Raw genomic sequence first — 56630 nt, forward strand, 5'->3', positions numbered from 1 at the left:
CTGATCAGCGCGCCAATAAAGGTCGACAGCACAATCAGGGTGACCAGCGGCAGCCAGTGAGCCACGCCATGGCCGGCATGGGCTTCGGTCTTCTGCTCGCCATGGAAGGCGATAAAGATCAGGCGGAAGGTGTACAGCGAAGTCAGGAAGGCGCCCGCGAGGCCGGCATAGAGCAACCACTGATGACCGCTGGCGAAGGCTTCCCAGAGGATTTCATCCTTGGAGTAGAAACCCGCCGTGATCAGCGGCAACGCCGCCAGGGCCGCGCCGCCGACGATAAAGCTGGCGTAGGCCAACGGCAGTTTCTTCCACAAACCGCCCATCTTGAAGATGTTCTGCTCGTGGTGGCAGGCGTTGATCACTGCACCGGAAGCGAGGAACAGCAGGGCTTTGAAGAAGGCGTGGGTCATCAGGTGGAAGATCGCCGCGTCCCAGGCGCCAACGCCCAAAGCGAGGAACATGTAACCGATCTGGCTCATGGTCGAGTAGGCGAGGATACGCTTGATGTCGGTCTGCACCAGCGCGGCGAAACCAGCCAGCACCAGGGTCACGCCGCCGACGATGCCGACCAGTTCGAGAATCTCCGGGGTCAGCAGGAACAGGCCGTGAGTCCGCGCGATCAGGTAAACGCCGGCGGTGACCATGGTCGCCGCGTGGATCAGTGCGGAAACCGGGGTCGGACCGGCCATCGCATCGGCCAGCCAGGTTTGCAGCGGCAGCTGGGCAGATTTACCCACCGCGCCGCCGAGCAGCATCAGCGTGGCGATCCACAGCCAGCTATCCCCTTCCACATACTTCTGCGGCGCCAGCGCCATCAGCTCCTGAATATTCAGGGTGCCCAGATGGAGGAACAGGATAAACAGGCCGATGGCCATAAACACGTCGCCGATTCGGGTGACGATAAACGCCTTCAACGCCGCGTTACCGTTGGCGGTGTGCTTGAAGTAGAAGCCGATCAGCAGGTAGGAGCACAGCCCCACGCCCTCCCAGCCGAAGTACAGCACCAGCAGGTTATCGCCCAGCACCAGCAGCAGCATGCTGAAGATAAACAGGTTGGTGTAGGCGAAGAAGCGCGAGTAGCCCTCTTCACCGCGCATATACCAGCTGGCGAACAGGTGGATCAGGAAACCCACGCCAGTAACCACGCCAAGCATGGTCAGCGACAGGCCATCCAGATAGAGGGTGAAGCTCGGCGCAAACCCGGCCACGCTCATCCACTGCCAAAGCACCTGGGTAAACACGCCGTTTTCCGGCGGATAAAGGTTGAACTGCACGATCACCCAGGCCGCGGTCAGCGCGGACAAGCCCACCGAACCGACGCCGATCAGCGCGGAGAGGTTCTCGGAGAAACGTCCGCGCGAGAAGGCCAGGAAAAACCAGCCCAGCAGCGGAAATACACAGGTCAGGAATAAAAGGTTCATCCGCGCATCTCGCTGGCAGCGTCGACATCGAGGGTGTTGAAGCGGCGATACAGCTGCAACAGGATCGCCAGGCCAATACTGGCTTCGGCGGCGGCCAGAGTGATCACCAGGATAAACATCACCTGGCCGTCAGGCTGGGCCCAACGGCTGCCCGCCACCACAAAGGCCAGGGCGGTGGCATTCATCATCACTTCCAGGCTCATCAGCACAAACAGGATATTGCGCCGCACCATCAGGCCGATCAGGCCGAGGCTGAACAGCACGCCGGCCAACGCCAGGCCGTGCTCCAGGGGAATCGCATTCATGCCGTGGGCTCCTTGGCATCGTGACGGCCGAGGTGATAGGCCGCGACCAGCGCAGCGAGCAGCAGCATCGAAGCCAACTCCACCGCCAGCAGGTAAGGCCCGTACAGGGCGATACCGACGGCCTTGGCATCAATGGTCTGCAAACCGAGGGCCGCACCACTGGGCGACTGGAACAGCACGTAGAGCAATTGCCCCAGCAGCAACGCCGAGAGAATCGCCGGGCCGGTCCAGATGCCCGGCGTCAGCCACTGGCGTTCCTGCTCGACCGCCGCCGGGCCGAGGTTGAGCATCATCACCACGAAGACGAACAGCACCATGATCGCGCCGGCGTAGACGATGATCTCCAGCGCGCCAGCAAACGGCGCGCCGAGGGCGAAGAAGGTCATCGCCACTGCCAGCAGCGAGAGAATCAGGTACAGCAGGGCATGCACCGGATTGCTCGCGGTGATCACCCTGAATGTGGCCGCCACGGCAACGCCGGCGGCGAGGTAGAAAGCGAATTCCATGTCCCCTCCTTAGGGCAGTAGGCCTTTGACGTTGATCGGTTCGGCTTCGTTTTGCGCGGCGCCTTTCGGCTTGCCGGCAATGGCCATACCGGCGACGCGGTAGAAGTTGTAGTCCGGGTTCTTGCCCGGGCCGCTGATCAGCAGGTCTTCTTTCTCGTACACCAGGTCCTGACGCTTGAACTCGCCCATTTCGAAATCCGGAGTAAGTTGGATCGCCGTGGTCGGGCAAGCTTCTTCGCACAGGCCGCAGAAGATGCAGCGCGAGAAGTTGATGCGGAAGAAATCCGGGTACCAGCGGCCATCCGGGGTTTCCGCCTTCTGCAGCGAGATACAGCCCACCGGGCAGGCCACCGCGCACAGGTTGCAGGCCACACAACGCTCTTCGCCGTCGGGGTCGCGTGTCAGGACGATGCGCCCGCGATAGCGTGGCGGCAGGTACACCGCCTCTTCCGGGTATTGCAGGGTGTCGCGCTTGCGAAAGCCATGGCTGAAGACCATGGCCATGCTGCGCAGTTGGGTGTAGGTGCCGTGCACCACATCCCGTATGTATTTGAACATTCTGTGGTTCTCCTTACTGGGCCGCGGCCAGCACGAATGCGCCGGTCACCAGCAGGTTGATCAGGGTCAGCGGCAGGCAGAACTTCCAGCTGAAGGCCATGACCTGGTCATACCGTGGCCGCGGAATCGAGGCGCGCAGCAGGATGAAGATCATGATGAAGAAGCAGGTTTTCAGGGCAAACCAGAAAAACGGAATCTGCGGCAGGATGCCAAACGGCCCGTGCCAACCACCGAAGAACAGGGTTACCAGCAGCGCCGAGATGGTGATGATGCCGATGTACTCACCAACGAAGAACATGCCCCATTTCATCCCGGCATATTCGATGTGGTAACCATCGGCCAGCTCCTGCTCAGCTTCCGGCTGGTCGAAGGGGTGACGGTGAGTCACCGCCACGCCGGCGATAAAGAAGGTACAGAAGCCGAAGAACTGCGGAATGATGAACCAGAGGTTTTCCGCTTGGTAATCGACGATATCGCGCATGTTGAACGAGCCAACCTGGGCGACGATGCCCATCAGCGCCAGCGCCAGAAACACCTCGTAGGACACCGTCTGCGCCGAGGCGCGCAGCGCGCCGAGCAGGGCAAACTTGTTATTACTCGCCCAGCCGGCGAACAGCACGGCATACACCGACAGCCCAGCCATGGCGAAGAAGAACAGGATGCCGATGTTCAGGTCCGCCACGCCCCAGTTCGGGGTGATCGGGATGATCGCAAAGGCCATCAACATGGCGGCGAAGGCGATCATCGGCGCCAGGATAAAGATGAACTTGTCGGCGAACGGCGGCGTCCAGTCCTCCTTGAAGAACATCTTGATCATGTCCGCTGCGATCTGGAACATGCCGAACGGCCCGACCCGGTTGGGACCGTAGCGGTCCTGCCACCAGCCCAGCAGACGGCGTTCGACAAAGCTCAGCAGCGCGCCGCAGACCACCACCACCAGCAGAATCACAATGGCTTTGAGTACGGCGATCAATACGTCCAGCACTTCAGGGGTCAGCCAACTCATTGCGCGGCCTCCTCAATGCGGGTGACCACGCTACCTGCGATCAGCGCCGGCATGCCCGCCAAACCGACTGGCAGGCCGACCACACCGATGGCCAGCTCTTCGGTGATCTGCAGCGGCAGGCGCAGAGTCTGCCCAGCGACCGTCAGGCTAAGCAGCGCGCCATCATTTACGCCCAGACGATCCGCTTCGGCCTTGGCCAGCAACGCGTAAGGTGCGGGAATGCGCTCCTGCAGCGGCGCGGCACCGGCCGAGGTTTCTTCACTGCCAAACAGGTGATGCAGCGGCACAGCCTGCAAGGTGCCCGGTGCCGGGTTAAAGGCGGCCGGTGCGCTGAACCACGGCAGCACCGTGCCTTTGGCTTCCAGCAGACGCACACCGGGATCGCCAGCGCGCAGATGGCCGCCGACTTCGTCCTGAAACTTGTTCCAGGCTTGCGGCGAGTTCCAGCCCGGCGACCAGGCAAATGGAATCTGCTGACGGTCTTCCTTGCTGCCGGAATAGCCTTCCATGGAGAAGGCAAAGGCCGAATCCTGATCCTGCGGCTGGCGCGGCTCGTGCACGCTGATATTGGCGCGCATGGCGGTGCGACCGCTGTAACGGTGCGGCTCACGGGCCAGTTTGAGGCCCTTGATGCGGAAGGTGGCGTTTGGCGCCGCTTCGCCGATACGGGCCAGCAAGCTGTTGCTGGCAGCAACGGCCGCGGTCACCGCATCCAGCTGAGTCCAGTCGAGCGGCTTGCCCTGTAGCGTGCTGTGCAGGGCATGCAGCCAGCGCCAGCCTTCGCGAATCAGGATATTGCCGTCGTAGTAGCTCGGTTCGAACACCTGGAAGAAACGCTGGGCGCGGCCTTCAAAGCTGACCAGGGTGCCATCGCCTTCGGCGAAGCTGGCTACCGGCAGCAGCAGGTGGGCTTTTTCGCTGGTGGCGGTGTGCTGATGATCAGCGACAATCACCAACTTGGCAGCCGTCAAAGCGGCATCGACCTTGGCTGCATCGGCGCGGCGGTACAGGTCGTTTTCCAACACGATCACGGCATCGGCCTGGCCGGATGTCAGCGCCTGCAGCGCCGCATCGACAGACTCGCCCCCCAGCAGGGCCAGGCCCATGCTGTTGGCTTCCGGCACCACCAGGCTGATGGAAGCGTTCTTTTCGCGATTTTTCAGCGCGCTGGCGATATTCGCTGCGGCTTCGATCAGGCTCTTCTCGCCCAGGGATGCGCCAGCAACGATCAGCGGACGCTTGGCTTCAAGCAGCGCTTCGGCAATCAACTGCACCAGCTCACCGACATCCGCATCCAGGCCGTTAACCGCTGGTGCGCTCGGGTCGATGACGTGGGCCACGGCGAAACCGATACGCGCCAAGTCGGCCGGCGCGGCATGCACGCAGGCTTCGGCAATATCATCCAGACGCGTGGCGGTGACGCTGGCGATAAACAGTGGATGCAGCGCGTCCTGGGCGACGTTCTGCACGGCAGCCATGTGCCAGTCCTGAATCTTCGCCGACGCTGCGATTTCAGTGGCCTTGCCCTTGACCGTCTGACGCAGAGCCAGGGCCATCCGTGCGGCGGTCTGGGTGAGGTCTTCACCGAGGATAAACACCGCGTCGTGCTGCTCCACTTCACGCAGGGTCGGCACCGGCAGCGGGCCGTTCTGCAGGATGTCGCGGATCAGACGGATATTTTCCAGCTCACCAGCGGCGATACCGGAGTAGTAGTTGGCCTCGCCGACCAGCTCACGCAGGGCGAAGTTGCTTTCCAGGCTGGCGCGCGGCGAACCGATGCCGATTACGCGTTTGCCCTTGAGCAGCTCGGCGGCCTTGTCCAGCGCGGCGTCGATGCCGAGTTTTTCGCCACCGTCTTTATTCACCAGCAGCGGCTGACGCGGGCGATCAGTGCGGTTGACGTAGCCGTAGCCGAAGCGGCCTCGGTCACAGAGGAAGTACTGGTTCACATCGCCGTTGAAGCGGTTTTCGATGCGCCGCAGTTCGCCGTAGCGCTCGCCGGGGCTGGTGTTGCAGCCGCTGGCGCAGCCATGGCAAATGCTCGGCGCAAACTGCATGTCCCACTTGCGGTTGTAGCGCTCGGAGTGGGTCTTGTCGGTGAACACACCGGTCGGGCAGACCTCGACCAGGTTGCCGGAGAATTCGCTTTCCAGCACGCCGTCTTCGACCCGGCCGAAGTACACGTTGTCATGCGCGCCGTACACACCGAGGTCAGTGCCGCCGGCGTAATCCTTGTAGTAGCGCACGCAGCGGTAGCAGGCGATGCAGCGGTTCATCTCATGAGAGATGAACGGCCCGAGCTGCTGGTTCTGGTGGGTGCGTTTGGTGAAGCGATAACGGCGCTGGTTGTGGCCAGTCATCACCGTCATGTCCTGCAGGTGGCAATGGCCGCCCTCCTCGCACACCGGGCAGTCGTGCGGGTGGTTGGTCATCAGCCACTCGACAACGCTGGCGCGGAACGCCTTGGATTCTTCATCGTCGATGCTGATCCAGGTGTTGTCGGTGGCCGGCGTCATGCACGACATGACGATGCGCCCGCGCGTATCGTTTTCATCGGTGTACTGCTTGACCGCGCACTGGCGGCAGGCGCCGACGCTACCGAGCGCCGGGTGCCAGCAGAAGTAAGGGATATCGAGACCGAGGGACAGGCAGGCCTGCAGCAGGTTGTCCGCCCCATCGACTTCGAAATCTTTGCCGTCTACGTGGATAGTGGCCATGGTTCAGGTTTCTTCTTTGCCCACCGAAGCGGGCTTGGCTAATGGAATCACGTTGTGCTGCGGGGCCAGGTCAGTGGCCGCCAGAGCGCCATTGTTTTACGCGGGGACGAATTGCCCCGTCGTCGCCGGAGCCGCTGAGCTGGCCACGCCAGCCTCGAACTCCGAACGGAAATACTTGATCGCACTGCCCAACGGCTCAACCGCACCCGGTGCATGGGCGCAGAAGGTTTTGCCAGGGCCGAGGAAGTTGACCAGACCGAGCAGCGTGTCGATGTCCTGCTGCGTGCCTTGCTTGCGCTCTAGGGCGCGGAGAATTTTCACGCTCCACGGCAGACCGTCGCGGCATGGGGTACACCAGCCGCAGGACTCGCGGGCGAAGAACTCTTCCATATTGCGCAGCAGCGAGACCATGCTGATGCTGTCGTCCACCGCCAGTGCCAGGCCGGTGCCCATGCGCGTGCCGACCTTGCCGATACCGCCGGCATACATCAGCGCATCCAGGTGCTCGGGGAGCAGGAAGCCGGTGCCGGCACCGCCGGGTTGCCAGCACTTGAGGGTATAGCCATCGCGCATGCCGCCGGCGTAGTCCTCGAACAACTCGCGGGCGCTGACGCCGAAGGGTAGCTCCCACAGACCGGGGTTCTTCACCTTGCCGGAGAAGCCCATCAGCTTGGTGCCGTGGTCTTCACTCTCCGGGCGGGCCAGGCTCTTGTACCAATCCACACCGTTACCAACGACGGCCGGCACGTTGCACAGGGTCTCGACGTTGTTCACGCAGGTCGGCTTGCCCCAAACGCCAACGGCGGCAGGGAACGGCGGCTTGGCGCGCGGGTTGGCGCGGCGACCTTCGAGGGAGTTGATCAGCGCGGTTTCTTCACCGCAGATATAGCGCCCGGCACCGGTGTGCACGAACAGCTCGAAATCGAAACCGCTGCCGAGAATGTTCTTGCCGAGCAGGCCGGCGGCCTTGGCTTCCTCGATGGCGCGATTGAGATTCGCCGCCGCATCGACGTATTCGCCGCGTAGGAAGATGTAACCGCGATAGGCCTTGAGCGCGCGGGCAGAAATCAGCATGCCTTCCACCAGCAGGTGCGGCAGCTGCTCCATCAGCATGCGGTCTTTCCAGGTGTTCGGTTCCATCTCGTCCGCGTTGCACAGCAGGTAGCGGATGTTCATGGATTCGTCGGCGGGCATCAGCCCCCACTTCACCCCGGTGGGGAAGCCGGCACCGCCACGGCCTTTGAGGCCGGAGTCTTTCACCGTCTGCACGATGTCAGCCTGAGCCATCTCACTCAACGCTTTGCGCGCTGCGGCGTAGCCGTTCTTCTGCTGGTACTCCTCCAGCCACACCGGCTGGGCGTCGTCACGCAAGCGCCAGGTCAGCGGATGGCTTTCCTCGCTGCGGGCGATCTTGTTGGCCGGGCCGATGGAGGTCAGCGTCTTGATGCTCATACGTAGGCCTCCAGCAGTTTGGCGACGCCATCAGGTTGCACGTCACCAAAGGTGTCGTCGTCGATCATCAGCGCCGGGGCCTTGTCGCAGTTACCCAGGCAGCACACCGGCAGCAAGGTAAAGCGGCTATCGCTGGTGGTCTCGCCGAGGCCGATACCGAGCTGCTTGTGCATTTCAGCGACGACCGACTCATGGCCACCGACATAGCAGGTCATGCTGTCGCATACGCGGATGATGTGGCGGCCCACCGGCTGACGGAAAATCTGACTATAGAAGGTGGCCACACCTTCGACATCGCTGGCGGGAATACCGAGGATTTCGCCAATCGCATCGGCGGCGCCATCCGGCACCCAGCCACGGGCTTTCTGCACGATTTTCAGCGCTTCGATCGACGCAGCGCGCGGGTCTTCGTAGTGGTGCATCTCATGCTCAATGGCCGCATGTTCGGCTTCGCTGAGGATGAAACGATCAGTCTGAATAAGCGTATTCATAATCAGCGGTCCACGTCAGCCATAACGAAGTCGATACTGCCCAGGTACGCGATCAGGTCGGCGACCATGCTGCCGCGAATCACCGAAGGGATCTGCTGCAGGTGCGGGAAGCTCGGCGTACGAATGCGCGTGCGGTAGCTCATGGTGCTGCCGTCGCTGGTCAGGTAGTAGCTGTTGATGCCCTTGGTCGCCTCGATCATCTGGAAGCTCTCGTTGGCCGGCATCACCGGGCCCCAGGAAACCTGCAGGAAGTGGGTGATCAGGGTTTCGATGTGCTGCAGCGTGCGCTCTTTCGGCGGTGGCGTGGTCAGCGGATGATCGGCCTTGTATGGGCCTTCCGGCATATTGCGCAGGCACTGGTCGATGATCTTGATGCTCTGACGCATCTCTTCCACGCGCACCATGCAGCGGTCGTAGGCATCGCCATTGGCGGCCAGCGGCACTTCGAACTCGAAGTTCTCGTAGCCGGAATACGGTCGCGCCTTGCGCAGGTCGAAGTCGCAGCCAGTAGCGCGCAAGCCAGCACCTGTGGTGCCCCACTCCAGCGCTTCTTTGGTGTTGTACTGCGCCACACCGATGGTCCGCGCCTTGAGGATGCTGTTCTGCAGCGCTGCTTTCTCATACTCGTCGAGGCGCTTGGGCAACCAGTCGACGAATTCTTTGACCAGACGATCCCAACCACGCGGCAGATCGTGGGCGACACCGCCGATGCGGTACCAGGCCGGGTGCAGACGGAAGCCGGTGATGGCTTCGATCACCTTGTAGGCACGCTGGCGGTCGGTGAAGGTGAAGAACACCGGGGTCATCGCGCCGACGTCCTGGATATAAGTGCCGAGGAACAACAGGTGGCTGGTGATGCGGAAGAACTCGGCGAGCATGATGCGGATCACGTCGACCCGCTGCGGCACGGTGATGCCCGCGAGTTTTTCCACGGCCAGCACGTACGGCAGGTTATTCATCACCCCGCCGAGGTAGTCGATGCGGTCGGTGTAGGGAATAAAGCTGTGCCAGCTCTGCCGTTCAGCCATCTTCTCGGCGCCACGGTGGTGATAGCCAACCTCGGGCACGCAGTCGACAATCTCTTCACCATCGAGCTGCAGGATGATGCGGAACGCACCGTGAGCCGACGGGTGATTGGGGCCGAGGTTGAGGAACATATAGTCCTCATGCTCGCTGCCGCGCTTCATGCCCCAGTCTTCCGGCTTGAAGCGCGCGGCCTCTTCTTCCAGCTGCTGTTTGGCCAGGGTCAGGCTGAACGGATCGAACTCGGTGGCGCGCGCCGGGTAGTCCTTGCGCAGCGGGTGACCTTCCCAAGTCGGCGGCATCATGATCCGCGTCAGGTGCGGGTGGCCGCTGAAGTGAATGCCATAGAGGTCCCAGACTTCGCGTTCATACCAGTTGGCATTGGGCCAGATACTGGTGACACTGGGCACATTGAGGTCGCGCTCGTTCAAGGCAACCTTGAGCATGATGTCGCTGTTCCGCTCCAGCGACATCAGGTGATAGAACACGGTGAAATCCGCACCCGGCAGACCGCGACGCTGGGTGCGCAGGCGCTCGTCGACGCCATGCAGGTCATACAGCATGACGTAGGGGCGCGGCAGGTTGCGCAGGAAGGTCAGGATTTCGACCAGCCGCTCGCGGGCCACCCACAGCACCGGCATGCCGGTACGGGTGCTCTGTGCGGTAAAGGCGTCGGCGCCAAAACGGGAATTCAGTTCGACGACCACATCTTGGTCGTCAGCCTTGTACGGCGGTATGGACAGAATGCTGTCTGCAGTCATGGTCTCGGTCGCTATCGGTCAACGGCGTCAGTAGGCGGGCTCAAGCGAGCCCAGGCTCACACTTCGTCGGGGCTACGCAGATTGGTCACGGCGATCCGCTGCTCGCGACGCTGTTCTTTCTGCGAAGGCATGTCGGCACGGTAAACACCCTGATCACCGACTACCCAGGACAACGGCCGGCGCTCCTGACCGATGGATTCCTGCAGCAGCATCAAGCCCTGCAGAAATGCCTCGGGACGGGGCGGGCAACCGGGAATATAGACGTCGACCGGCAGGAATTTGTCGACCCCCTGGACCACGGAGTAGATGTCGTACATGCCGCCAGAGTTGGCGCAGGAGCCCATCGAGATCACCCACTTGGGTTCCAGCATCTGCTCGTACAGGCGCTGGATGACCGGAGCCATCTTGATAAAGCAGGTGCCAGCGATGACCATGAAGTCCGCCTGGCGTGGGGAGGCTCGAATCACTTCCGCGCCAAACCGGGCCACGTCGTGCGGCGCGGTAAAGGCGGTGGTCATCTCCACATAGCAGCAGGACAGGCCGAAGTTATACGGCCATAGGGAGTTCTTGCGCCCCCAGTTCACTGCGCCATTCAGAACATCGGCAAGTTTGCCCATGTAGATGTTCTTGTGGACTTGATCATCTAGCAGCGGGTCGGAAACGGTCTCCCGCTCGCCGACCGGATAGCGCTCATTGGGCGCATCCGGATCGATCCGAGTAAGTTTGTAGTGCATCGCCAAAGCCTCATTGTTTTAGCTTCGCCTGCCGCTCGCGACGGCCCTGAGGTGCCCAATCGAGCGCCCCAATCCGCCAAAGGTAGACAAGACCTGCCAACAGAATTGCTATAAAGACTGTAGCTTCGATCAGCCCAGCCCAGCCGCTTTCGCGCACCGAAACTGCCCAAGCGAAGAGAAAGAGGGCTTCAACGTCGAAGATCACGAAGAGCATCGCGACCAGATAGAATTTGGCTGACAGGCGCAGACGCGCGCTGCCGACGGGCAACATGCCGGATTCAAAGGGCTCATTCTTGCTGCGGCCCCAGGCTTTGCTACCCAGCAGGCTGGACAGGCCAAGCATAAAACCGATGAGCCCGAAGACTCCCAGCAGGAACACAGCAAAAGCCCAGTTATGGGACATGGTCGTTACCGCATCAGGCATGCCGGTACTCCTTGGGTAAAAGGAACGGCTTGTATAATTTTATTGTGGCGAGTGCGAACCCCAAGCTGGGTCGCCCGCAAAGTATGGCCGCAATTCTATTCGCACAACGTTTTAGTAACTAATTATTTTCTGTTCACAAAGCGACATAAATGCGTAGCCAATCGTCAAAACCCTTTCAACACACCAGCCACGGGCGCTGAAGCGCATCAGCAGTTGGTTCCATTGAATACAGCCGCTATGCTTGGCTGCATCTCAATGGATAAAGACTATGACCCTCACCGAACTGCGCTACATAGTCACCCTCGCTCAGGAACAGCACTTCGGCCGCGCCGCCGAGCGTTGTCATGTCAGCCAGCCGACGCTGTCGGTGGGGGTGAAGAAACTCGAAGATGAGCTGGGTGTGCTGATCTTCGAACGCAGCAAGAGCGCAGTGCGCCTGACTCCGGTCGGTGAGGGCATCGTTACCCAGGCGCAGAAGGTGCTGGAGCAGGCCCAGGGCATCCGCGAGCTGGCCCAGGCCGGCAAGAACCAGATGGCCGCGCCGCTGAAAATCGGCGCGATCTACACCGTCGGCCCTTATCTGTTCCCGCACCTGATTCCGCAACTGCACCGCGTCGCGCCGCAGATGCCTCTGTATATCGAAGAGAACTTTACCCACGTGCTGCGCGATAAGCTGCGCAATGGCGAGCTGGACGCGATCATCATCGCCCTGCCGTTCCATGAAGCCGACGTGCTGACCAAGCCGCTGTACGACGAGCCGTTCTACGCCCTGCTGCCGGCCGGCCACCCCTGGGCCGCGATGAAAACCATCGACAGCAAATTACTGAACGACAAGAGCCTGCTGCTGCTCGGCGAAGGCCACTGCTTCCGCGATCAAGTGCTTGAGGCCTGTCCGACCCTGCGCAAAGGCGGCGAAGACAGCGCCAAACACACCACGGTGGAATCCAGCTCGCTGGAAACCATCCGCCATATGGTCGCCTCAGGCCTTGGCGTGTCGATCCTGCCGTTCTCCGCCGTCGACAGCCACCACTACGCCCCCGGCGTGATCGAAGTGCGCCCGCTCAGCCCGCCCACGCCGTTCCGCACCGTGGCCATCGCCTGGCGCGCCAGCTTCCCGCGGCCGAACGCCATCGAAGTGCTGACCGATTCGATCCGCCTGTGCTCGGTGGCCAAACCACTGCCCAAGAGCAGCTAAGACAGGCCATGACCGAGCTGGCCGCGGTTTCTGTCACCGCGCTGAAAGGCGTGGGTGCCGCCCTGGCCGAAAAGCTCGCCAAGGTCGGCCTGGAATCCCTGCAGGACGTGCTGTTCCACTTGCCGTTACGCTATCAGGACCGCACCCGCATCGTACCGATTGGCGCGCTGCGCACCGGTCAGGACGCAGTAGTTGAAGGCATAGTCGCCGGCGCCGATGTGGTCATGGGTCGACGCCGTAGCCTGCTGGTACGCCTGCAGGATGGCAGCGGCACCCTCTCCCTACGCTTCTATCACTTCAGCCAGGCGCAAAAGGAAGGCCTTAAGCGCGGCACGCAGGTGCGTTGCTACGGTGAGGTACGACCAGGCTCATCGGGTCTGGAGATCTATCACCCGGAATACCGCGCGCTGTCCGGCAGCGAACCGATTGCCGTGGAACAGACCCTGACGCCGATCTACCCGACTACCGAAGGCCTGACCCAGCAGCGCCTGCGCCAGCTCAGCGAGCAAGCCCTGGCCCGTTTGGGCCCGCACAGCCTGCCGGATTGGCTGCCGCGCGAACTGGCCGACGATTACCAGCTCAGCCCGCTCGACCAAGCCATCCGTTACCTGCATCGGCCACCGCCGGATGCCGACTTGGAAGAACTCGCCGAAGGCCGCCACTGGGCCCAACACCGCCTGGCCTTCGAGGAACTGCTGACCCACCAACTGTCGCTGCAACGCCTGCGCGAAAGCGTGCGCGCACAGCAGGCCCCGGCGCTGCCCTTGGCGAAAACCCTGCCGCAGCAGTACCTGGCCAACCTGGGTTTTACCCCCACCGGCGCGCAACAGCGGGTCGGCGCGGAAATCGCCTACGACCTCAGCCAGAGCGAACCGATGCTGCGCCTGGTGCAGGGCGATGTCGGCGCCGGCAAGACCGTGGTCGCCGCCTTTGCCGCATTGCAGGCACTGGAAGCCAGTTATCAGGTGGCGCTGATGGCGCCTACCGAGATTCTCGCCGAGCAGCATTTCATCAATTTCAGCAAATGGCTCGCCCCACTGGGTCTGGAAGTCGCCTGGCTGGCCGGCAAGCTCAAGGGCAAGGCCCGCGCCAGTGCTCTGGAGCAGATCGCCGCAGGCGCGCCCATGGTGGTTGGCACCCACGCGCTGTTCCAGGATGAAGTGCGCTTTGCCAAGCTGGCCCTGGTGATTATCGATGAGCAGCACCGCTTCGGCGTGCAGCAGCGCCTGGCCCTGCGGCAGAAAGGCATTGGCGGGCGTATGTGCCCGCACCAGCTGATCATGACCGCCACGCCAATCCCGCGAACCCTGGCGATGAGCGCCTACGCCGACCTCGACACCTCGATCCTTGACGAACTGCCGCCCGGTCGTACCCCGGTGAACACCCTGGTGATCGCCGACAGTCGCCGTCTGGAAGTGGTCGAGCGCGTGCGTTTGGCCTGTAATGAAGGGCGTCAGGCCTACTGGGTCTGCACGTTGATCGAGGAATCCGAAGAACTGACCTGCCAGGCCGCAGAAACCACCTTCGAGGATTTATCGGCGGCGCTCGGCGGGCTGAATGTCGGCCTGATTCACGGGCGCATGAAACCGGCGGAAAAAGCTGCGGTGATGGACCAGTTCAAACAGGGCCAGCTGCAGTTGCTGGTGGCCACCACGGTGATCGAGGTCGGCGTCGATGTGCCCAATGCCAGCCTGATGATCATCGAGAACCCGGAACGCCTGGGCCTGGCCCAGCTGCACCAGTTGCGCGGCCGGGTCGGTCGCGGCAGCGCCGCCAGCCATTGCCTGCTGCTCTATCACCCGCCGTTGTCACAGCTGGGCCGCGAGCGCCTGGCAATCATGCGCGAGACCTGCGATGGTTTCGTTATCGCCGAAAAGGACCTGGAACTGCGCGGCCCCGGCGAGATGCTCGGCACCCGCCAGACCGGCCTGCTGCAATTCAAGGTCGCCGATCTGATGCGCGATGCCGACCTGCTGCCTGCTGTACGCGACGCTGCGCAGGCCCTACTGGAACACTGGCCGCAGCACGTCAGCCCGCTACTTGAACGCTGGTTGCGGCATGGCCAACAATACGGGCAAGTGTGAACCAACGCACAGTGCACCCGTCGCCTGCGCCGCCGATTCACCAGCCCGCTGTTTATACTCGTGAAATTGCTGCCTCAGCCGGATACCGCCATGACTGAACTTGCCCTAGCTACCGACACCGCTCCGCGCCCGCCAGCGGTGATTCTGCAACTACTGGAAAAGCTCGGCCTGCCCTACCAAGTCTGCCGCGACCTGCCCGGCCTACCAGCTGCCCAACGCCTGCAGGCGGTATTACTGGATGACGCCGTGGGCGCGCTGCTGGTGCTCTACCCGCAGAGCCAGCTGCTCGACCTCAACCGCCTGACCGAACTGACCGGGCGCCAATTGACTGCGGTCAAGCCGGAGCGCCTGGAGCGCATGCTCGGCAAGCACAGCCTGAAAGTGCTGCCCGGCCTGCCGCCGCTGACCAGCTCGCCGTGCCTGTATGACGAGCGCCTGCTGCAGGTGCCAAGCCTGTATATCGAGTCCGGCCAACGCGGCGTGCTGCTGGAGCTGAGCACCGACGCCTTCAAGACCCTGCTGAGCAAGGCCAGCGCCGCGCGTTTTGGCGAGCCTCTGAGCAATATCCGCCTGAACCTCGATCGTCCGGACGACGACCGCGCGGAAATCACCCTGGCGGTACAGGCCTTTACCGCACGGCGCATCCAGCAACGCCTGGAAGAAACCATCGAAATTCCACCGCTGCCGGAAACCGCGCAGAAAATCATCAAACTGCGCGTCGACCCGGATGCCACGGTGGACGACATCACCGGAGTGGTCGAAACCGACCCCGCGCTGGCCGCTCAGGTGGTCAGCTGGGCCGCCTCGCCCTACTACGCCGCACCCGGCAAGATCCGTTCGGTGGAAGACGCCATCGTCCGCGTGCTGGGCTTCGACCTGGTGATCAACTTGGCCCTAGGTCTCGCTCTGGGCAAAACCCTGAGCCTGCCCAAGGACCATCCGCAACAGGCCACGCCGTACTGGCAACAGGCGATCTACAGCGCTGCGGTGATCGAAGGACTGACCCGCGCCATCCCGCGCGCACAGCGCCCGGAAGCCGGCCTGACCTATCTCGCCGGCCTGCTGCACAACTTCGGCTACCTGGTGCTGGCGCATGTGTTTCCGCCGCACTTCTCGCTTATCTGCCGCCACCTGGAGGTCAACCCGCACCTGTCGCACAGCTATATCGAGCAGCATCTGCTCGGTATCAGCCGCGAACAGATCGGCGCCTGGCTGATGCGCTACTGGGATATGCCGGAAGAACTGGCCAGCGCCCTGCGCTTCCAGCACGATCCCGAATACACCGGCCCCCACGCCACCTACCCAAACCTGGTGTGCCTGTCGGTCAGCCTGCTGCGCAATCGCGGCATTGGTGCCGGCCCGCAGAGCGAGATTCCGCAAAGCCTGTTCGACAACCTCGGCATCAGCCGGGACAAGGCCGAAGAAGCCGTGAGCAAGGTGCTGGCCGCCGAAGTCGCGCTGCGCGAACTGGCGGCGCAATTCCACCCCGCACACTAAAGCGCAGAAAGCACAAAGGGGCCTACGGGCCCCTTTGTCGTTTCAGCCGACCAACTACTTCTTCAGCTGGGCACGCCGTGCGGCAAACAGCTCCGGCAGCACCTGCACGCTGCTATCGAGCAACTGCGCTACGGCTGGCTGCTCATACAGGGCGGCGTATTCGGCCAGCTTTTCGCTGGGCATCTGCCGGTAGGCATAGAGCATAAAAGACTCCACCGCCTCGGAGCTTGAGGCCCGCAGCGCGTCTTCCTGAGCCTTGGTCTGGCTGCTCAGGGCTTTCTCGTCGATACTTTCGCCACGGCTCTGCAGCGCCAGAAACGCCTGGGTCTTGCCGACTTCATAGCGCAACAGGGTGGCCAGGGTGGTGGTGTGCGCGGCGGCATCCAGGCGCCGCACCAGAGCCAGACGCTCCTCACGCGGCGGCCGCGCGCCCAGTTGTTTGCGATAGGCCGCCAAGCCTTCCGCTCCGCCCTCACCGACCGAGCGCTCGGCGGTAGTAAAGTCCTGCGCCAGCGGGCTTTCCAGCAGGCTCTTGGCCTGTACCAGCTGGGCTTGATCGAGCTTAGCGGTCAGCTTCTTGGCCAAGTCCAGGCACAAGCCATCGGCGGCAAACACCTTGGCCAACTGCGCTTGCTGTTTATCGTCCAGGCCACGCTGCACCAGCGGCGCGCTCTGCTCGCAGAGCAAACGAATGCCTGCCAGCTCGAATAACGGCGCAAAGGCTTCGGCTTTGGGGGGCGCGGCATGGACAAGGGAGGTGGAAAACAGCAGGGCAATCAGCAGAAAACGCATGGGTAAACTCTCACTAGGGCTATGCCCAGCCTAGCGAATGCGGTGCGCGCAGGCCAGCCCTGGCGCGCACAGCTGCGGATCAGGCAGCTTTTTTGGCGGCGTCTTTCTTCTTCGGCATCAGGTATTTGGTCAGGCCCTGGAACCAGATCACCAGCGCCGGGTTGCCGTGGATCTGGATGTCCTTGTTCTGAATGCCCTGCATAAACGCCAGCTGCTTGTTTTTCGCGCTCATGGTGGCGAAACCATAGGCGGCATCCTTGAAGCCGAGGGCGAACGCCGGCTCAGTAGCCGGGCCGCGCTTGCTGGTGATGCGCTGGTCTTTGACAATGAAGTGGCGGGCAACTTTGCCGTCCAGAGTGTGCAGCTGGAAGACCATATCGCGGTCCAGCAGTTGCTGTTGGAATGCTGGGTTTTCGCGGCTGGCCTTGGCCATCAGACGGCCCAGCATCCACAGAAGAAAACGGAATTTCATGCGCGAGGCCTCGCAAAGGGTAGGGAAAAGGCGGCGCATTGTAGCGGTTTGCGGCGGGGACTACATCCGGCTGAAAGAAGGGCGTGAACACGCTAGCCGGGGTGGTGCAGCCCGGAGCCAAAGGCCCCGGGCCTGAGGACTCAGTTGACCGCGTCTTTCAGGGACTTGCCCGGTTTGAAGGCGACGGTGTTGCTGGCCTTGATCTTTACCGGCTCGCCGGTTTGCGGGTTTTTACCGGTGCGAGCACCGCGGTGGCGTTGCACGAAAGTACCGAAGCCCACCAGGGTCACGCTGTCCTTGCGGTTCAGTGCGTTGGTGATTTCTTCAAGTACTGCGTTAAGTACACGGTTTGCCTGATCTTTAGTCAGATCCGCCTTATCGGCGATAGCGGCGGCGAGTTCCGGTTTACGCATAAATGCCTCTTTACGGTTTTTTGTTGTTGTGTCCGGGCTGCTCTGCGCGAGCAGATACCAAGGCGCCGCAGCAGCTCTAGGCTGCGGCAGACTGAGGGAGGATGGCATGCCATTGGGCCCTGCGCCAGTCTTGCCCGACAGTTAAACCAGGCAACTTTGTGGCATACCCGACAGAACAGCCGCCATTTAGGCCAATAGCGCAGGCAACAGCTTATTCAGAGCCAATTTTTCCTGCACGGCCGTACCGGTCAGCGCATAACCGAGCAGCGCGCCGCTGCTGTCATGGCACAGCGCCTTGATATCGGCGCCGCTGCCCTCGACGCTCCACTCGCCTTGCAGGCCGCGCGGTGGCGGCGATACCACCAGCGGGCAGACCGGAGTTTTTACCGTCACCGGCATGGGCCCGTAGGTCACCGCCGTTGGGGTGCCAGCAAGGGTTTGCGCCAGCGCGCGGGCGCTGGTCATCAGCGGCATGACGTAGAGCAGGTTGATCCCATCGACCTCGGCGCAATCGCCCAGGGCGTATATATTGGCGTGAGAGGTGCGCAGCTGGCGGTCCACCACCACCCCACGATTGACCGCCACCCCGGCGGCGGCGGCCAGTTCGATACGCGGACGCAGCCCCACAGCTGAGAGCACCAGATCGCACTCGATCAGCGTGCCGTCGGACAGGTGCGCTTCCAATGCATCACCTTTGTGATTCAGGCTGGCCAGCACCGGACCGAGGTGAAAACGCGCACCCAACCCTTCCAGACCGGCTTGAACTGCAGCGGCGGCAGCCGGATGCAGCAGGCCGGGCATCACCTGTTCGCAGGGTGCAACCAGTTCGACCTGGTAGCCGCCCAGGCTCAGGTCATTGGCAAACTCGCAACCTATCAGCCCGGCGCCCAGCAGCAGGACGCGCTGCTTGCCGGCAGCCGCCGTGCGAAAGCGCGCGTAATCTTCTAGATCATTGATCGAGTAGATCGCATCGTCGGCATCACCTTGCACCGGCACACGAATCACCTCGGCGCCCCAGGCCAGCACTAGGTCGCGGTATGGCACGGCCTCTTCACCGATCCACAGCTGGTTATGGCCAGGGTCGATGCCGCTGATGCGGGTATGGGTGCGCACTTCCGCCTTGAGCTGTTCAGCCATGGCGCCCGACTCGGCCATGCTCAGGCCATCGGCATCCTTGTTTTTGGCAAAGCCGGTGGACAGCATCGGCTTGGAATACGAGCGACCGTCGTCGGCAGTGATCAGCAACAGCGGGGTTTCGCTGTCCAGCTTGCGAAACTCACGGGCCAGGTTGTAGCCGGCCAGGCCGGTACCGACGATGACGACAGGTGCACTCATGCTGCATTCCTCACACAGGCCGCGCATTGCGGCGGCCGTAATAGATTTCAGGGCTGACGCGGCTCAGGTGATTTCGATCATCTCGAAATCCAGCTTGCCGACGCCGCAATCGGGGCACAGCCAATCGGCGGGAATATCTTCCCAGGCCGTGCCAGGGGCGATGCCTTCCTCGGGTAGGCCGAGGGCTTCGTCATAGATAAAACCGCACACCACACACTGCCACTTGCGCATAGCCACCTCGGCGCTTATCTAGCTCGTTCGGGGTATTCAGTATGCGCACTCGCTAAACAAAACGGCGACCCTTGGGTCGCCGCTTGTCACAGCCTGGACTCAACCGATTTCGATCATTTCGAAATCAAGCTTGCCTACGCCACAGTCGGGGCACAGCCAGTCTTCCGGGACATCCTGCCAGAGCGTGCCGGCGGCGATGCCTTCATCAGGCCAGCCCTGGCTCTCGTCGTATATCAGTCCACAGACCACACATTGCCACTTCTTCATAACTACCTCAGGCGGATCACACGGCTATTGCGCCGGGGAAACTACCGTATATGCGCAGGTGCGCCAAGCCGCCGGGCGATGAATAGCCGGCCGCAACGGCCAACCAAAGTCGGGTTCTGCCCAGCGTAGCGGCCAATCGACGCGGCCGGAGCCACCTGTCCGGGCGCAAGGGCCATGTTAGACTCGCGCGCCTCTGCTTACGGTGAAACCTGCTCGTGCCCCACGCCACCCTCGCCCATCCGCCGCGCTGGCTGACTGCCAGCCAACTGCACCCTGCGCCCACTGTCGCGGTGCGCGACTGGCTATTCAATGAGGATTCGCTGACGCGGCGGCTGACCGCGCTGTCAGCCGATGGCTTCAGCGTCACCCCGCTGCAGGAAGGCTGGCAGCGCCTGCGCAGCGATGAATGCAGCGCGCTGGGCGTGGTTAACGGCAGCCAGGGCTGGGTGCGCGAGGTGTACCTGCGCGGTCACGGCCAGCCCTGGGTATTCGCCCGCAGCGTGGCGGCGCGCAGCGTACTGGAAGGCTCCGGCCTGGCGCTGGATCAACTCGGCAGCCGCTCGCTGGGTGAGTTGTTGTTCAGCGACCGCGCCTTCGATCGCGGCGAACTGCAGGTATGCCGCTACCCGGCCCAGTGGCTGCCAGCAGAAGCCCACAGCGAGCGCCTGTGGGCGCGCCGCTCGTGCTTTAGCCGTGGCGCGCTGGGGGTGCTGGTGGCCGAGGTATTTCTGCCCGAATTCTGGGCCACTGCCGCCATCGAGCCGTAGGATGGGGCGGGCCGCGTAGGTTGAGCGTAGCGATACCCATCACCTACGCCCCATCGCGCGCCGCGCTCCGTATAATCAGCCGCAACCCGCATGGAGACGCGCTCGATGTATACCCGCCTGCTGCACTCACTCAACCGCCTGCACCCACGCGCCTGGGACTTTATCCAGCTGATGCGCCTGGACAAGCCCATCGGCATCTACCTGCTGCTGTGGCCAACGCTGTGGGCCTTGTGGGTGGCGTCCGAGGGCGTACCGAGCGCGAAAAACCTGTTTATCTTCGTGGTGGGCGTGTTGCTGATGCGCGCCGCGGGCTGTGTGATCAACGATTACGCTGATCGCAACTTCGACGGCCGCGTCAGCCGCACCAAAGCCCGTCCGCTGGCCAGTGGCAAGGTGCAGCCGCGCGAGGCGCTGATTCTGTTCGCCGTGCTGGTGGCGGCCAGCTTCGTGCTGGTGCTGTTTACCAACGCCACCACCATCTGGCTGTCGTTCGGCGGCCTGGCCCTGGCCGCCTGCTACCCCTTTATGAAGCGCTACACCTTCTATCCGCAGGTAGTGCTGGGCGCGGCATTCTCCTGGGGCATGCCGATGGCTTTCAGCGCTGTAACTGGAGAGATGCCGCCGCCGGAAGCCTGGCTGCTGTATATCGCCAACCTGCTGTGGACGGTGGCCTACGACACCTACTACGCCATGGCCGACCGCGAGGACGACCTGAAGATCGGCGTGCGCTCCACCGCCATTCTGTTTGGCGATGCCGACCGCCTGATCATTGTCATTCTCCAGGGCCTGGCGCTGCTCTGCCTGCTGCTGGCGGCAGCGCGCTTCGAGCTGGGCCTGTACTTCCACCTCGGCCTGCTGGCAGCCGCCGGCTGCTTTGCCTGGGAGTTTCACAAGACGCGTAATCGCAAGCCGATGGCCTGCTTCAATGCCTTTCTGCACAATCATTGGGCGGGCTTGGCGATCTTTATCGGCCTGGTGCTGGACTATGCCTTGCGCGGCTAGAAAGAAGCTTTGCCGCGCACCTGTCATATCGCTGCAATAATTCCGTTATCTAATGCAGCCCATTACAGCGAGATGACCCGAGGCTTGACCCATGGTTGGCAAGAACATCCTGATCGTCGATGACGAAGCACCGATCCGTGAAATGATCGCCGTGGCCCTGGAAATGGCCGGCTACGAGTGCCTGGAAGCGGAGAACACCCAGCAGGCGCACGCCATCATCGTCGACCGTAAACCCGATCTAATCCTGCTCGACTGGATGCTCCCCGGCACCAGCGGCATCGAACTGGCGCGACGCCTCAAGCGCGATGAGCTGACCGGCGACATCCCGATCATCATGCTCACCGCCAAGGGTGAAGAGGACAACAAGATCCAGGGCCTGGAAGTCGGCGCCGACGACTACATCACCAAGCCGTTCTCCCCACGCGAACTGGTAGCACGCCTTAAGGCCGTGCTGCGCCGCGCAGGCCCAACCGACAGCGAAGGACCGATCGAAGTCGGTGGCCTGCTGCTCGACCCGGTCAGCCACCGCGTCACCATTGACGGTAAACCGGCCGAGATGGGCCCCACCGAATACCGCCTGCTGCAATTCTTTATGACCCATCAGGAGCGCGCCTACACCCGTGGCCAGCTACTCGATCAGGTCTGGGGCGGCAACGTGTATGTCGAGGAGCGCACCGTCGACGTGCACATCCGCCGCCTGCGCAAAGCCCTCGGCGAGGTTTACGAAAACCTGGTGCAAACCGTCCGAGGCACCGGCTATCGTTTTTCCACCAAGAGCTAAGACGGTTAGGATGGCCTGCAGGCCCAGCTTGGGTGTGCATAAAGGATTGATTGGCGGATGAGCTCGAATTGAATCAAGACTGGCGCGGCCCCCTGATACGTCGCTTGTTGCTACTGGTCGGTGCCTGCCTGCTGCTCGGGCTGATCACCGGCGAATACGCCTGGACCCTACTGCTCGGCCTGGCCGGCTACCTCGGCTGGCACCTGCAGCAACTGCTGCGCCTGCACAAATGGCTGCGCACCCGCCAGGGTGACGAAGCGCCGCCCGATGGCTACGGCCTGTGGGGCGAAGTATTCGACAGCATCTATCACCTGCAGCGCCGCGACCAGAAAGTCCGCGGCCGCCTGCAGGCGGTAATCGACCGCGTGCAGGAGTCCACCGCCGCCCTGAAAGATGCGGTGATCATGCTCGACCGCGACGGCAACCTGGAATGGTGGAACATCGCCGCCGAGAAGCTCCTGGGCCTGAAAACCCCACAGGACAGCGGCCAGCAGATCACCAACCTGGTGCGCGACCCGCGCTTTATCGAATATTTCGAGAACCACAATTACAACGAGCCGCTGGAACTGCCGTCACCGGTCAACGACCGCCTGCGCCTGCAATTCCACATCACCCAGTACGGCAACCGTGAACACCTGATGCTGGTGCGCGACATCACCCGCCTGTATCAGCTGGAGCAGATGCGCAAAGACTTCGTCGCCAACGTCTCCCACGAGCTGCGCACGCCGCTGACAGTAATCTCCGGCTATCTGGAAACCCTGCTGGATAACGTCGAGGACGTGAATCCGCGCTGGCTGCGAGCCCTGCAGCAGATGCAGCAGCAAGGCGGACGCATGCAGAACCTGCTCAACGACCTGCTGCTGCTGGCCAAGCTGGAAGCCACCGACTACCCCTCGGACAACCAGCCAGTGGCCGTTGATCTGCTGCTGCTGAGCATCAAGAACGATGCCCAGGCGCTGTCTGGCGAGCGTCATCACCGCATCAGCCTGGAAGCCGACCCGCACCTCAAGCTCAAGGGCAGCGAAACCGAGCTGCGTAGCGCCTTCTCCAACCTGGTGTTCAACGCGGTGAAATACACCCCGGACGAAGGCAACATCCAGATTCGCTGGTGGGGCGATGAACAGGGTGCGCACCTCAGCGTGCAGGACAGCGGTCTGGGCATCGAGGCCAAGCATCTGCCGCGCCTGACCGAGCGCTTCTATCGCGTCGACTCCAGCCGCGCCAGCAACACCGGCGGCACCGGTCTGGGTCTGGCCATCGTCAAGCATGTGCTGCTGCGCCACCGCGCGCGGCTGGATATCGTCAGCAACCTGGGCAAGGGCAGCACCTTCACCTGCCACTTCCCCACCCTGCAAGTGGTACGGCGCGGCCAGTAACCGCGCCCTACTTGCAAAGCCGGCTGTCAGCCCCCACCCTTTAGCGGTCATTCACTACCCGAACCCTTTATGGACCCCTCCACGAGTTACGTCGCCAGCAACTATTTCGCCGATTTCGGCCTCGTTCTATTCGCTCTGTTTCTGGTGCTGCTCAACGGCTTCTTCGTTGCCGCCGAGTTCGCCATCGTCAAACTGCGCGCCACCAAGGTCGATGCCCTGGCGGAAAAAAATGGCTGGCGCGGGCATATCCTGCGCACCGTACACAACCAGCTCGACGCCTACCTCTCAGCCTGTCAGCTGGGTATCACCCTAGCCTCGCTCGGCCTCGGCTGGGTCGGCGAACCGGCCTTTGCCCACCTACTCGAACCACTGCTGGCGGGTATCGGCATCGAATCGCCGAAGCTGATACATGGCATCGCCTTCTTTACCGCGTTCTTTATCATTTCCTACCTGCATATCGTGGTCGGCGAGCTGGCCCCCAAGTCCTGGGCAATTCGCAAACCCGAGCTGCTGTCGCTGTGGACGGCCGCGCCGCTGTACATGTTCTACTGGGCCATGTACCCGGCAATCTTCCTGCTTAACGCCAGCGCCAACGCCATTCTGCGTGTAGCCGGCCAGGGCGAGCCGGGGCCGCACCATGAGCACCACTACAGCCGCGACGAACTCAAGCTGATCCTGCATTCCAGCCGCGCCAGCGACCCCAGCGACCAGGACATGCGCGTACTGGCCTCGGCCGTAGAGCTGGGCGAGCTGGAAGTAGTCGACTGGGCCAACTCCCGCGAGGACCTGGTGTCCCTGCCGCTGACAGCCGCACTGGATGAAGTGTTCAGCGTGTTCCGCCGGCACAAGTACAGCCGCTACCCGATCTACGACGACACCAGCGGCGAGTACGTCGGCGTACTGCATATCAAAGACCTGCTGCTGCACCTGTCCCTGCTGGAGATGCTGCCCTCGGCGCTGAAACTGGCCGAGCTGATGCACCCGATTGAGCGCGTCGGTCGGCATATGCCGCTGTCCAGCCTGCTGGAGCAGTTCCGCATCGGCGGCTCGCACTTCGCCCTGGTCGAAGAAGCCGACGGCAAGGTGATCGGCTACCTGACCATGGAAGACGTGCTGGAAGCCCTGGTCGGCGATATTCAGGACGAACACCGCAAGGCCGAACGCGGCATCCTCGCCTATCAACCAGGCAAACTGCTGGTACGCGGCGACACGCCACTGGCCAAGGTCGAACGCCTGCTCGGCGTCGACCTCGATCACGTCGAAGCGGAAACCCTCGCCGGGCTGATCTACGACACGCTCAAGCGCATGCCCGAAGAAGAGGAAGTGCTGGAAGTCGACGGCCTGCGCATCATCGTGAAAAAGATGAAAGGCCCGAAGATCGTGCTGGCCAAGGTGCTGAAGCTGGATTGATTGGCCGTTGAGGGAAAGCTGCCAAGGAGTGGCGTAATGCACCAGGCGTCAATCAAAAGAGCCGTCGAGGCGTATAGACGCAATGGCTTTGCCATGCTTCCCAGCGCCTTTCCCCCTCAACATATCCAGTGTTTGCTGGAGATGATCGAAGCCATCCAGGCCTCGTTGCCGACACTGACAGCGGAGCAATGCGCGCGCCTGATAATGGAGCGCGATCTGCCTGCCGCAAAGCGCAACGGCCTTACTGCCGAGCTTACCGGCGATGCCATTTTCATCATCGGTGAGCCGCCCGCTTTCGACTACCGCTTCGCTGAATTGATGCTGTATGCGCCGCTTATTGGGATGATCCAACACTTGCTGCAGTGCCAGGACGTTCGCTATCACCTCAGCAACGTGACCATGAAGCGGGGGCAGGTTGGCAGCGGCATAGCCTGGCATCGTGACTTTCCCAATCGTTACATCTGCCCTGCGGACTCATCGTTTCTGCGCCTGATGGTTTGCCTTGACGGCATGGACTCAGAGAACGGTGCCACCGAATTTATCCCAGGCTCCCATCTGCTATCCGATAGCGAGGCCGCACGTGCCAATGCGGCTCACGATGCTAGTAACGCCGAAGCCCGAAAGGTCAGCGTCAGCTGTCCTCCAGGCTCGTTGGTTTTTATTCACCCGAAAGTGGTGCATGGCGGCCCGCCGAATATTTCCGAGCGGCACAGACGCAACCTGGTCGTGCAGTGGGGTCGTGACGCGGCGCTAAAGGACAAAGAAACCCTGAGCGGTTACAGCGTCGATGAAATCCAGGCATGGATTGCGCGGCAGCGCTGACTATTCCCCGCCCACCGCAAAGTTGGGCAGGCTGTTGACCGGCTGGGCGAAGTTGAAGGGGATCGATTCCAGCGCCAGGCCGACATTGCGCTGCACCACAAAGTGCAGGTGCGGACCGGTGCTGTTGCCGGTGTTGCCGGAGCGCGCGAGCATGCTGCCGGCGTTGATGCGAGCGCCTTCACTGACCGCTACCGAACCCTTCATCAGGTGCAGGTAAACGCCCATGGTGCCGTCGTCGTGCAAGACACGCACGTAGTTGCCGGACGGGTTGTTGCCGCGGCCGCTTTGCTGATTCTCGGTTTTCACCACAATGCCACCGCGCGCCGCAACAATTGGCGTGCCTTCGGGCATGGCGATATCCATGGCGTAACGGCCTTTTGGGGTGAAGTGGCTGTACTTGCCGTTGGCGCCCTGGGTCAGGCGGAACGGGCCGCCGCGCCATGGCAGCGGGTAGCTCTTCTGGGTCGGCAGCAGGCGCGGATCGCCCATGGCGTAGCGCAGCTTGGGGGTGTAACGCATGGGTTTGCTGGCATCACGCGGGGCCAAGGTGGCCAGGCGGATATTGCTGCGCGGCGGCAGCACCCAGCTGATCGGTTTGTTCGGCACGCCCGTGACGTTGTCAGTGGCTTCCAGGCGCAGTTCGATCTGCACCGGTGCGTGCAGGTCGTTGCGCACCAACAGGGTTTCACCGGCTTCGTGTTTCTTGGTTTCCAGCTTTACCTGGTTGTCCAGGCGCTCAACCATGCGGTCGCGAAACACGAACACCTGCGCACCGGGCGCGGCCTGGTCGGTATAGGTGACCACGCCGTTAGCATCGGTGTACTTGTAAATAGTCAACGCCGCTGCCTGGCCGGCAAGGGTCAACAAACTGCAGAGAAGTATCAGACGCCCTAGCATAACGACTCGGATCTTATGATTTGTCTGTCCGGATCGTTGAGATTAGCAGCGGAACCCGTGCGACGCGAACCGACGCGCCAGGGTTGTGAGCCATCTCGCATGCACCGGGAGGACTGGGTTTGCTTACGCGCCGGGGCTGAAGTGCTTCTGCGCGGTACCGCGGGCGATTAGCCGGGAGATGTAGTCGAGTTTCTGCGGGTCGCGGTCGACAAATCTGAAGGTCAGTTGCAGCCACTCACTGTCCGGTTTTGGCTCGAAGGCCGCGACGGCATGCAGGTAGCCGTTGAGCCGTGCGGTTTCTGCCGCTTCGCCCTGTTCCAGATCGAGCACCGCGCTTTCCAGCACCTGCGGCAGTACCTCGGTGCGTTTGACCACCAGCAGCGCTTCCTTGAGGCTCAGCGCCTTGATTACGCAGGACATGCTGGCGCCACCGGGCAAACGCAACTGGCCCTGACCTCGACCACTGGGGGCGCTGGCGGCCGGTGCTTTGGCCGCCGCAGGTTTCCCGGCAAAGGCCGCAGCGGCTTGCACCGCTGGCCCTGCTGCTGGTTTGACCACATCGGCTTTGCCGCCGGTCAAAGCGGACAGCGAGTCGTTGGCGAAGGAGCCACTGCTGAGCATTTTCGGCGGCGCGCTGGACATCAGCGCCTGCAATTTGCCGGCGCGGCTAAGGGCCTTTTTCACCTTGGTGATCAGTTGTTCGTTGGAAAAGGGCTTGCCGATAAAATCGGAAACGCCGGCCTGAATCGCCTGCACCACGTTCTCTTTATCACCGCGGCTGGTGACCATGATAAACGGGACGATCTTCAGGGCTTCTTGTTCGCGGCACCAAGTAAGCAGTTCCAGGCCAGACATTTCCGGCATTTCCCAATCGCAGAGAATCAGGTCAACCGGCTGGCGCGTCAGCATCTGCAGGGCTTTTCGCCCGTTGACGGCTTCCTCGATCTGGATGCCTGGGAAGTGGTCGCGCAAACCCTTTTTCACCAAGTCGCGGATAAAGGTTGCGTCGTCCACTACCAGCACGCTGACTTTGCTCATCGGCCACTCCTGTTCTGATGGCCTTAAGCATAGTCACGGCTACTGGCCAAAGGCCAACCGAAATGCACCATATGTCGCGATCAGGCGCATCTTTGCCATGTAGCACCGTACGAGCAGCGCGCTAACGCCGCCCGCAACAGCCGACTCAGTTGCCTTTTTTGGTGCCCTGCACTTCTTCCTGCATGCGGGTCAGGCCGATGTGTTTCACGTCGGTGCCGCGTACCAGGTAGATCACCAGTTCGGCGATATTGCGCGCGTGGTCGCCGATGCGCTCCAGCGAACGCAGGGCCCAGATGATGTTGAGCACGCGCGAAATCGAGCGCGGGTCTTCCATCATAAAGGTCACCAGTTCACGCAGCGCGGTCTTGTATTCGCGGTCCACGGTCTTGTCGTACTGCGCCACCGACAGCGCCAGGTCGGCGTCGAAACGGGCGAAAGCGTCCAGTGCTTCCTGCACCATCCGGCGTACCTGATCGCCGATATGCCGCACTTCGACGTAGCCGCGTGGCGCCTCGCCTTCTTCGCACAGCAGAATCGCGCGTTTGGCGATCTTGGTGGCTTCGTCGCCGATACGCTCGAGATCGATTACCGACTTGGAAATGCTGATGATCAAACGCAGGTCGGACGCGGCCGGCTGACGACGGGCGAGAATGCGCACGCACTCTTCGTCGATATTGCGCTCCATCTGGTTGATCTGGTCATCGATCTCGCGCACTTGCTGAGCCAGACCGGAGTCGGCGTCGATCAGTGCGGTAACCGCATCGTTGACCTGCTTCTCGACCAAGCCGCCCATGGCCAGCAGGTGGCTGCGCACCTCCTCCAGCTCGACGTTGAACTGCTGGGAGATATGCTGGGTAAGGTTTTCTTTGTTGATCATGTGCTAACCCTTGAATTAACCGGATACGTGTCGACAGTGAATGGGCTTGCCATCAGCCGTAACGACCGGTGATGTAATCCTCGGTTTGTTTCTTCGCCGGGTTGGTGAACAGCGTATCGGTATCACCGAACTCGATCAGTTTGCCCATGTACATAAACGCCGTGTAATCCGAGACCCGCGCCGCCTGCTGCATGTTGTGGGTAACGATGACGATGGTGTACTTGGATTTCAGTTCGTAGATCAGCTCTTCAACTTTCAGCGTGGAGATTGGGTCGAGGGCCGAGCAAGGTTCGTCGAGCAGCAGCACTTCCGGCTGCACCGCTACGGTACGGGCGATCACCAGACGCTGTTGCTGACCACCGGAGAGGCCGAGTGCCGACTCGTGCAGACGATCCTTCACTTCATCCCACAGCGCCGCGCTTTTCAGTGCCCATTCCACGGCTTCATCGAGCACGCGCTTCTGATTGATGCCCTGGATGCGCAGGCCGTACACCACGTTCTCGTAGATGCTCTTGGGGAACGGGTTGGGCTTCTGGAACACCATGCCAACGCGACGACGCAGTTCGGCAACGTCTTCGCCCTTGCGGTAGATGTTCTTGCCGTCGAGGTTGATTTCGCCTTCAACGCGGCAACCGTCGACCAGATCATTCATCCGGTTGAAGGTGCGCAGCAGGGTCGACTTGCCGCAACCAGACGGGCCGATAAAGGCCGTCACGCGCTGGTTGGGGATGGTCATCTGCACGTCGAACAGCGCCTGCTTCTCGCCGTAATAGAGGTTCAGACCAGGTACGTCGATGGCCACGCGCTCGTTGGCCATGTTCAGGCCCTGGCGGTCGCGGCCGAGGGCCGCCATGTCGATACCGTGTGTATGTGTTTCGTGCTGCATGGGATGCTCCCTACGCTAACAAATGCGTTAAGCCGCCGCGGCCAGCAGGCCGCGGCGCAATGATTAGTGATCCAGCGCCTTGTACTTCTCGCGCAGGTGGTTGCGGATATAGACCGCCGCCATGTTCAGCACCACGATGACCAGCACCAGCAGCAACGCGGTGGCGTACACCAGCGGCCGCGCGGCCTCGACGTTGGGGCTCTGGAAGCCGACGTCGTAGATGTGGAAGCCCAGGTGCATGATCTTCTGATCGAGGTGCAGATACGGGTAGTTGCCATCCAGCGGCAGCGAGGGTGCCAGCTTGACCACGCCCACCAGCATCAGCGGCGCCACTTCGCCAGCGGCGCGGGCCACGGCGAGAATCAGACCTGTCATCATCGCCGGGCTGGCCATTGGCAGCACCACGCGCCAGAGGGTTTCCACCTTGGTCGCGCCGAGGGCCAGAGAGCCTTCACGCACCGCGCGAGGAATCCGCGCCAAACCTTCTTCGGTGGCCACGATCACCACCGGCAGGGTGAGGATCGCCAGGGTCAGCGAGGCCCACAGCAGGCCCGGCGTACCGAAAGTCGGCGCCGGTGCGGCTTCCGGGAAGAACATGCGGTCCAGCGAGCCGCCCAGTACATAGACGAAGAAGCCCAGGCCGAACACGCCGTAAACGATGGCCGGAACGCCGGCCAGGTTGTTTACCGCGATGCGGATTACCCGAGTCAGCGGGCCCTGCTTGGCATATTCACGCAGGTAGATAGCCGCGACCACGCCGAACGGGGTGACGATCACAGCCATGATCAGGGTCATCATCACGGTGCCGAAAATCGCCGGGAAGATGCCGCCTTCGGTGTTGGCTTCACGCGGGTCGTCGCTGACGAACTCCCACAATTTGGCGAAGTAGAAGCCGAGCTTGTCGCCCATGCCCATGGCATTCGGCTGGAAGGCCCGCACCACCTTGCCCAGGCTGATGGTCACTTCACGGCCATCGGCTGTTTTCAGCGTGACGCTGTCGCGGTTGAACGCCTGATTAAGGGCGATCAGCTCGGTTTCCAGCACCTTGTACTCGGCATCCCACTGCGCACGCTCGGCGTCCAGTTCTGCCTGGGCGACGTCGTCCAGCTTGCCCTGCAGCTCCAGCTTGCGGGTTTGCAGACGGATACGTTCCAGACCGGCGTTGATCCGCCCGATGTCTTTCTTCTCCAGGCGCACCAGGTTCTTGTGCAGCTGCTCAACGCGCTCCAGGCGCTCTTGCAGCGCGGGCCAGCTGGCATCGCCTTCGGCAACCAGTTCGCCGTTTTCCTTAACATTGACCAGGTAGCCGTAGAAGTTGCCCCACTCGCGGCGCTCCAGCGCCGTGAGGTTTTCCGGGGTGCGCAGGTTACTCAGCCACTCGCCGACCACCCAGGTGAAGTCCGCGCCATACACATCGCGGTTACCCACCTTGAACAGCTCGCGGGTCATAAATTCGCCGCCTTCAGCCTCCACCGGCAAGCCGGAAGCGGCCAGACGCGCACGCGGCACTTCTTCGATCTGGGTGATCTCACCGGCCATCACCTTGGCTTCCTGACCAGGGATCTGGTAGTCGGCTTCAACGATATCAGCCGGCCAGAAGTGGCCGAGGCCGCGCACGGCGATCACCATCATCAGACCCAGGGTCATGATCACCGCGATCGATACCGCGCCGGCGTTCATCCAGATCCACGGCGTACCGCTCTTGAACCAGGTTTTCAGGTTGTTCTGTTTCACGGACATATACCTTCCCAAGCCTTAGAGCGAGGCGTACTTGACGCGCAGACGCTGGCGCACCAGCTCCGCCAGGGTGTTCATGACAAAGGTGAAGCCGAGCAGCACCAGCGCCGAGAGGAACAGCACGCGGTAGTGAGTACCACCGACTTCCGATTCGGGCATTTCCACCGCCACGTTGGCGGCCAGGGTGCGCAGACCTTCGAAGATGTTCATGTCCATGATCGCGGTGTTGCCGGTGGCCATCAGCACGATCATGGTTTCGCCAACGGCGCGACCCATGCCGATCATCACCGCCGAGAAGATGCCTGGGCTGGCGGTGAGAATCACCACGCGGGTCAGGGTCTGCCACGGCGTGGCACCGAGGGCCAGGGAGCCGAACGTCAGGCTCTTCGGCACACTGAACACGGCGTCTTCGGCAATCGAGTAGATGGTCGGGATCACCGCAAAGCCCATGGCCAGGCCGACTACCAGGGCGTTGCGCTGGTCGAACGGAATGCCCAGATCATTGCTCAGCCACATGCGCATGTTGCCGTCGAACATCCAGTTCTCCACGTGGCCGCTCATGGCCAGCGAGACATAGCCCACCAGCAGGATTACCGGGATCAGCATCGCCGACTCCCAGCCATCCGGCACGCTCAGGCGGATCGACTCGGGCAGACGGCTCCACAGGTAACCCGCCAGCAGAATGCCGATCGGGGTAAAGATCAGCAGGCTGAAAATCCCCGGCAGATGGCCTTCCACATAAGGGGCGAGGAACAGGCCGGCAAAGAAGCCGAGAATCACTGTCGGCAGCGCTTCCATCAGCTCGATCACCGGCTTGATCTTGCGACGCAGCGCGGGGGCCATGAAATAGGCGGTGTACAGCGCGGCAGCGATGGCCAGCGGCGCGGCCAGAAGCATGGCGTAGAACGCGGCTTTCAGCGTACCGAAGGCCAGCGGCGCGAGGCTCAGCTTGGGTTCGTTGTCGGTGCTGGCGGAAGTCGACTGCCAGACGTAGCCCGGCGCGTCATAGTTCTCGTACCAGACCTTGCCCCACAGCGAGCTCCAGGAAATTTCCGGGTGCGGGTTGTCGATGATCAAGCGTTGCAGCTGGCCATCGCTCTCCACCAATACGCGGTTGGCGCGCGGCGACAGGGCGGCCAGAGCCTGACCTTCGGCAACCGGCTCAACCAGCAGGGTGCGGTGCGCGGTGCTGTGGAAGATGCCTAGGTTGCCTTTGGCGTCCAGGGCAAAGAAGCCCTTGCGGCGCTCTTCCGGGAGAATCTGGATGATCGGGCTGTCGGCCAGTTGGAAGCTGCGAATCGACTTCAGCACGGCCTTGCCGTCTGCTTCGCGCACCATAAACCACTGGGCGATGCCGCCGCTGGTGTCACCGATCATCAGCGAGATACCGCCGAGCAGCGAGGTGGCGTTGCTGACTTCCAGCTTGCCATCATCCAGCAGCTTGTAGCGGCCATTCAGGCTGTTGCTGCGCATGTCGAAGACATCGGCAGTGGCGCGACCGTTGACCACATACAGCCACAGGTGGCGTGGGTCGATGATCAGCGCCTTGATCGGCTCGGCGATCTGGGGCAGAGCGACGCGCTCTTCGCTGAGGGTCACCTCGCCGGTCATCATGTTTTCTTCGCGACCCAGGCTCAGCACGTGCAGCTCGGTGCCGGTGGAACCCGCCAGCATCAGCGTGCCGCTGTTCAGGCTGACGCCCATGTGATCCAGCTCGCGACCCTGAGGGTCGAGCTCGATCGGCGCTTCACCGAACGGGTACTCAATGCTCGGCGTGATGGTTTGCACATCATTCGGGTAGCTGAGCTTGTAGACATGCTGGAACACCAGCACCTGGCCGTTGGACAAGCCCAGGGCAACGCGGTTGCTACCTGGCTGGTCCTGGCCGACCGAAACAATTCGCGCATCCGCTGGGATCGGCAGTTGCACGCTGTTCAGCGGCTGCATCTTCTTCGCATCGAAGAACTGCACCTTGCCGCTCTGGTCCAGGCGCATGGCCATCTGGTTCTGTTCTTCCAGGGTCAGCAGCAGCGGCGCGGCAGCTTCATTCAACCAGGCAACCTGTACCGGCTTGCGAGTGTCCAGGCTGGCGCCCTGGAACATCGGCAGCACCACGTAGGCGAGGTAGAAGAAGATCAGGGTGATGGCGCCGAGTACGGCCATACCACCGATGGATACCGCCCAGCGGGCGAAACGATCTTTCAGCGCGCGGATACGCCGCTTGCGCTGCAGGGCCGGGGTGTTGAAGTCCAGCCCGAGGGATTTGGATGTGGCGGTCATGGTTTCACTAGCCAAGTCATTCATAGGTAAGAGCGTCTCTGCGCAGCCATGAGCGCGCCATAGTGATTTCTGTCGCTATACGAGGCGCTAACTCTAGCCGCCCTATGTGACAGAAAAGTTACAGCGCTTTGACAAAGCAACGCCCACCTGTCGTAAACGAAGGCGGGCGTGCGACTTACTTAGGCGTCCTTGCCTGTACCGGGATTACTCCAGGCCCAGCTCCTTCAGGGTTTTCGCAGCCACTTTGCTTGGCAGCGGGATGTAGCCGTCTTTCACAACCACTTCCTGACCTTGCTTGGACAGCACCAGCTTGACGAACTCGGCGTCCAGCGGGCTCAGCGGCTTGTTCGGTGCCTTGTTGACGTAAACGTAGAAGAAGCGAGCCAGCGGGAACTTGCCAGCCAGGGCGTTTTCTTCGTTGGCGTCAAAGGCTTCGCCGCCTTTCTTCGACAGAGGCACAGTCTTCACGCTGGAAGTCTTGTAGCCGATGCCCGAGTAACCGATGGCGTTGATGGTGCTGGAGATCGACTGCACCACGGAAGCCGAACCTGGCTGCTCGTTGACGTTAGCCTTGTAGTCGCCTTTGCACAGGGCTTCTTCTTTGAAGTAACCGTAGGTGCCGGATACCGAGTTACGACCGAACAGCTGAATCGGCTTGGCAGCCCACTCACCGGTCATGCCCAGGTCACCCCAGGTTTTGATATCGGTAGCGCCACCGCACAGGCGGGTGCTGGAGAAGATCGCGTCAACCTGAGCCATGTCCAGGCTCTTGATTGGGTTGTCTTTGTGCACGAATACCGCCAGGGCGTCGATGGCCACCGGTACGGCAGTCGGCTTGTAGCCGTATTTCTCTTCGAACGCCTGGATCTCGGCATCCTTCATTGGGCGGCTCATTGGGCCCATGCTGGCGGTGCCTTCAGTCAGAGCGGGCGGCGCAGTGGAAGAACCGGCGGCCTGGATCTGGATGTTGACGTTCGGGTATTCCTTTTTGAACTCTTCAGCCCACAGAGTCATCAGGTTGGCCAGGGAGTCGGAACCAACGCTGGACAGGTTGCCCGATACGCCGGAAGTTTTGGTGTAGCTCGGCAGAGCCGGATCGACAGCAGCAACCGCAGTGGCGGTAGCCACGCCAGCGGCGACAAAAGTCATGGCCGCCATCAAACGCTTAAGTTTCATGCCTTACTCCTAGCAGACTAGTGTTGGATTGAACGGGGCCAAGTATCTGTAGGCCGCATGACGACTGTATGTATGCAATGTGACAGTTAGATGAACGCTGCTGAAATTTTGCCGCAGTCGATGGCCTGGCGTGCAAAGCCCAGCCGGCCAAGTGCCATGGTCGCCCTGCGACTGCCGAGTCGCTATACTCGCTGCGCCCGCACTCCCGCGGGCCTGCTGGGCCGACCCGCGATAGCCGCAGAGCCTGACTCGCCGCCACCGCCAAGCCCCGCACCGCGCCAATAAAAACAACCGCGCCGCGAGCCTATCCGATGCACGATTTCGAACAGGAAGACCCCATTCCGCAAGGCGACCTGGCTTTGCAGATCACCGCACTGCCGCGTGAAACCAACGGTTTTGGCGATATCTACGGCGGCTGGCTGGTGTCGCAGATGGACCTGGCCGGCACCGCCATGGCCAGCAAGGTCGCCGGCGGCCGCGTAGCCACCGTGGCCATCGACCGTATGGCCTTCCTGGTGCCGGTAGCGGTTGGCGCGCAGCTGTCCTTCTATACGCAAACCGTGGAAGTAGGCCGTAGCTCGATCCAGATGCTGGTCGAAGTGTGGAGCGACGATCCACTGTCCAGCGAATGGCGCAAGGTCACCGAGGCGGTCTTCGTCTTCGTCGCCATCGACGGCAGCGGCCGCACTCGACCGGTGCCTGCGCGGCGCTGATAGCGGATGGTGAAACGAAAACGCCGGCTCAAGAGCCGGCGTTTTGCTGTGCGCTAGAAATCAGCCGCGGATGTTGTAGATGTCCTTCTCGTTCAGCTCGGCGTATTCGTACAGACGCTTGAGATAAGCCTTCTGCTGAGCCCATACCTTGCTTGCTACCGGATCGGCGGCGGCGCTGGCGTCGACCACTTCGGCGGCCACTTCCTTGAGCTTGGCCAGCACTTCGTCTGGCAGACGGCGCACTTCCACGCCTTCGCCTTTGAGCTGCTCCAGGGCCTCCATGTTCTTCGCGTTGTAGTCGTCGAGCATGTCGCCGTTCACATCACGAGCGGCGGCACGGACGATGGCCTGCAGATCCGCTGGCAGGGTTTCCCAAGCCTTGATGTTGATATCCAGCTCGAAGGTCACGTTCGGCTCTTGCCAGCCCGGGGTGTAGTAGTACTTGGCGGCTTTGTGCAGGCCCAGGGCCTGGTCGTTGTATGGGCCGATCCACTCGGTGGCGTCGATGGCGCCGGTCTGCAACGCAGTGAAGATCTCACCGGCCGGCATGTTGACCACGGTGCCGCCCATCTTGGTCAGCACTTCGCCGCCCAGGCCTGGGGTACGCATCTTCAGGCCCTGGAAGTCGGCCACGCCGTTGATTTCCTTGTTGAACCAACCCGCGGTTTGCACGCCGGTCGCACCGCAGGCAATCGGCAGTACGCCGAACGGCTTGTAGGTTTCTTCCCACAGCTGCATGCCGCCACCCTTGTGCAGCCAGGCATTCATTTCCTGGGCGTTGGGGCCAAATGGCAGGGCGCAGAAGAACTGCGCGGCCGGCACTTTGCCTTTCCAGTAGTAAGGCGCGCCGTGGCCCATTTCGGCAGTGCCGCGGCTCACTGCATCGAATACTTCCAGCGCCGGCACCAGCTCACCAGCGGCATAGACTTTGACCTTCAAGCGGCCATTGCTCATTTCATCAACCAGCTTGGCGAAGCGCTCGGCACCGACGCCTACGCCGGGGAAGTTCTTCGGCCAGGAGGTGACCATTTTCCAGTTGAAGGTTTGGCTGCTCGCGCCTTCTTGGGGCTTACCAGCGGTTTCAGCCTCTTGTTTGCAACCGGCCAGTGCCGTGGCTGCAAGGCCTACGCCTGCTGCTGCGAGAATTTGACGACGTTTCATGCAAAGCTCCTTTATTGTTGTAGTGGTCTGACCACAGGATCACTGCGGACCCACCGCGCCTGAGTAACATAGGGGTAAGTGACTCTCAAGCCTAGCGGATACGACTAAAGTTGTAGTGCCATTGCCGCACGTGCCCGGGCCTGCCTAGAATCGCCGGCCTGCCTGCCCACAAAGCCCATAACCATAAGGACTCATAATGTCCGATAAACCTCCTCTGCTGCTCGGCCTTGCTCATCTGATCGATTCATTCAACGCCCGTTTCGGCAAAGCCTGCGCCTGGCTGACCCTGTTTCTGGTGCTTGGCACCGCCATCGTGGTGGTCCTGCGTTACGGTTTCGGCATCGGCGCCACCGCCCTGCAGGAAGCAGTGCTGTATGGCCACGCTCTGGTATTCATGGGCGCCGCCGCCTGGGTGTTGCAACGCAACGGCCACGTGCGCGTGGACATCTTCTATCAGAAGTTCAGCGCCAAACGTAAAGCCCTGGTCGACAGCCTCGGCACTCTGCTGTTTCTGCTGCCGGTGTGCCTGTTCCTCGGCTGGTCCAGCTGGGATTACGTCAGCAATTCCTGGTCGACCCTGGAAGGCTCCAGCGAGTCGGGCGGCCTGAAATTCGTCTACCTGCAGAAGAGCATCATCCTGGTGCTGGTGATCAGCCTGGTCCTACAAGGAATCTCCGACTTGATCAAATTCGCCAATATCCTCACCGGCCGCCTGCCAGCCGTGGAGGTGAACCATGGCTGAGTTGATGGCGATTCTGCTGTTTATCAGCATCTGCGCGGCCCTGATGGCCGGCTACCCGGTGGCCTTCACCCTGGGCGGTGTGTCGCTGCTGTTTGCCGGTATCGGCATCCTCACCGGCACCTTCGATGGCGGCTACCTGAGCGCCCTGCCCAACCGCCTGTTCGGCATCATGAACAACCAGACCATGCTGGCGGTGCCGCTGTTCGTATTCATGGGGGTGATGCTGGAGAAGTCCAGGGTCGCTGAAGACTTGCTGGAGTCCATGTCGCGGCTGTTCGGCACCCTGCGTGGCGGTCTGGCGATTTCCGTGTGCGTGGTCGGCGCGCTGCTCGCCGCATCCACCGGGATCGTCGGCGCCACTGTGGTGACCATGGGCCTGCTGGCCCTGCCAACCATGCTGCGCCGCGGTTATGACCCGGCGATTGCCACCGGCACCCTGGCCGCCACCGGCACCCTGGGGCAGATCATTCCACCGTCCATCGTGCTGGTGCTGCTAGGCGACGTGATGTCCAGCGCCTACCAACAGGCGCAGCTGAAGATGGGCATCTTCTCGCCGAAGACCGTCTCGGTCGGTGACCTGTTCGTCGGTGCGCTGATCCCCGGCTTGATGCTGGTCGGCATGTACATTCTCTACATCATCGGCGTGGCGATCCTGCAACCGAAGAAGCTGCCGGCTCTGCCGCAGGAAGAGCTGGGCCCGATCGAATGGGGCAAGCTGATCAACGCCCTGGTACCGCCGCTGCTGCTGATCGGTGCAGTACTCGGCTCGATCCTCGCCGGTTACGCCACCCCGACCGAAGCCGCTGCACTCGGCGCTCTGGGCGCCATGCTGCTGGCCTTCTACAAAGGCAAGCTGAACTTCGGCCAGCTGCGCCAAGTGGCCTACGGCACCACCGAAATCAGCGCCATGGTGTTCCTCATCCTGATCGGCGCCTCGCTGTTCTCCCTGGTGTTCCGCGGCTTCGGCGGCGAAGCGATGATCGAGGACATTTTTGCCCAGTTACCTGGCGGCGTGCTCGGCGCGTTCTTCCTGGTGATGGTGGTGATCTTCCTGCTCGGCTTTATCCTCGACTTTATCGAGATCACCTTCGTGGTGGTGCCGATTGTCGGCCCGGTATTGCTGGCCATGGGCTTGGACCCAGTGTGGCTGGGCGTGATGATCGCGCTGAACCTGCAGACGTCCTTCCTTACTCCGCCGTTCGGCTTTGCGCTGTTCTACCTGCGCGGGGTCACCCCGGCCTCGGTGCCCACAAGCACCATCTATAAGGGCGTGGTGCCATTTATCCTGATCCAGATCCTGCTGCTGGTGATTGCCTACCAGTTCCCGGGGCTGATCACCTGGTTGCCGGAACAGGTCTACGGCAAGTAAGCCTGACTCCTGCCACAGAACGCCCGTCACTGACGGGCGTTTTGCTTTCTGCGCGTAAGCTGGGCTCCAATAGCCTTCTTTATCCTTCCTTCTACGAGTACGCCGATGGCCAGATCCCACGTTGAACGCCTTGAGCTGGATGAGCTGACCTGCTGGCGCGCACGCGTTGGTGCCCGCGAGCTGCTGATCAGCCAACAAGGCGCGCAGATACTCAGCTACCAGGAGGATAACCAACCGCCGCTGATCTGGCTCAGCGAGCAAGCGGCCTACAAGCGCGGCCAGGGTGTGCGCGGCGGCGTGCCAGTTTGCTGGCCCTGGTTCGGCAGCCTGCAACGCAACCCGCAGGAGGTGCAGACCATGCACCTGCAGCCTGCCGCTGCGCCCGCCCACGGCCTAGTGCGCAACCTCGACTGGCAGCTGCAAGGCATCGACAGCCGTGATGACGGCGTCCAACTCGAGTTCGCCTACAACAGCGCCATCCAGCCCCTTACCGACTGGCCCCACGCCGCCGAACTGCGCTTGAGCATTCGCCTGGATGAGCGCCTGCATATCCAGCTGAGCAGCCGCAACCTGGGCGACACGCAGCTGGTCATCAGCCAGGCGCTGCACAGCTATTTTGCCGTCAGCGATATCCGCAACGTCGCGGTCGAAGGCCTGCACGGCTGCCGCTATATCGAAACCCTGGAAGACTGGCAGCAACGCCAGCAGGACGGTCTGCTGCAATTCAGCGGCGAGACCGACCGCATCTACCTGGACACCCCGTCACAACTGAGCATCCTCGACCGCGCCTGGCAGCGGCGCATCCAGCTGCACAGCAGTGGCTCAAACTCGGCCGTGCTATGGAACCCCTGGATCGACAAGGCGCAACGCCTCTCGCAATTCGCCGCCGACGCCTGGCCCGGCATGCTGTGTATTGAACATGCCAACGTACTGGACGACATCCGCGTACTGGCAGCGGGTGAGCAACATCAGCTCGATTTGAGTCTCTGGGCTGAACCCTTCAGCGATTAACCGACCAACGGTTGACCCCCTCCCTTCGCCGAGCCCGCTCGGGCTCGGCGGCAGCACATCCGTCACATGCCAATCCGGAAAAACCTGCACTACGTCACACTAACTTGCAGCAGCCACCCAACTTCTGTGACGTGCCACTAATTTGCCAGTAAGCAATTACTTACATATAGAGCGCTATATCCCTACATCAACTGCATGATTAGCTTACTTGCGTATTAGTTCTCACAATTTTCAGGAACTATCGTTCCACTTATTAATCGTCGAATATCGCTCACTGTTACATATTTCACACTTTCAGCGGTTGTCCGACACTCTTCATGGGGCTAGGATGCCCACCTCACTAGGACGTGCGCAACTTGTTGCACATATAAGTGCGCAACTTCTTGCGCACTTGCGGCGCAACAGGACGGACTTCAGAAGCCTCAACAACTTCGTTGAAGTTACCCGCAGCGATAATCGAGTCATGGAATGACCTATTCAAACAAACTCACTGCTCATTATTTAGAGCTGGCCAAACTCCCTATTAATGAAGGGAACTTTGCCGGTAATGACGTGCGTTATTCCAGCGAATACGAAGTTCTCGAAAATGAGCTGGGCAAGGCCACCGCGCTGCACGAAACGGCGGCGATTGACTGGCAAAAGGTCCGCGAAAACAGCGAGATATTGCTCAGCGCCCACTCCAAGGATTTGCGCGTCGCCGCCTGGCTGATCTGGGGTCTTTACCAGCGCGAATCCTTCCCCGGTCTGCAGGCCGGCTTCAGCCTGCTGCACTACCTGTGCATCAACCATTGGACCGAGCTGCACCCCCGTAAGGCGCGCACCCGTGCCGCCGCCATCAGCTGGCTGATTCCGCGCCTGGAACAAGCGCTGGCCGAGCACGTACCGATTGGCGAGCAACTGGCACTGTTCCGCAGCCTGGCCGAACAACTGCGCGCCCTGGAAGCCTGCCTGGCCGAACACCTGGGTGAAGATGCGCCACTGCTGCTGCCGCTGTGCCGTCGCCTGGATGAACTGGTCAAACGCGCCAGCCAGGGTCAGCCGGAGCCAGGCTCGGTCGGTGCGGCGATTGCCCAGGTCAAGCAGGCTGCCAGTCAGATGCTCACCCCCGGCGCACCGGTGGAAAGCGAAAAAGAAGCGCACAAAAGCCTGCGCAGCCTGCAAGACCAGGCCCGCCCGCTCTGCGCTTATTGGCTGAAACAGAAAGCCAGCGACCTGCGCGCCCTGCGCCTGACCCGCACCCTGCTCTGGCTGCCGATCGACAGCCTGCCGGAACGCAACGCCGAACAGGTCACCGCGCTACGCGGCCTGCCGGCGGACAAGCTGGCCAGCTATCAGGAGCGCTACCAGAACGGCCAATACGCCGATCTGCTGGTCGACCTGGAAGCCAGCATCGCCCGCGCGCCCTTCTGGCTCGACGGCCAGCATCTGGTCTGGCAATGCCTGCATGAGCTGGATGCTGAGCAGGCGATGCGCGAAGTGGAAATCCAGCTCGCACTGTTTATGCAGCGCATGAGTGGCCTGGAAGAACTGCGCTTCCACGACGGCAGCGCCTTTGCCGATGCACAAACTCGCGCCTGGCTCAGCTCCCACGTGATGCCGCATGTGCAGGCACCGGTCAGCGAAAACGCGCCCGTCGCCAACGACGGCAACAGCCAGCCGGCCTGGGAGATCGCCCTGCAGGAAGTGCTGCCGAAACTGCGCAAGGACGGCCTGAAATCCGCCGTGCAGCAACTCAAGCTCGGCCTGGCCAAGGCACGCGGCGGCCGCGAACGCTTCTTCTGGCAGCTGACCCTGGCGCGCCTGTGCTACAGCGCGAAGAAATACGAACTGGCCAAGACCCAACTCGAATCGCTCGACCAGACGCTACAGGCCACCGGCCTCGGCGACTGGGAACCCGATCTCGCCCTGGACGTACTGCGCATGCTGCACAGCTGTTGTGAGCTGTTGCCGCAGAACCACGCAATACGTGAAAGCAAGGAAGAGATCTACCGCAGGTTGTGCCACCTCGATCTTGAAGTGGTACTGGACTAGGCCCTCGGGCCATAACCGTAACGGAGAATGACCATGGCCAAAGAAGGCTCGGTAGCCCCCAAGGAACGCATCAACGTCACTTTCAAACCCGCCACCGGCGGTGCTCAGGAAGAGATCGAACTGCCACTGAAACTGATGGTTCTGGGTGACTTCACCCAGCGCGCCGACGATCGCAAGATCGAAGACCGCAAGCCGATCAGCATCGACAAGAACAGCTTCGACGAAGTGCTGGCCAAGCAGGAACTCAACCTGACCTTCGCCGTGCCTAATCGCCTGCAAGACGACGCCGAAGGCGACGACATGGCGGTGCAGCTGCGCATCAACTCGATGAAGGACTTCAACCCGGCCAACCTGGTCGACCAGGTTCCTGAGCTGAAGAAGCTGATGGAACTGCGCGACGCCCTGGTTGCTCTGAAAGGTCCACTGGGCAACGCCCCGGCCTTCCGCAAGGCGATCGAAAGCGTGCTGGCTGACGACGACTCGCGTGACCGCGTACTCGGCGAACTCGGCCTGGCTGCCCAAGGCAAGCTGGACTCCTGATTCAATTAACAAGGAAGCTAATTCATGAGCACTAGTGCAGCAGTAGAAAGCGGTCGCAGCGCCGCCGACCTCGGCATCCTCGACCGCATCATTGCCGAGACCAAACTGACTCCGGACGACGAAGCCTATGACATCGCCAAGCGTGGCGTGTCGGCCTTTATCGAAGAGTTGCTGAAGCCGCAGAACGAAAATGAGCCCGTGAAAAAGGCCATGGTCGACCGCATGATCGCGGAGATCGACGCCAAGCTCAGCCGGCAGATGGACGAAATCCTCCACAACGCTGAATTCCAGGCGCTGGAATCCTCCTGGCGCGGCCTCAAACTGCTGGTGGACCGCACCAACTTCCGCGAAAACATCAAGCTGGAGATCATCAACGCCTCCAAGCAGGACCTGCTTGATGACTTCGAAGACAGCCCGGAAATCACCCAGTCCGGCCTGTACAAGCACATCTACACCGCCGAATACGGCCAGTTCGGTGGCCAGCCGGTCGGCGCGCTGATCGCCAACTACTTCTTCGACCCGAGCGCTCCGGACGTCAAGACCCTGCAATACGTTGCCAGTGTCGCCAGCATGTCCCATGCGCCGTTTATCGCTGCTGCCGGCCCGAAATTCTTCGGTCTGGAAAGCTTTACCGGTCTGCCGGACCTGAAGGATCTGAAAGATCACTTCGAAGGCCCGCAATTCGCCAAATGGCAGAGCTTCCGCGAGCAGGAAGATGCTCGCTACGTCGGCCTGACCGTACCGCGCTTCCTGCTGCGCAACCCGTACGATCCGGAAGACAACCCGGTGAAGACCTTCGTCTACAAAGAGAACGTCGCCAACAGCCACGAGCATTACCTGTGGGGCAACACCGCCTACACCTTCGCTTCCAAGCTGACCGACAGCTTCGCCAAGTTCCGCTGGTGCCCGAACATCATCGGCCCGCAGAGCGGTGGCGCGGTAGAAGACCTGCCGCTGCACCACTTCGAAAGCATGGGCGAGATCGAAACCAAGATCCCGACCGAAGTGCTGGTTTCCGACCGTCGTGAATACGAGCTGGCCGAAGAAGGCTTTATCGCCCTGACCATGCGCAAAGGCAGCGACAACGCCGCATTCTTCTCCGCCAACTCGGCGCAAAAGCCAAAGTTCTTCGGCATCAGCGAAGAAGGCAAGACCGCTGAACTGAACTACAAGCTCGGCACCCAGCTGCCGTACATGTTCATCATCAACCGTCTGGCCCACTACCTGAAAGTGCTGCAGCGCGAGCAGATCGGCGCGTGGAAAGAGCGCACCGACCTGGAGCTGGAACTCAACAAGTGGATCCGCCAGTTCGTTGCCGACCAGGAAAACCCGAGCTCCGAAGTACGTAGCCGTCGTCCGCTGCGTGCCGCTCAGGTGATCGTCAGTGATGTTGATGGTGAGCCGGGCTGGTACCGCGTCAGCCTCAACGTGCGTCCGCACTTCAAGTACATGGGTGCCGATTTCACCCTGTCGCTCGTCGGCAAGCTGGACAAGGAATAAGCATCCTTATGGCCGGGTACGGAAGCCTATTCGAACGCCTCGGTGGTGAAGCCAGCCAGCGCGCTGGCTGGAGCCGCGAGGTCGCCGCCATGGCGTCGGTGGCTACCCACCTGGCGAAAATGCTCAGCACCCGGGCGGGCAGCGTGCAAACGCTGCCCGACTACGGGTTGCCCGATCTCAACGATATGCGTCTGTCGCTGCACGATTCGCTGCAGCAGGCGCGTATCGCCATCGAACGCTTTATCGAAGCGTACGAACCGCGTTTAAGCGACGTGCGGGTGATTTCCCTGCCCCGCGACAACAACCCGCTGAGCCTGGCCTTTGCCATCGAAGGCCTGCTGGAAGTGGACGGCTTTAAACGCCAAGTCAGTTTCTCCGCGCGCCTGGACGGCAGCGGACAGGTCAAGGTCAATTAAGGAGAGCCCATGTCCGGTAAACCCGCAGCCCGCGTCAGCGACCCCACCGCTTGCCCGATTCCCGGTCACGGCACCAATCCGATTGTCGCCGGCTCCCCCGACGTGCTGTTCGACAGCCTGCCCGCCGCGCGCATGGGCGACCCCACAGGCTGCGGCAGCGCGCTGGCCAGCGCGGTAATCCCCACCGTGCTGATCAACAACAAGCCAGCCACCGTGCTCGGCACCGTGGGCAACCATGGCAATCCGGTGATCGCGGGCTCAGGCACCGTGCTGATTGGCGGTTGACCTGATACAGCCACAAGGATGAACCGCTGAGATGTCTTTTAACCACTACTACCAGAGCGAACTCACCGCCCTGCGCCAACTCGGCAAGCGGTTTGCCGAGCGCAGCCCGGCGTTGGCGCCGTTTCTTGGGCAGAGCGGGCGCGACCCGGATGTCGAGCGGCTGCTGGAGGGTTTCGCCTTTCTGACCGGGCGCCTGCGGCAGAAGCTTGATGACGAGCTGCCGGAGCTGACTCACTCGCTGATGCATCTGCTGTGGCCGAACTATATGCGCCCGCTGCCGGCGTTCAGCATGCTGCAGTTCGACCCGCTCAAGCGCCCGGGCGGTGCCTTGTTGGTGCCACGGCATACGCCGGTGGAATCCAAGCCGATCCAGGGCGTGACCTGCCGTTTCCGCACCGCCTTTGCTACCGAGGTGCTGCCACTGGCGCTGAATGGCCTGGATTACTCGGTAAAGGGTGATGGTGCGCTGCTCAGCCTGCGTCTGGCGATGAGTGCCGATGGCCATCTTGGCGATCTCGACCTCAAGCAGTTGCGTCTGCACCTGTCCGGTGAGCGCTATATCAGCCAGCTGCTGTATCTGAGCCTGTTGCGCCACCTCGGCGGCGTGCAGCTGGTGTTGCTGAATGCGGCCGGCAAGCCGTTACAGGGCGCTGATGATCGCCCATTGCTGCCACTGCAACTGCCGGCCAGCAATGTTCAGCCGGTGGGTTTTGCCGAAGATCAGGCGCTGATCCCCTACCCGCTGAACACCTTCCGCGGGTACCGCTACCTGCAGGAATACTTCGCCTTCCAGGACAAGTTCCTGTTCGTCGATCTGCTCGGCCTGGATGTGCTCAAGCGCGTGCCCGAAGACGTACTCAAGCAGGCGCGCGGCATCGAGCTGCGTTTCGATATCCACAAGGCCGGCGTGCAACGCATCCGCCCGACCCTGGATAACGTGCGTCTGTATTGCACGCCGGTGGTCAACCTGTTCGCCCATGACGCCATCCCGATCCGCCTAGACGGCAAGCAGGATCAATACCTGCTGCTGCCCTCGGAGCTCGACTCCGAGCATTGCGGGGTGTTCTCGGTGGATCGTGTCACCGGCTGGAAGCCCGGCGGCAAGGGTTACGAAGAGTACGTGCCGTTCGAATCCTTCGAGCATGACGCCAGCTTCGATGTGCCCCTGGCGCGTCCGCACTACAGCGTGCGCCAGCAACCTTCACTGCTTGGCGACGGCCTGGAAACCTACCTGAGCTTCGGCCTGCGCAACCTCGACCAACACGAAACGCTGTCCATCGAACTGACCTGTACCAATCAGAACCTGCCACGCCAGCTGGGCCTCGGTGATATCTGCATGCCCTGCGAGGACACCCCGGAGTTTCTCACCTTCCGCAATATCAGCGCGGTCACCCCGAGCTACGCGCCACCGCTGCACCGCGACTTTCTGTGGAAGCTGATCAGCAATATGTCGCTGAACTACCTGTCGCTGGCCAACGTCGACGCGCTCAAGGTGATCCTCGAAACCTACGACCTGCCGCGTTACTACGACCAGCACGCGGAGAAGGTCAGCAAGCGCCTGCTCGACGGTCTGAAAAGCATTAGCCACCAGCACGTCGACCGCCTGCATCGCGGCCTGCCGGTGCGCGGTGTACGCACGCAATTGACGATCAACCCCGAGGGTTATGTCGGCGAGGGCGACCTGTTCCTCTTCGCCACCGTACTCAATGAATTTTTCGCCCTGTATGCCAGCTTGAACTCGTACCACGAGCTGCGCGTACAGAGCACACAGGGAGAGGTGTACCAATGGACGCCGCGCATGGGGCTACAGCCCCTGCTCTAAACCGGCTTAGCCGGGGCATCCGCGAGTACAGCCTGTTTCAGGGTGTGCAGTTGGTGCTGGAACGCTTGCACGCCGCCCATCCTGAACTGGATGAGGAGGCGCTGTATCAGCGGCTGGAACTGCAGGCCAACCCGAGCATGGGGTTCCCCGGTAGCGATATCGATCGCGTGCAATTCTTTGAAGAGCACGGCGAGCTGCGCGCGCGCCTACGCATCAACCTGGTCAGCCTGTTTGGTGCCGGCTCGCCGCTGCCGGCGTTCTACGGTGAACAGGCGCTGGGTGACAGTGAAGACGGCAACCCGACCCGCGCGTTCCTCGACCTGTTCAACAACCGTCTGCAGCGCCTGTTGCTGCCGACCTGGCAGAAATACCGCTACCACACGCGCTTCCAGAGCGGTGCGGTCGACCCGTTCTCCGCCCACCTGTTTGCCCTGATCGGCCTGGGCGGCGAAACCATTCGCAGCGCCTCCGAGCTGAACTGGAAACGCCTGCTGCCCTACCTCGGCCTGCTCAGCCTGCGCGCCCACTCGGCGGCGTTGATCGAGTCGGTGCTGCGTTACTACTTCAAGCACGCCGATCTGCATATCGAACAGTGCCTGGAGCGTCAGGTGGAAATCCTCGGCGAGCAGCGCAACCGCCTCGGCCTGGCCAACAGCCAACTGGGCGAGAGCCTGGTGCTCGGCGAGTTCGTACGCGATCGCGGCGGCAAGTTCCGCATCCATGTACGCCAGTTGAACTGGGATCGCTTCCATGAATTCCTGCCCATCGGCAGCGGCTATCAACCGCTCTGCGCGCTGGTGCGCTTCACCCTGCGCGACCCGCTGGATTACGACATCCGCCTGGAACTGCGCCAGGACGAAATACGCGAATTGCGCCTCGGCGCGGACAACCCCTGCCTGCTGGGCTGGACCACCTGGCTGGGGCGTGACAACGCCGACGGCGTGGTCACCCTCGGCAGCAAAGCTCATTAAGGATTGATGAAATGATCAACGTCGATTTACAGCAACTGGTGCAAGCCCTCGACGCTGCCAGCAAACATGACCTGGAATGCGCCGCCGAGCGCTGCGTAGTCCGCGGCGGCAGCAAGATTCTGGTGGAAGACCTGCTGCTCGGCCTTCTTGAGCGCCCGGAAGGCTTGCTGCCCCGCGCCCTGCAGGATGCCGAAGTGGACGCCGGCGAGCTGGCCCGCGCCCTGCAACCGCGCGGCGAACACAGCGAATCGCGCAACCCGGTGTTTGCCACCGAACTGGTGCAATGGCTGCAGGACGCCCTGCTGGTCGCCAGCCTGGAGCTCGGCCAGAGCCAGGTCGATGAAGCCGCGCTGATCCTCGCCCTGCTGCGCAATCCGATGCGCTACGCCGGCAGCCACTACCAGCCACGACTGGCCAAGCTGAATGCCGAGCGCCTGCGCGAATTCGCCATGGCCCAGCAGCCGCAAACCGCCGCAGGTAAACCAGCAGCCGGTGGCGAATCGAACCTCTCGCGTTTCACCCACAACTTCACCCAGCAGGCGCGCGACGGCAAGCTCGACCCGGTGCTGTGCCGCGACGGCGCGATCCGCCAGATGATCGACATCCTCGCCCGCCGCCGTAAAAGCAACCCGATCGTGGTCGGCGAAGCCGGTGTCGGCAAGACCGCCATCGTCGAAGGCCTGGCCCTGCGCATCGCCGCCGGTGAAGTGCCGGCCGCGCTCAAGGGTGTCGAACTGCTGTGCCTGGACCTCGGCCTGCTGCAAGCCGGCGCCAGCGTCAAAGGCGAATTCGAACGCCGCCTGCAGGGCGTGATCGATGAAGTGAAGGGTTCGCCCAAGCCGATCATCCTGTTTATCGATGAAGCCCACACCCTGATCGGTGCCGGCGGCCAGGCCGGCAGTGGTGATGCCGCCAACCTGCTCAAGCCCGCCCTGGCGCGTGGCGAGCTGCGTACCATCGCCGCCACCACCTGGAGCGAATACAAGAAGTACTTCGAGAAGGACCCGGCCCTGGCCCGACGCTTCCAGCTGGTGCAGCTGCATGAGCCGACCGTCGATGAAGCCGTGACCATCCTGCGTGGCCTGGCGCCGGTGTATGAAAAGAGCCACGGCATCTACCTGCGTGACGACGCCGTGGTCGCCGCCGCCGAGCTGTCCGCGCGCTATCTGGCTGGCCGCCAGCTGCCGGACAAAGCCGTCGATGTACTCGACACCGCCTGCGCCCGCGTGCGCATCAGCCTGGCCGCCGCCCCGGAAGCGCTGGAGCGCCTGCGCGGCGAGATCGCCGAAGGTGAACGGCAGAGCGAGGCCATGGGCCGGGATATGGAAGCCGGCCTGAAAATCGACAGCGAAATCCTCGAACAGCTCGAAGCACGCCTGGGCCAGGCCCGCGCCGAGCTGGAGCAGATCGAAACCCGTTGGGCGGTGCAGCGTGAACTGGCCGAACGCCTGCTGGAATTGCGCAAGCAATGCGCCAGCCTGCGCCAGAACCCTACCGAAGCCGAGAACAGCGACGGCCAGGCGGTGCAGTTGGAGCAACTGGAAAGCGAACTGCGCGCCGTGCAAGCCGAGCTGGCCAGCGCTCAGGTGAATGAGCGCCTGGTCAGTTTTGAAGTCTGCCCGCGTCTGGTAGCGGAAGTGATCAGCCACTGGACCGGCGTGCCGCTGAGCCAGCTGGCCCGCGAGCACAACAGTAAGGTGCTGACCTTCGCCAGCGATCTGCGCCAGCGTGTACGCGGTCAGGAGCAAGCCATCGCCGCCCTGGACCGCTCGATGCGCGCCACCGCCGCCGGCCTCAACCGCGCCGATGCCCCGGTCGGCGTATTTCTGCTGGTCGGCCCCAGCGGCGTCGGTAAAACCGAAACCGCACTGGCCCTGGCGGATCTGCTGTATGGCGGCGAGCGCTTCCTCACCACCATCAATATGTCCGAATTCCAGGAGAAGCACACCGTTTCCCGCCTGATCGGCGCGCCGCCCGGCTACGTCGGCTATGGCGAAGGCGGCATGCTCACCGAAGCCGTGCGGCAGAAGCCCTATTCGGTGGTGCTGCTCGATGAGGTGGAAAAAGCCGATCCGGACGTGATGAACGTCTTCTATCAGATCTTCGACAAGGGCGTGGCCAACGACGGTGAAGGCCGCGAGATCAACTTCCGCAATTGCCTGATCCTGATGACCAGCAACCTCGCCAGCGAGCGTATCGCCAGCCTCTGCCAGGGCGGTCAGCGTCCGGATGCGGACACGTTGGAACAGGCGATTCGCCCGACCCTGACCCAGCACTTCAAGCCGGCGCTGCTCGGGCGCATGCGCGTGGTGCCGTACTACCCGATCAATGGCGAGGTGCTCAACGAGCTGGTTGGCCTCAAGCTGGCGCGTTTTGGCGAGCGCCTGCAGCGCCGTCAGCTGCAGTTCAGCCATTGCCCGGCGCTGCTGGAAAACCTCGCCGAGCGTTGCAGCCACAGCGACAGCGGCGCGCGCCTGATCGATCACCTGATCGACCAGCACCTGCAACCGCTGGTGGTCGATCGTCTGCTCGACGCCATGGCCAGCGGCGAAAGCCTGCAACGCGTGCACGCCACCCTGGACGGCGAAGGGACGGTGGTCTGTGAGTTCGCTTAACGTGTCGCTGATGTTCAGCCAGGTGCCGCAGCCACTGCGCTATGCCGAAGCGCTGTTGCAACGCTTCGCCACGCTAGCGCGCGCGGCCAATAGCGACGCCCTGCTCGGCGGCCTGGTGGAAAGCGCCGCGCAGCTGTCCGGCAGCGAACTGAGCCAGCTGTACCTGCTCGACGACACCCACACACGCCTGACTCTGTCCGCCGAATGGCAGGACGGCCTGCTGCAACCGCGCGCGGACGCCAGCCTGTCCAGCGACTACGACGGCGAACAGCTGCTGCAGTACTGCCTGTGCCAGAACCAAACGCTCAGCCTCAATGAACTGGACAGCAGCCTGCACCAGACCGGCTTCCTCCCCGAGGCACAACAACCCTGGCGCAGCCTGCTGTGCCAGCCGCTGCTGGATGAGCAGAAAGGCGTCACCGGCCTGCTGCTGATTGCCAGCCAACGCTCGCGTGAGCTGCAGGGTTTTGCCGACTCGCTCGGCCATCTGGGCAGCTTTGTTGTCGCCCAACTGCATCTGCTGCAGCGCCTGCGTTCGCCGCGCGGCGAGCAGCCGGTTGCCGTGGTCAGCACGCCCTGCGCCAGCGGCTATGGCCTGATTGGCGACAGCCCGGCGATGCGCAGCGTCTACCAGCTAATCAGCAAAGTGCTGCACAACCCGGTCAGCGTTTTGCTGGCGGGCGAAACCGGCACCGGCAAGGAACTGGTGGCCCGCGCCATCCACGATTGTGGTTTCCGCCGCAGCAAGGCCTTTGTCGTGCAGAACTGCGCCTCGCTGCCGGAGAACCTGCTGGAAAGCGAACTGTTCGGCTACCGCAAAGGCGCCTTCAGCGGCGCCGACCGCGACCATCAGGGCCTGTTCGATGCGGCCAATGGCGGCACCCTGTTTCTCGATGAAATCGGTGATATGCCGCTGAGCCTGCAAGCCAAGCTGCTGCGCGTGTTGCAGGAAGGCGAAGTACGCCCGCTGGGCTCCACCGCCACGCACAAGGTCGATGTGCGCATCGTCGCCGCCACCCACCACAACCTGCGCAACCTGGTGGAAGAAGGCCGTTTCCGCGAAGACCTGTTCTATCGCCTGGCGCAGTTCCCCATCGAGCTGCCGGCCCTGCGTGAACGCGATCAGGACATCCTCACTCTGGCGCGCTATTTCGCCGACAAGGCCAGCACCTTCCTGCAGCGCAACCAGTGCCGCTGGACCGACAGCACCCTCGATCACCTGGCGCGCTACCCCTTTCCCGGCAACGTGCGCGAACTGAAAGGTCTGGTCGAACGTGCCGTGCTGCTGTGCGAAGGCGGCGAGCTGCTGCCGGAGCACTTCGACCTGCGCCAGGCAGGCAGCAACGATGAGCCCGGGATGAACCTGCGCGAACGCATGGAGCGCGTCGAACGCAGCCTGCTGCTCGACTGCCTGCGCAAGAACCGTGGCAACCAGACCAGCGCAGCCTGCGAGCTGGGCCTGCCGCGCCGCACCCTGCTGTATCGCATGCAGCGGCTGAATATCAGCCCGGCTGACGTGTAAGGCTTAAGGAGAAGAGCATGTTCAACGCCGCCAATCAGACCCATTTCAGCCTGAGCATCGAAGGTGCCAGCCACGATCTGCAGGTGCTCGAATTTACCGGCCGTGAAGCCATCAGCCAGCCGTTCGTGTTCGAGTTGGAGCTGATCAGCGAGCGCCCCGATCTCGATCTGGAAAGCCTGCTGCACCAACCAGCATTTCTTGCCTTTACCCAAGACGGCGGAGGAGTGCATGGCCTGGTCTACCGCGTCGCCCAGGGTGATTCCGGCAAGCGCATGACCCGCTACCACATCACTCTACGTCCGCAGCTGGCTTACCTGGCGCATCGCATCAATCAGCGGATCTTCCAGCACCTGAGCGTGGAAAAAATCATCAGCCAGGTGCTCGAAGAGCACGGCATTCAGAGCAATGCCTACAAATTCCAGTTCGGCCCCAGCGTCTACCCGGAGCGCGAATACTGCGTGCAGTACGACGAAAGCGACCTGCACTTTATTCAGCGCCTGTGCGAAGAAGAAGGCATTCACTACCACTTCCAGCACAGCGAACAAGGTCATGTGCTGGTTTTCGGCGATGACCAGACGGTGTTCCCGAAATTGGCGCCCACTGCGTACCAGCAGGACAGCGGCCTGGTCGCCGACGAGCCGGTGATCAAGCGCTTCGCCCTGCGCCTGGAAACCCGCAGCAACCGCGTAACCCGCCGCGACTACAACTTCGAAAAACCCAAGCTGCTGATGGAAGCGGCCTTCAACAGCGAGCTCCAGCCCGACCTCGAGGACTACGACTACCCCGGTAGTTTTGTCGAGCGCGAGCGCGGCAAACACCTGGCCAAACGCAACCTGGAACGCCACCGCAGCGACTATGAACTGGCCAGCGGTGAAAGCGACCAGCCGCTGCTGGTCAGCGGCCACTTCCTCAACCTCAGCGAGCATCCGCGCGCGGACTGGAACCAGCTCTGGCTGCTGACGGAAGTCAGCCATGAAGGTAAGCAACCGCAAGTGCTGGAAGAGTCAGTCACCAGCCATACCCAGGTCAGCGACGGCTTCCAGCAGGGTTACCGCAACCGCTTCAGCGCCACGCCTTGGGATGTGCTGCATCGCCCAGCGCTGAAGCATCCGAAACCCAAGGTACTCGGCAGTCAGACCGCCGTGGTCACCGGGCCAACGGGTGAAGAGATCCACTGCGATCAGTACGGCCGGGTCAAAGTGCAATTTCACTGGGACCGCGAAGGCCAAGCGGATGACACCACCAGCTGCTGGCTGCGCGTGTCCTCCAGCTGGGCAGGCGATGGCTACGGCGCTATCGCCATCCCGCGCATCGGCATGGAAGTGCTGGTGACCTTCCTCGAAGGTGATCCCGATCAGCCGCTGGTCACCGGTTGCCTGTACCACGCTGCCCATGTCGTGCCCTACGCGCTGCCAGCGAACAAGACCCGTAGCCTGTTCAAAACCTTGAGCAGCCCAGGCGGTGGCGGCTACAACGAGCTGCGCATCGAAGACAAGAAAGGCGTCGAACAGATCTACCTGCACGCCCAGCGCGACTGGGACGAAAACATCGAGCACGACCAGAAAATCCGCATCGGCAACGAACGCCACGACACGGTCGAAGCCAACAGCTACAGCCAGTTTCTCGCCGAAGAACACCGCACCACCCACTCCGACCGCAAGGTGGAAACCCGCAGCAACGACCACCTCACCGTCGGGCAGAAACAACATGTGAAAGTCGGCGTCGGCCAGTTCGTCGAAGCCGGTAACGAAATCCACTACTACGCCGGCAACAAAGTGGTGATCGACGCCGGCATGGAACTCACCGCCTCAGGTGGCGGTAGCTTCCTCAAACTCGACCCAGGCGGCGTCACGCTCAGCGGTGCGACGATCAAGATCAACTCTGGCGGTGGCCCGGGCAAAGGCTCGGGCATCGCTATCCTGCCGCCCACTATTCCGGGCGCGGCGGATGCGGATAAAGCGGGCAATCTGCTTGATAGCGCCAATGCCAACACCACTTGGTTGGAGTTGAACCTGCACTACAAGAACCTGGAGCCCGTGCCCGGTGCAGCTTACCGCGTCGAATTTGCAGATGGCTCTGTTCGTGAGGGCGTTTTAGACACGGACGGTTTCGCCCGGCTAGAAGATGTACCGCCTGGGCCGGCCAAGGTGTGGTACGGCGAAGACCCGCGCCCTTACGCGCGCAAGCCGGTCAAGGCAGTCGACGTTACCGATGCAAGTATTGAGGACGACTTGCGCAAACTTGGACTGGATCCCAGTCAGGTGGATTTACAGCAATTGGTTGAGCAAGCAGCAGGGAGGCTGGCATGAGCACTGGAGAAAAGCAGGCGGCATACAACGAAGCATTAACCGAGCTGGCCAAAGGTATTGCGCTCGGTGCCGTACCCTTTCTAGGCCAAGCGATTGATGCCTATGACACGGTTGAGGCGTCTATTCATCTCTACAACGAGAAGACGGCTCAGGGTAAAGAAGATGCCCAGTTTGACTTGCTATTGGCCATCATCGGTTGGATTCCAGGGCCGGGCGACGGCCTGAAAAAAAGCCTGCGTATTGTCAACCGGGATCCTCAACGCTTTGCACCTGTGTTGTTTGATCTGCTGCGCTTTGTTCTGCAGGAATGTGGCGTCAAAACCAGCCCGGAAGAGCTGTTGGCACAGGTATTCAACGCAGGCGCCCTGCGTGCCGAATTGGACGAAATCATCTCTGGGGTAAAAGGCTCATCTGCATTCAAAAGCCTGCCCGCATGGATTCAGAGCGCCGTATTGACGGTACTTTCTACTTCACGAGACAGCATGCCTGCTCTTGTCGGGATCGTCGAAAAACGCCTGACCAAGTGGAAACGTATACAACGCAATAGCGCGGCAGCATCGGCTGGAAGAGGTCCACGCCAAGGGCAAAAGCCCGCCGCCAAAGATGGGCAAGTGGCCGCAGAGGGCAGAGACGGGGCGAGCCAAACTCATTCCAACAAAATCGATAATTCCAACCTCGGCACTCAAGCACTCTCCAGCCTGACCAACGAAGGTTTAGGCGTCAGCGGCGAACATATCGCCGACTACATTTGCGCCGAAAAATTCGGCTGGGGCAAAGACTGGGATGGCCACGACAAGGGAGCCGAAGGCCAGTGGCTGGAAGGCAAGCCCAGCGCCAGCAAGATGGGCAAGCTTTCTAAAGGCGGCAGCCCTAAATCGCCCCATGTGCTTTACAAACTAACCGACGGCGCCAACGGCACAGGTATCGATGCTGTTTGGCGGGCCAATCCTGCTACGAACGGTGGGAAGAAATTCGCCATTGTCGAAGCAAAGGCGAGCAAGGATGAGGACGCTCCAAAGTTCCTGCGCAAGCTGAACAATACGCGCAAACCAGGCATCACCTCCAAGTTAGGAGTTTCAGGCCTGGCTGATCCAAGTGAATTGCTGGAGCCCATTGCACAAGACAACCCCGAGTCCGCACCAAGCAAGCGGCCAGGGGGACGGAGCAGTGGAAAATCATCCGGAAAGAGCGCAAATAACGCTCCAAATAAGCGCTCCGCTAATACCGCTGAAGCAAGCCCCAAGGCAGTCCAAGTGCAGATGAGCAAGGAGTGGGTCGCTGCCTGCCTGAGAAAACAAGTAGGTGCTCACCTGTATCGAGAAGTGATCCTCTCTTACAGCAGGCACTTGTTCTTCGCTCCGCTATACCACCCGTCTGGCAGCCCACAGAACCATGCCCAAGTACGACTCGCTGGTGGAACTGACGCCGATCATAGCGAGCATTCCGCTTTCCACTACAGCGAGCAGGACGTCAAGAAAGCGGTGAACAAACGTAAGAGTTCACTCAGCAGAAAGTACGGCAGCATGCCGTCCCTGAAGATCGAGGCCTGATATGAACAGAAGACAACCTTTCATAACGGAAAGCTACTACAAGAGCCTTGTCTCCCTTTATGACTCGTCAGAAGAGTTCTGGCACGACAAAGACCTGGAAGAAGACGCTCCAGGCCAGGAGGCATCGCTTAAAGCCTACGAATACAAGCAGGATGCGTTAAGCGCGCTAATCATCCGCTACACCGCTGGAGAACCAATAGAGTCACTTATCCAACCGCTCGAAAAGGTCATTCTCAACTTCGAGCGCTACCAGAGTGCCCTCGCCGACTACGAGCAAGTAACCAATATCTCTCCCCTCGCGATCGACGATTGGCCTGGACAATACGAAGAGTGCGTACAAGTTATAAGCCTCTGCATTCTGCTGCATCGGATCGACTTGCTGCAGCGCTTTGTCGCCTTGTTAGACAACGCCGGTTATGCCGGTGAAGACACGCTGTATGAAGATCTACTACGCAAAGTTTTACCTGGTCGCAATGACTTGGATGAGTGGTATCACGATCTTTATACGCCGCTAATCCGAGCTATTTATGCACCCACCAAAGAAGAGGCATCCGCATTACTGAAGCTCTATTGCGATCAGTGGTACAGCGCTTTTGAAGACAAGCAAACCAATTGGCATGACACCCACCTAGATATCGACGGTGACGAGGGTAGTTATTACGGCTACTGGGCCTTCGAAGCCGCTGCTATTGCCTTTCTTTACGACATCGACGACAGCGAAGTCGACCATATGGTCTACCCCAAAGACTTGGTGGCTTACGCCCGTAATTTCAGTTCGTCGCCTAACTCTACGCAGACTGGCCGCATCGAATCCGGGCAACCCTGCCCCAAAGCGGGCTACTGGTTTACCCCGGCTCAGGCTAATTCTCGACGAGCCTTCAAGCAAGGCGAAACCATGCCGGCTTTCGACGGTTCCCGTTGGGGCGCGACGCTTTGGTATTGGTCCGGCGAAGACGATGCCTGATATCTGCTTACCCACCTTTCGCACTTAAAAGAGAAGAGCAACTGATGCTGAAACGTTATTACCCAACCGCCCTGCTCGCCCTGGCCCTATGCCTCTCCGCCTGCAGCGGCAATTACAAGTTCAACGATGACGAATACCGCCCACTCGGCGAACCGCAAGCAGTGAAACGCGGCAACTGACCGCAAGGAGTTAACAACCATGGAACTGGTCTTCGATGTGGTCAGTGCACAGCAGTTCGTGCCAGGTCTATTGACCACCAAAACCTTCAAGCAGGCCGGCGGCATTATTGGCCGGGCGGAGGAATGCGACTGGGTGATTCCGGATCGCAAGCGCGTGCTGTCCAGCCGGCATGCCGAGGTGAGCTATCGCAATGGCT

The 56630-nt window shown here is 61.7% G+C and carries 52 protein-coding genes (2 of these 52 running past the window's edge); 27 read left to right on the forward strand and 25 right to left on the reverse strand.

Annotation, left to right across the window (positions count from 1 at the left end):
- The 11 genes from nuoL to ACQ4LH_RS06795 form a co-directional block, all read right to left on the reverse strand.
- A protein-coding gene (gene nuoL / locus ACQ4LH_RS06745; protein WP_430696505.1) for an NADH-quinone oxidoreductase subunit L crosses the window boundary here: on the reverse strand, positions 1-1421 show its 5' portion. It extends 430 nt beyond the left edge of the window; the window shows 1421 of its 1851 coding nt (coding positions 1-1421); it begins with the start codon at positions 1419-1421; its stop codon lies off the left edge, out of view.
- Positions 1418-1726, reverse strand: a complete 309-nt coding sequence (gene nuoK, locus ACQ4LH_RS06750; RefSeq protein WP_090250586.1) for an NADH-quinone oxidoreductase subunit NuoK — start codon at positions 1724-1726, stop codon at positions 1418-1420. Before nuoK ends, nuoL begins: the two co-directional genes overlap by 4 nt.
- Positions 1723-2232 (reverse strand): NADH-quinone oxidoreductase subunit J, encoded by a 510-nt coding sequence (nuoJ, locus tag ACQ4LH_RS06755; protein WP_090250589.1) that lies wholly within the window; start codon positions 2230-2232, stop codon positions 1723-1725. Before nuoJ ends, nuoK begins: the two co-directional genes overlap by 4 nt.
- Before the next feature lie 9 nt (positions 2233-2241).
- Positions 2242-2790 (reverse strand): NADH-quinone oxidoreductase subunit NuoI, encoded by a 549-nt coding sequence (gene nuoI, locus ACQ4LH_RS06760; RefSeq protein WP_090250592.1) that lies wholly within the window; start codon positions 2788-2790, stop codon positions 2242-2244.
- A 13-nt stretch (positions 2791-2803) separates the two neighbouring features.
- Entirely contained in the window at positions 2804-3796 is a 993-nt protein-coding gene (nuoH, locus tag ACQ4LH_RS06765; protein WP_275960207.1) for an NADH-quinone oxidoreductase subunit NuoH, read from the reverse strand.
- Entirely contained in the window at positions 3793-6513 is a 2721-nt protein-coding gene (gene nuoG, locus ACQ4LH_RS06770; protein WP_430696506.1) for an NADH-quinone oxidoreductase subunit NuoG, read from the reverse strand. Before nuoG ends, nuoH begins: the two co-directional genes overlap by 4 nt.
- Positions 6514-6609: 96 nt before the next feature.
- On the reverse strand, positions 6610-7965 hold the full coding sequence (gene nuoF / locus ACQ4LH_RS06775) for an NADH-quinone oxidoreductase subunit NuoF (protein WP_430696507.1): 1356 nt from the start codon (positions 7963-7965) through the stop codon (positions 6610-6612).
- Positions 7962-8456 (reverse strand): NADH-quinone oxidoreductase subunit NuoE, encoded by a 495-nt coding sequence (gene nuoE / locus ACQ4LH_RS06780; RefSeq protein ID WP_430696508.1) that lies wholly within the window; start codon positions 8454-8456, stop codon positions 7962-7964. The genes nuoF and nuoE overlap by 4 nt, the downstream gene beginning before the upstream one ends.
- 2 nt (positions 8457-8458) lie before the next feature.
- Positions 8459-10240: an NADH-quinone oxidoreductase subunit C/D gene (gene nuoC, locus ACQ4LH_RS06785; RefSeq protein WP_430696509.1), complete on the reverse strand. Its 1782-nt coding sequence runs from the start codon at positions 10238-10240 to the stop codon at positions 8459-8461.
- A 56-nt stretch (positions 10241-10296) separates the two neighbouring features.
- Positions 10297-10974, reverse strand: a complete 678-nt coding sequence (locus ACQ4LH_RS06790; protein ID WP_108489146.1) for a NuoB/complex I 20 kDa subunit family protein — start codon at positions 10972-10974, stop codon at positions 10297-10299.
- A gap of 10 nt (positions 10975-10984) precedes the next feature.
- On the reverse strand, positions 10985-11398 hold the full coding sequence (locus ACQ4LH_RS06795; RefSeq protein ID WP_090250607.1) for an NADH-quinone oxidoreductase subunit A: 414 nt from the start codon (positions 11396-11398) through the stop codon (positions 10985-10987).
- Positions 11399-11666: 268 nt separating this feature from the next.
- Between ACQ4LH_RS06795 and ACQ4LH_RS06800 the strand changes: the two genes are divergently transcribed.
- The 3 genes from ACQ4LH_RS06800 to ACQ4LH_RS06810 all read left to right on the forward strand — a co-directional run bounded on the left by ACQ4LH_RS06800 (position 11667) and on the right by ACQ4LH_RS06810 (position 16174).
- Positions 11667-12593: a hydrogen peroxide-inducible genes activator gene (locus tag ACQ4LH_RS06800; protein WP_090379691.1), complete on the forward strand. Its 927-nt coding sequence runs from the start codon at positions 11667-11669 to the stop codon at positions 12591-12593.
- An 8-nt stretch (positions 12594-12601) separates the two neighbouring features.
- Positions 12602-14677: an ATP-dependent DNA helicase RecG gene (gene recG / locus ACQ4LH_RS06805; RefSeq protein ID WP_430696510.1), complete on the forward strand. Its 2076-nt coding sequence runs from the start codon at positions 12602-12604 to the stop codon at positions 14675-14677.
- A 90-nt stretch (positions 14678-14767) separates the two neighbouring features.
- Positions 14768-16174 (forward strand): aminoacyl-tRNA deacylase and HDOD domain-containing protein, encoded by a 1407-nt coding sequence (locus tag ACQ4LH_RS06810; RefSeq protein WP_430696511.1) that lies wholly within the window; start codon positions 14768-14770, stop codon positions 16172-16174.
- Between the two features lie 54 nt (positions 16175-16228).
- Here ACQ4LH_RS06810 and ACQ4LH_RS06815 read toward each other — a convergent pair whose 3' ends face one another.
- The 6 genes from ACQ4LH_RS06815 to ACQ4LH_RS06840 all read right to left on the reverse strand — a co-directional run bounded on the left by ACQ4LH_RS06815 (position 16229) and on the right by ACQ4LH_RS06840 (position 19684).
- The gene (locus tag ACQ4LH_RS06815) at positions 16229-16966 is read right to left on the reverse strand and encodes a hypothetical protein (RefSeq protein ID WP_430696512.1); all 738 of its coding nucleotides are present in this window, start codon (positions 16964-16966) and stop codon (positions 16229-16231) included.
- 79 nt (positions 16967-17045) lie between these two features.
- On the reverse strand, positions 17046-17438 hold the full coding sequence (locus ACQ4LH_RS06820; protein WP_430696513.1) for a helicase: 393 nt from the start codon (positions 17436-17438) through the stop codon (positions 17046-17048).
- 140 nt (positions 17439-17578) lie between these two features.
- The gene (locus tag ACQ4LH_RS06825) at positions 17579-17851 is read right to left on the reverse strand and encodes an HU family DNA-binding protein (RefSeq protein WP_090250753.1); all 273 of its coding nucleotides are present in this window, start codon (positions 17849-17851) and stop codon (positions 17579-17581) included.
- Positions 17852-18037: 186 nt separating this feature from the next.
- Complete coding sequence (locus ACQ4LH_RS06830; RefSeq protein WP_430696514.1) at positions 18038-19186, reverse strand: NAD(P)/FAD-dependent oxidoreductase; 1149 nt, start codon at positions 19184-19186, stop codon at positions 18038-18040.
- 63 nt (positions 19187-19249) lie between these two features.
- Positions 19250-19417, reverse strand: a complete 168-nt coding sequence (locus ACQ4LH_RS06835) for a rubredoxin (protein ID WP_305593126.1) — start codon at positions 19415-19417, stop codon at positions 19250-19252.
- Between the two features lie 99 nt (positions 19418-19516).
- Positions 19517-19684, reverse strand: a complete 168-nt coding sequence (locus ACQ4LH_RS06840) for a rubredoxin (protein WP_090240746.1) — start codon at positions 19682-19684, stop codon at positions 19517-19519.
- 215 nt (positions 19685-19899) lie between these two features.
- Between ACQ4LH_RS06840 and ACQ4LH_RS06845 the strand changes: the two genes are divergently transcribed.
- The 6 genes from ACQ4LH_RS06845 to ACQ4LH_RS06870 all read left to right on the forward strand — a co-directional run bounded on the left by ACQ4LH_RS06845 (position 19900) and on the right by ACQ4LH_RS06870 (position 25842).
- Positions 19900-20451, forward strand: a complete 552-nt coding sequence (locus ACQ4LH_RS06845; protein WP_430696515.1) for a chorismate--pyruvate lyase family protein — start codon at positions 19900-19902, stop codon at positions 20449-20451.
- Positions 20452-20556: 105 nt separating this feature from the next.
- A complete protein-coding gene (gene ubiA, locus ACQ4LH_RS06850; RefSeq protein ID WP_430696516.1) occupies positions 20557-21453 on the forward strand; it encodes a 4-hydroxybenzoate octaprenyltransferase in 897 nt (298 codons plus the stop codon).
- A gap of 91 nt (positions 21454-21544) precedes the next feature.
- The gene (gene phoB, locus ACQ4LH_RS06855) at positions 21545-22234 is read left to right on the forward strand and encodes a phosphate regulon transcriptional regulator PhoB (protein ID WP_090379663.1); all 690 of its coding nucleotides are present in this window, start codon (positions 21545-21547) and stop codon (positions 22232-22234) included.
- 68 nt (positions 22235-22302) lie between these two features.
- The gene (gene phoR / locus ACQ4LH_RS06860; RefSeq protein ID WP_430696517.1) at positions 22303-23610 is read left to right on the forward strand and encodes a phosphate regulon sensor histidine kinase PhoR; all 1308 of its coding nucleotides are present in this window, start codon (positions 22303-22305) and stop codon (positions 23608-23610) included.
- Between the two features lie 69 nt (positions 23611-23679).
- The gene (locus ACQ4LH_RS06865) at positions 23680-25020 is read left to right on the forward strand and encodes a hemolysin family protein (RefSeq protein WP_430696518.1); all 1341 of its coding nucleotides are present in this window, start codon (positions 23680-23682) and stop codon (positions 25018-25020) included.
- Between the two features lie 36 nt (positions 25021-25056).
- Positions 25057-25842, forward strand: coding sequence for a phytanoyl-CoA dioxygenase family protein (locus tag ACQ4LH_RS06870; protein WP_430696520.1), 786 nt, complete (start codon positions 25057-25059; stop codon positions 25840-25842).
- Here the strand turns inward: ACQ4LH_RS06870 and ACQ4LH_RS06875 are convergent, their stop codons facing one another.
- The 7 genes from ACQ4LH_RS06875 to ACQ4LH_RS06905 form a co-directional block, all read right to left on the reverse strand.
- Positions 25843-26739, reverse strand: a complete 897-nt coding sequence (locus tag ACQ4LH_RS06875; RefSeq protein ID WP_430696521.1) for a peptidoglycan DD-metalloendopeptidase family protein — start codon at positions 26737-26739, stop codon at positions 25843-25845.
- 123 nt (positions 26740-26862) lie between these two features.
- Positions 26863-27777: a response regulator gene (locus ACQ4LH_RS06880; protein ID WP_430696522.1), complete on the reverse strand. Its 915-nt coding sequence runs from the start codon at positions 27775-27777 to the stop codon at positions 26863-26865.
- A 145-nt stretch (positions 27778-27922) separates the two neighbouring features.
- Positions 27923-28654 carry a phosphate signaling complex protein PhoU gene (phoU, locus tag ACQ4LH_RS06885; RefSeq protein ID WP_430696523.1) on the reverse strand — a complete coding sequence of 244 codons (732 nt, stop codon included), beginning with the start codon at positions 28652-28654 and terminating at the stop codon, positions 27923-27925.
- Positions 28655-28706: 52 nt separating this feature from the next.
- Complete coding sequence (pstB, locus tag ACQ4LH_RS06890) at positions 28707-29540, reverse strand: phosphate ABC transporter ATP-binding protein PstB (RefSeq protein ID WP_430696524.1); 834 nt, start codon at positions 29538-29540, stop codon at positions 28707-28709.
- A 63-nt stretch (positions 29541-29603) separates the two neighbouring features.
- Entirely contained in the window at positions 29604-31280 is a 1677-nt protein-coding gene (pstA, locus tag ACQ4LH_RS06895) for a phosphate ABC transporter permease PstA (RefSeq protein ID WP_430696525.1), read from the reverse strand.
- A 15-nt stretch (positions 31281-31295) separates the two neighbouring features.
- Complete coding sequence (locus ACQ4LH_RS06900; RefSeq protein WP_430696526.1) at positions 31296-33581, reverse strand: ABC transporter permease subunit; 2286 nt, start codon at positions 33579-33581, stop codon at positions 31296-31298.
- 180 nt (positions 33582-33761) lie between these two features.
- Complete coding sequence (locus ACQ4LH_RS06905; protein WP_160013773.1) at positions 33762-34733, reverse strand: PstS family phosphate ABC transporter substrate-binding protein; 972 nt, start codon at positions 34731-34733, stop codon at positions 33762-33764.
- A gap of 311 nt (positions 34734-35044) precedes the next feature.
- On the opposite strand from ACQ4LH_RS06905, the gene ACQ4LH_RS06910 reads away from it, so the two are divergent.
- Positions 35045-35446: an acyl-CoA thioesterase gene (locus tag ACQ4LH_RS06910; protein WP_160342913.1), complete on the forward strand. Its 402-nt coding sequence runs from the start codon at positions 35045-35047 to the stop codon at positions 35444-35446.
- A 60-nt stretch (positions 35447-35506) separates the two neighbouring features.
- Here ACQ4LH_RS06910 and ACQ4LH_RS06915 read toward each other — a convergent pair whose 3' ends face one another.
- The gene (locus ACQ4LH_RS06915) at positions 35507-36607 is read right to left on the reverse strand and encodes a TRAP transporter substrate-binding protein (RefSeq protein WP_430696527.1); all 1101 of its coding nucleotides are present in this window, start codon (positions 36605-36607) and stop codon (positions 35507-35509) included.
- A 196-nt stretch (positions 36608-36803) separates the two neighbouring features.
- Between ACQ4LH_RS06915 and ACQ4LH_RS06920 the strand changes: the two genes are divergently transcribed.
- From ACQ4LH_RS06920 to tagH, 17 genes are all read left to right on the forward strand, one after another.
- Positions 36804-37349 (forward strand): TRAP transporter small permease subunit, encoded by a 546-nt coding sequence (locus ACQ4LH_RS06920; protein ID WP_430696528.1) that lies wholly within the window; start codon positions 36804-36806, stop codon positions 37347-37349.
- Entirely contained in the window at positions 37342-38718 is a 1377-nt protein-coding gene (locus ACQ4LH_RS06925) for a TRAP transporter large permease (protein WP_430696529.1), read from the forward strand. Before ACQ4LH_RS06920 ends, ACQ4LH_RS06925 begins: the two co-directional genes overlap by 8 nt.
- 105 nt (positions 38719-38823) lie before the next feature.
- On the forward strand, positions 38824-39729 hold the full coding sequence (locus tag ACQ4LH_RS06930; RefSeq protein WP_430696530.1) for a D-hexose-6-phosphate mutarotase: 906 nt from the start codon (positions 38824-38826) through the stop codon (positions 39727-39729).
- A gap of 468 nt (positions 39730-40197) precedes the next feature.
- Positions 40198-41760: a type VI secretion system protein TssA gene (gene tssA, locus ACQ4LH_RS06935; RefSeq protein WP_430696531.1), complete on the forward strand. Its 1563-nt coding sequence runs from the start codon at positions 40198-40200 to the stop codon at positions 41758-41760.
- A 33-nt stretch (positions 41761-41793) separates the two neighbouring features.
- On the forward strand, positions 41794-42300 hold the full coding sequence (gene tssB, locus ACQ4LH_RS06940; protein ID WP_160086074.1) for a type VI secretion system contractile sheath small subunit: 507 nt from the start codon (positions 41794-41796) through the stop codon (positions 42298-42300).
- 24 nt (positions 42301-42324) lie between these two features.
- Positions 42325-43800 (forward strand): type VI secretion system contractile sheath large subunit, encoded by a 1476-nt coding sequence (tssC, locus tag ACQ4LH_RS06945; protein ID WP_108489172.1) that lies wholly within the window; start codon positions 42325-42327, stop codon positions 43798-43800.
- Positions 43801-43808: 8 nt separating this feature from the next.
- Entirely contained in the window at positions 43809-44216 is a 408-nt protein-coding gene (gene tssE / locus ACQ4LH_RS06950; RefSeq protein WP_160086076.1) for a type VI secretion system baseplate subunit TssE, read from the forward strand.
- Positions 44217-44225: 9 nt separating this feature from the next.
- Complete coding sequence (locus ACQ4LH_RS06955) at positions 44226-44501, forward strand: PAAR domain-containing protein (RefSeq protein WP_430696532.1); 276 nt, start codon at positions 44226-44228, stop codon at positions 44499-44501.
- A 31-nt stretch (positions 44502-44532) separates the two neighbouring features.
- Complete coding sequence (gene tssF / locus ACQ4LH_RS06960; protein ID WP_430696533.1) at positions 44533-46323, forward strand: type VI secretion system baseplate subunit TssF; 1791 nt, start codon at positions 44533-44535, stop codon at positions 46321-46323.
- Positions 46287-47294: a type VI secretion system baseplate subunit TssG gene (gene tssG / locus ACQ4LH_RS06965; protein ID WP_430696534.1), complete on the forward strand. Its 1008-nt coding sequence runs from the start codon at positions 46287-46289 to the stop codon at positions 47292-47294. The genes tssF and tssG overlap by 37 nt, the downstream gene beginning before the upstream one ends.
- Positions 47295-47305: 11 nt before the next feature.
- The gene (tssH, locus tag ACQ4LH_RS06970; RefSeq protein ID WP_430696535.1) at positions 47306-49909 is read left to right on the forward strand and encodes a type VI secretion system ATPase TssH; all 2604 of its coding nucleotides are present in this window, start codon (positions 47306-47308) and stop codon (positions 49907-49909) included.
- A 10-nt stretch (positions 49910-49919) separates the two neighbouring features.
- Positions 49920-51431, forward strand: coding sequence for a sigma-54 interaction domain-containing protein (locus ACQ4LH_RS06975; RefSeq protein ID WP_430696550.1), 1512 nt, complete (start codon positions 49920-49922; stop codon positions 51429-51431).
- Between the two features lie 17 nt (positions 51432-51448).
- Positions 51449-53740 (forward strand): type VI secretion system tip protein VgrG, encoded by a 2292-nt coding sequence (locus ACQ4LH_RS06980; RefSeq protein ID WP_430696536.1) that lies wholly within the window; start codon positions 51449-51451, stop codon positions 53738-53740.
- Positions 53737-55290, forward strand: a complete 1554-nt coding sequence (locus ACQ4LH_RS06985; RefSeq protein WP_430696537.1) for a hypothetical protein — start codon at positions 53737-53739, stop codon at positions 55288-55290. The genes ACQ4LH_RS06980 and ACQ4LH_RS06985 overlap by 4 nt, the downstream gene beginning before the upstream one ends.
- A 1-nt stretch (position 55291) precedes the next feature.
- Positions 55292-56254 carry a PoNe immunity protein domain-containing protein gene (locus tag ACQ4LH_RS06990; protein WP_430696538.1) on the forward strand — a complete coding sequence of 321 codons (963 nt, stop codon included), beginning with the start codon at positions 55292-55294 and terminating at the stop codon, positions 56252-56254.
- A 44-nt stretch (positions 56255-56298) separates the two neighbouring features.
- Entirely contained in the window at positions 56299-56433 is a 135-nt protein-coding gene (locus tag ACQ4LH_RS06995) for a type VI secretion protein (protein ID WP_289238686.1), read from the forward strand.
- Positions 56434-56452: 19 nt separating this feature from the next.
- Positions 56453-56630: the beginning of a type VI secretion system-associated FHA domain protein TagH gene (gene tagH / locus ACQ4LH_RS07000; RefSeq protein ID WP_430696539.1), read on the forward strand. The gene runs 1019 nt beyond the window's last position; the window shows 178 of its 1197 coding nt (coding positions 1-178); its start codon is at positions 56453-56455; the stop codon falls past the right edge of the window.

Source organism: Pseudomonas peli (assembly GCF_050563605.1).
GTDB classification, from domain to species: Bacteria; Pseudomonadota; Gammaproteobacteria; order Pseudomonadales; family Pseudomonadaceae; genus Aquipseudomonas; species Aquipseudomonas peli_A.

What these genes read in the sequence shown, in the direction of transcription:
- nuoK (WP_090250586.1), bottom strand. Translation starts at nt 1,726, where the DNA reads ATGAATGCGATTCCCCTGGAGCACGGCCTGGCGTTGGCCGGCGTGCTG.
- nuoJ (WP_090250589.1), bottom strand. Translation starts at nt 2,232, where the DNA reads ATGGAATTCGCTTTCTACCTCGCCGCCGGCGTTGCCGTGGCGGCCACA.
- nuoI (WP_090250592.1), bottom strand. Translation starts at nt 2,790, where the DNA reads ATGTTCAAATACATACGGGATGTGGTGCACGGCACCTACACCCAACTG.
- nuoH (WP_275960207.1), bottom strand. Translation starts at nt 3,796, where the DNA reads ATGAGTTGGCTGACCCCTGAAGTGCTGGACGTATTGATCGCCGTACTC.
- nuoG (WP_430696506.1), bottom strand. Translation starts at nt 6,513, where the DNA reads ATGGCCACTATCCACGTAGACGGCAAAGATTTCGAAGTCGATGGGGCG.
- nuoF (WP_430696507.1), bottom strand. Translation starts at nt 7,965, where the DNA reads ATGAGCATCAAGACGCTGACCTCCATCGGCCCGGCCAACAAGATCGCC.
- nuoE (WP_430696508.1), bottom strand. Translation starts at nt 8,456, where the DNA reads ATGAATACGCTTATTCAGACTGATCGTTTCATCCTCAGCGAAGCCGAA.
- nuoC (WP_430696509.1), bottom strand. Translation starts at nt 10,240, where the DNA reads ATGACTGCAGACAGCATTCTGTCCATACCGCCGTACAAGGCTGACGAC.
- ACQ4LH_RS06790 (WP_108489146.1), bottom strand. Translation starts at nt 10,974, where the DNA reads ATGCACTACAAACTTACTCGGATCGATCCGGATGCGCCCAATGAGCGC.
- ACQ4LH_RS06795 (WP_090250607.1), bottom strand. Translation starts at nt 11,398, where the DNA reads ATGCCTGATGCGGTAACGACCATGTCCCATAACTGGGCTTTTGCTGTG.
- ACQ4LH_RS06800 (WP_090379691.1), top strand. Translation starts at nt 11,667, where the DNA reads ATGACCCTCACCGAACTGCGCTACATAGTCACCCTCGCTCAGGAACAG.
- recG (WP_430696510.1), top strand. Translation starts at nt 12,602, where the DNA reads ATGACCGAGCTGGCCGCGGTTTCTGTCACCGCGCTGAAAGGCGTGGGT.
- ACQ4LH_RS06810 (WP_430696511.1), top strand. Translation starts at nt 14,768, where the DNA reads ATGACTGAACTTGCCCTAGCTACCGACACCGCTCCGCGCCCGCCAGCG.
- ACQ4LH_RS06815 (WP_430696512.1), bottom strand. Translation starts at nt 16,966, where the DNA reads ATGCGTTTTCTGCTGATTGCCCTGCTGTTTTCCACCTCCCTTGTCCAT.
- ACQ4LH_RS06820 (WP_430696513.1), bottom strand. Translation starts at nt 17,438, where the DNA reads ATGAAATTCCGTTTTCTTCTGTGGATGCTGGGCCGTCTGATGGCCAAG.
- ACQ4LH_RS06825 (WP_090250753.1), bottom strand. Translation starts at nt 17,851, where the DNA reads ATGCGTAAACCGGAACTCGCCGCCGCTATCGCCGATAAGGCGGATCTG.
- ACQ4LH_RS06830 (WP_430696514.1), bottom strand. Translation starts at nt 19,186, where the DNA reads ATGAGTGCACCTGTCGTCATCGTCGGTACCGGCCTGGCCGGCTACAAC.
- ACQ4LH_RS06835 (WP_305593126.1), bottom strand. Translation starts at nt 19,417, where the DNA reads ATGCGCAAGTGGCAGTGTGTGGTGTGCGGTTTTATCTATGACGAAGCC.
- ACQ4LH_RS06840 (WP_090240746.1), bottom strand. Translation starts at nt 19,684, where the DNA reads ATGAAGAAGTGGCAATGTGTGGTCTGTGGACTGATATACGACGAGAGC.
- ubiA (WP_430696516.1), top strand. Translation starts at nt 20,557, where the DNA reads ATGTATACCCGCCTGCTGCACTCACTCAACCGCCTGCACCCACGCGCC.
- phoB (WP_090379663.1), top strand. Translation starts at nt 21,545, where the DNA reads ATGGTTGGCAAGAACATCCTGATCGTCGATGACGAAGCACCGATCCGT.
- ACQ4LH_RS06865 (WP_430696518.1), top strand. Translation starts at nt 23,680, where the DNA reads ATGGACCCCTCCACGAGTTACGTCGCCAGCAACTATTTCGCCGATTTC.
- ACQ4LH_RS06870 (WP_430696520.1), top strand. Translation starts at nt 25,057, where the DNA reads ATGCACCAGGCGTCAATCAAAAGAGCCGTCGAGGCGTATAGACGCAAT.
- ACQ4LH_RS06875 (WP_430696521.1), bottom strand. Translation starts at nt 26,739, where the DNA reads ATGCTAGGGCGTCTGATACTTCTCTGCAGTTTGTTGACCCTTGCCGGC.
- ACQ4LH_RS06880 (WP_430696522.1), bottom strand. Translation starts at nt 27,777, where the DNA reads ATGAGCAAAGTCAGCGTGCTGGTAGTGGACGACGCAACCTTTATCCGC.
- phoU (WP_430696523.1), bottom strand. Translation starts at nt 28,654, where the DNA reads ATGATCAACAAAGAAAACCTTACCCAGCATATCTCCCAGCAGTTCAAC.
- pstB (WP_430696524.1), bottom strand. Translation starts at nt 29,540, where the DNA reads ATGCAGCACGAAACACATACACACGGTATCGACATGGCGGCCCTCGGC.
- pstA (WP_430696525.1), bottom strand. Translation starts at nt 31,280, where the DNA reads ATGTCCGTGAAACAGAACAACCTGAAAACCTGGTTCAAGAGCGGTACG.
- ACQ4LH_RS06900 (WP_430696526.1), bottom strand. Translation starts at nt 33,581, where the DNA reads ATGAATGACTTGGCTAGTGAAACCATGACCGCCACATCCAAATCCCTC.
- ACQ4LH_RS06905 (WP_160013773.1), bottom strand. Translation starts at nt 34,733, where the DNA reads ATGAAACTTAAGCGTTTGATGGCGGCCATGACTTTTGTCGCCGCTGGC.
- ACQ4LH_RS06910 (WP_160342913.1), top strand. Translation starts at nt 35,045, where the DNA reads ATGCACGATTTCGAACAGGAAGACCCCATTCCGCAAGGCGACCTGGCT.
- ACQ4LH_RS06915 (WP_430696527.1), bottom strand. Translation starts at nt 36,607, where the DNA reads ATGAAACGTCGTCAAATTCTCGCAGCAGCAGGCGTAGGCCTTGCAGCC.
- ACQ4LH_RS06920 (WP_430696528.1), top strand. Translation starts at nt 36,804, where the DNA reads ATGTCCGATAAACCTCCTCTGCTGCTCGGCCTTGCTCATCTGATCGAT.
- ACQ4LH_RS06925 (WP_430696529.1), top strand. Translation starts at nt 37,342, where the DNA reads ATGGCTGAGTTGATGGCGATTCTGCTGTTTATCAGCATCTGCGCGGCC.
- ACQ4LH_RS06930 (WP_430696530.1), top strand. Translation starts at nt 38,824, where the DNA reads ATGGCCAGATCCCACGTTGAACGCCTTGAGCTGGATGAGCTGACCTGC.
- tssA (WP_430696531.1), top strand. Translation starts at nt 40,198, where the DNA reads ATGACCTATTCAAACAAACTCACTGCTCATTATTTAGAGCTGGCCAAA.
- tssB (WP_160086074.1), top strand. Translation starts at nt 41,794, where the DNA reads ATGGCCAAAGAAGGCTCGGTAGCCCCCAAGGAACGCATCAACGTCACT.
- tssC (WP_108489172.1), top strand. Translation starts at nt 42,325, where the DNA reads ATGAGCACTAGTGCAGCAGTAGAAAGCGGTCGCAGCGCCGCCGACCTC.
- tssE (WP_160086076.1), top strand. Translation starts at nt 43,809, where the DNA reads ATGGCCGGGTACGGAAGCCTATTCGAACGCCTCGGTGGTGAAGCCAGC.
- ACQ4LH_RS06955 (WP_430696532.1), top strand. Translation starts at nt 44,226, where the DNA reads ATGTCCGGTAAACCCGCAGCCCGCGTCAGCGACCCCACCGCTTGCCCG.
- tssF (WP_430696533.1), top strand. Translation starts at nt 44,533, where the DNA reads ATGTCTTTTAACCACTACTACCAGAGCGAACTCACCGCCCTGCGCCAA.
- tssG (WP_430696534.1), top strand. Translation starts at nt 46,287, where the DNA reads ATGGACGCCGCGCATGGGGCTACAGCCCCTGCTCTAAACCGGCTTAGC.
- tssH (WP_430696535.1), top strand. Translation starts at nt 47,306, where the DNA reads ATGATCAACGTCGATTTACAGCAACTGGTGCAAGCCCTCGACGCTGCC.
- ACQ4LH_RS06975 (WP_430696550.1), top strand. Translation starts at nt 49,920, where the DNA reads ATGTTCAGCCAGGTGCCGCAGCCACTGCGCTATGCCGAAGCGCTGTTG.
- ACQ4LH_RS06980 (WP_430696536.1), top strand. Translation starts at nt 51,449, where the DNA reads ATGTTCAACGCCGCCAATCAGACCCATTTCAGCCTGAGCATCGAAGGT.
- ACQ4LH_RS06985 (WP_430696537.1), top strand. Translation starts at nt 53,737, where the DNA reads ATGAGCACTGGAGAAAAGCAGGCGGCATACAACGAAGCATTAACCGAG.
- ACQ4LH_RS06990 (WP_430696538.1), top strand. Translation starts at nt 55,292, where the DNA reads ATGAACAGAAGACAACCTTTCATAACGGAAAGCTACTACAAGAGCCTT.
- ACQ4LH_RS06995 (WP_289238686.1), top strand. Translation starts at nt 56,299, where the DNA reads ATGCTGAAACGTTATTACCCAACCGCCCTGCTCGCCCTGGCCCTATGC.